Below are 57,671 nucleotides of genomic sequence, written 5' to 3' on the forward strand. Positions count from 1 at the left end.
TCGCCAGGCGTCACCTCGGCTTCGGTCTGAATATAGCGGGCTAAATAGGGCAAGTACCGGGTCGGGCTGCCATCCATGCCGGCAATGAAGTCTATCGGCTGGTTGAAGCTGGCCAGGCGGCTTCCCTGCTGAATCGCTATCTGTATTCCGATCCCCTCAGCCTGGCGGCCGGTATCTGCCAGGCCCATGATGGCCAGGCCATCATCGATGATGGTGGTATTGGGCATCAAACTTGCCTTGATGATATTGGGGGATCTTGCCCCCACCCCGGCACTGCCATCATTGCTGTAGAAAGTATTCTGCCCATCGTTAAGGGTGCCATGAAAGGTTGGGCACTGTTGCAACTCAATGTTGAATGGCACCCAAGGCATCCCACTGCCCACCCCTTTAAAAGCAGCGATATCATGACGCCCCAGCTCAACATAAACATCCGGTGTCATGCAAGATTGAGAGACAATATTGATGGCACCACTGAATGACACCGTTTCGACCGGGTAGCGGCTACCATCATCCATGACAAATTCGGTTTTAATCGTCGGCAACATATTGCCACTTATGGTACCCGCTGAAATGGGACCAATTTTAATAAAGTTAATATCAAAGGAGGGATCAAAACTTACTGCGTAGTAACTATTTTCAGCCACATTTCTCGTCACCCTGGTCCATGGAAACGCTGTCCCCGAATACCAGGCGGCTACCCCTATACCCGGCACCCCTGTCTCATAGACTCGTCCGCCGAAGGGAGTACCACTCCAGGAGGAGAGTGGCAGCGGCAGCACCAAAAAGTCATCGACCTCGCTATAGCTGTAAGGCGTCGGTGACGGCTCACAGTCATAGTATGCCCAATGGGTTGCCTTGAAATATTGACGAAAAATAATGGTGCCATCCGGCGTATCCGGCCCCACCGTCAAGTTTCCCCCTTGCAATACCGAGGTGGTATCCACCACCGGATTCTCTGGCCGTACTGTGCACTTGGGGGCCGCCATGGCCGGTTGGACAATGCCCAGATAGAGCGCAAAAAAACCAGCCCCCCCTATTTGAAGGGGCCCTTTGATAACATCTGCATATCCCATGCTGATATTTCCTTTTTTATATGATGAGTACCGACGTCTTAAATAACGCTCTTTTGGTATCTCTATCGGTTAAGGGGTCTCCCATCGGCCTGCCTGTTCACCTCGTTATTTATATTCAATCAGGAAAGAGACAGTGCCATTGGCATCCCCCGGGGTGACAGTCGTCTCCGTCTGTATATAACGGGCAAAATAGTTCACCGTCCGAGAGGGGGAACCATCCGAACCCTGGTAAAAAATGGTGGGCTTGCTGAAGGTCGCGGGCCTACTCTCCTGGTAAGCCGCAATCTGGATCCCCACCCCGCTAGCCTGGCTGCCGGTGTCGGCCAAGCCCATGATCGCTTGGGCATCATCGATGATGGCGGTATTGGGGGTGAGGCTCACAGTGATGGAGTTGGGGCTCACAGCACCGACCCCGCTGCTGCCATCGTTGCTGTAGAAGTTGTTCTGACCATCGTTGATGGTGCCATAAAAGGTCGGACAATTTTCCATCCGAAGCTGGAAGGGAACCCAGGGAGTGGCGCTACCCTGACCGCTAAAGTTGCTGGCAATATCATGGCTGCCCAGATCGACACTGACATCCGGGGTGGTGCACGACTGGGAGACGATGTTGATGCTGCCGCTCATTGCCGCCCTGATGATGGGATAATGGGTGCCATCGTCCATGACCATATCAGCCCGCAGGGTGGGCAACTGCCCCCCCTGTATGGTGCCTGGGCTGATGGGACCCGTCTTGATGAAGCTGATATCAAACTCCGGGATAAACGCCTTTGTAAAGACGGCAAGGGCATTGATATCGGCTGGGTTCTTCGACAAGGGGAAGGCGGTGCCAGAATACCAGGCTACCACCCCTATACCCGGCACCCCTGTCTCATAGACCTGGCCCCCGAAGGGGGAGCCTCCCCAAGAAGAGAGAGGCAATGGCAGGCTCTGGTAATCGTCGTATTCATGCAGGCTATAAGGGGTCGGCGAGCTGGCGCACACGTATCTGACGTTGTAGGAGGGCTTGAAATATTGGCGAAAAATGATGGTGCCATCCGGCGTATCCGGCCCCACCGTCAGGTTGCCCCCTTGCAAAACAGCCGTGTAGTTGATGACCGGGGTTGCCGCATCTATGGTGCACAACGGCGCTGCCTGGGCAAAGAGCGGCACGCCTGTATAGAGCAGCAGCGCAACAGCGCCTCGTTGGATCATCATCTTGAAATTACAGCTTGTCATCTTCATGTTCATCTCTTGTTTGCGCCCATCAACGGGTAGCCAATATCATTTTCATCGCTTATAACGGGAGGCACTCGGCCTCGAGACGCACAATCGCGAAGGGTTGGTCTCCCGTCAGGGAGGGGGTCAATGCATACTCGAGTCGACACTCCTTGTTCTTTCCCTCGCCCCAGCTCAGCACCAAAGAGCCCGCAGACTGCGCCACCCTGGCATAGAGCTGTCCTCCCTGACCGACGGCTCCGACGTAATCTCCTGTTTCATCCCGCACCTTGGCACCAAAGGGCACCGGCTTGCCCTGGTAGCGGGCATTGATCAGCAAGGGAGTTCCTTGCCTGGTCTGGTATTGCGCTTTCACCACGGCTCCCGCCCTGGGAACGACTTTCAGCAGGGTGTTTTCCAGACCGACATTCGCTGCGATGCCATTGGGATCCAACTCGATATTATTGATCTGATAGGCGGTCAAGTTCGGCACCAATGCATATCCATTGCCATCGACCCGCACCCCTGGGTATGACGAGACGGAGGCCCCTTCGGCCCCTTTGGCCTCCACCAAGGCAAAGGTGTTAGCGTTATAAGGCGTCGCAGTAATACCCCCCTCATGGGCAACCAGGGTACCCGTCAGGCCAATGGTTTCGCTGTTATAGTAATAACCCGAATTGATACTCCCACTGAGGTTGGTAACCGGGGTCCGATATTGGCCGTAAGTTGTGACACTGTTTCGGCCTCGGTAATCATGCAGCATTGAAAGGCCATAACTCATTTGGTTATCTTCCCCGGCGGATCCGGAAAGCGTGGCCTGTTGTGCCAAATGACCACTGCTGTCACGAGAGAGATCAAGACGCAACTGAGGTGTATTGGCACCCACCCCTAAGGGCATACTGAAATTCAGCAATACGGTATCTTCGGCATCATTATTCTGGTTGTAACTCCGATTCAGGCTAAGCCCATATGACAAGGTTCGATATTGGTTGCTATAACCAGCCTGATACTGTTTATCGGTTTCACTTCGGTTCCAATAGTTTTGTACCGAACTGCTGACATACACATGGCCCCAGCCAACAGGGAGACTCTGGCTGGCCGACACGGTGAAGCGATTTTTTGCTCGAAAAACCTGATCACTTTTACCACCACGATCTATGACGTCTCTCGTCTGCATGGCTGTTTGAAAGTCCATGAAACCGTCTGAGGAGAAGCGGTTTGCGGCAATGGCCAGATTGCTGCCCGTTGCCTGAAAATCTTTGCTGTAACTGACTCGATAACTCTGTCCGCTCAGTTCATTGCCCATCACACCGCCCTCCTCTCCCAATTCCGTCCTGGCATAGGAGATGTCAAAAGAGAACGCGCCTACAGGGGTTCCCATGGCAGAGCCAAGCAAACCGGTGTAATAATGATCGCTCGCCTGTCCTCCGCTATAGAGGGAGAGATAATTAGTCAAACCAAACTGGTAAGTCATTTCCAATAACGATGGTGAGCTGATGAGGCTGGTCGAATAATACTTTCCGGCCGTAAATGAATATTTAGCCGTACCAGGACGCAGCAATTCAGATACTGCGTTATAGGGTACCTTGAAATGATGTTCTGAGCCGTCAGCCTCATTGACACTCACATCCAGGTCGCCGCCATAGCCCGTCGGATAGAGGTCATCAATGACAAACTCACCTGGAGACACCGTAGTGTCATAAATGGTCTGGTTATTTTGCCGTATGATGACTCTCGCATTCGTGCGCGCAACCCCTCTCACCTCAGGAGCATAACCTCTTAATGAGGAGGGCAGCATGCTGTCATTACTGGCAACACTGATACCGCGATAAGGCAGGCTGTCAAATATTTGGCCTGTGGTGTTTGATTGCCCTATGGTGATGGTGCCGCCAATGTCTGCCGAATCATGACGAACATAATTACTGATCATGCTGTAATCACTCAGACCATAATCGGCCCAATTATATGAACCTTTATGTCTGAAGTACCAAGATCCTATGTTTAGTCCCGCATCAATACCAGCATAGATGGAATTGTTTCTCACACCATGAGATGCACTACTATAGCCATTAATACCATAGCCCAATAACAGCGCAGGTATACCATTTTCCCATAGGTTCTCGTTGACAGCACCACGAGCCACCTTCAGTAAATAGCGTTGCGGAATACTGATATCCAGGCGCTGCTCATTGCTGTCAAAGTTCACAGCGGAAGCAGGAATAAAATTGGCAATATTGATACATGTCGATCTACCATCCAGTTCATCGAGGAACTCTTTGGGCAATGATTGATAGTCAAAATTTATATTTTTAATGATCGTCAAATCGACGCAGGGGAAACTCTCGCCATTATCCCCGCGTATCACTTCAATCTCTTTCCTCATTGAGACAACATCATTGATGTACAGATCTGCCGTATAATGACCGGGTAGCGCCATAGCTCCCTTGCCAAATTGATGCAGGTCAATACTCTTGCCGCCAATTACATGCAAGAAAGAGGGATCGAACTCTACTTCTTCTGAGTCAGTATTATAATCACGCTCTGTATCATCCTGACCCGCCAATGCCATTGACGAATAAGCATAAAATAACACCATAGACAATTTCGAGATGCGTGCTTTATAAGATGTCAAGTTTCTCATGAAAGTGACAGTACATATATTCATGTTATCGCCCATAGAAATATGCTAGGTCAAGGGAGTTACAAAATAACGCCTGACTAGAGGAAATAATTAATTCAAGTTCGACTCAAAAGGGATGATGGCACCATAGTCATTCACATAGGTTCCCTTGACCTGATTGGCACTGCCTTTAAGCTTGAATAACTTACTACTCTTGGGGGGAATCATATCTCCATCGATAGAGTTACCCGCCAGCGACAGACTCGCAAAAGAGATAAAATAGGGGCTGCTATTTTTCGCTTCGACGCCATTTTGTCTCTTCTGCCAGCTAACAAACTTTACCGCCTCGTGGGGTAAACCAGACAAACTGGCAGGACGGTAAAATATCTTCAGGCGCGAACGAAATGCCATTTGAAGAGAGTTGTTATCTTTTGCCAACTTTTTCTTTGCTGGGATCTCCAGCACATTCAGCCAAAAGACACTCTCCTTATCCATCGGCAACTGACTGCCAACGTAGCGTAATCGCAAAGTCTGCCCCTTGCCTGGGTCGAGGCGATTTATCGGCGGAGTTAAGATAAATGGGCTCTTGATATCATCAGGCCTGGCATCAATATCGCCCTCATCAACCCAGCTTTGGATCAGCACGGGTATTGCTCCCATATTCTCCAGCTTGACGGATACTTCCTGACGATCAGACTTGTATATTACTCGCGTCCCTTTTATAACGACACTCGCTGAAGTGTTCATGCTAAATGTTGTTAAAAAAAGCATGCAAATCAACCCTATCGAACCGGGATAAATCGTTCTCATATATTCCTCTCAAAAGATACAGAGAGAGGAGGCCCCTCTCTCTGTAATGAATTATTTGTATTGAATTGAATAGGTAACATTGCTGGTGACAGTACCTGGGGTTGCGCCACCGGCCGGGGTGATATATTCAACCAAGTATGGAAGCACGGCACTGCCGCTGGACGTATCGACCATAGTGGTATTGGTCACCTGGCTGCTATTGCCCACCTGGATCACATCCTGAGATGCACTCGAACCATCACGCAGCTGCAGGCTCACATTGGTGGCTGTACCGCCCATGTTATTGAGCAGGCCGCTCGCCAGGTCAACTGAAGTGCCTGCTTCAAAGAAGGCAGATGCCGTTTGCAATGTGCCAGCACAGTTACTCAAAGCCATATTGAATGCAGTAGTCCCAGTGGTGTCATTTGCCGCAGCCAGAGTGTTTGCACTTACGGTTGGCAGTATTACCGTCGCATCGGCACCTTGACCATCAATACTCACATCGCAAGTGGTCGCAGTTAGCTCACCATTGAATGTGATGGTGCCAGTGGATGCCGCATTGGCGATGCCTACTTGACCGAACAGTGCAACAGCAGTGGCCGAAACCAGGATTGTTTTCTTCATCATTTTATTGCTCCATAAATACAAGAAAAATTAAACAGTAAAAAAGCCTCAAGTAACAAAAAGGCCCAATATCCACCCGACGGTAAAGCAACTAACCGCCCATAACAGAATGTATAAATCCATGGACTAAATCGTTCATTCAATCTTTGTTGTCAGGCAGTCATCACATGATACAGATCCGTATGAGATCATCCCGTACAATCGATGCACCAATGCGTGCATAATGCGCAAGGCAAACTGCAATTCAGTGCTGCTCTAATTAATAATCATGACGCTATCCGCGTAAAATGGCTAACCAGCTCTCTTTAACGGCTTTACCATTTTTCCTCGCCACTGATTTGGCGACATACCCGTCCAGCCTTTAAAGCACCGACTGAATACCGATACATCAGAGAACCCCAAGTGGAACGCAATCTGAGTAATAGATTCATTTCCTTCAAGGGCTCGTACGGCCATCTCATATCGAACTGATTTGAGGAGCTCAGAATAGGACTTCCCTTCTGCTTTCAGCCTGTTTTGCAACGTTCTCACACTGATGTTGAGACTGTTCGCAACGGTATAGATAGATCCACTACCAAAGCGGAGGGTGTTTCTGATGACTTCCTCTGTTTGCTCCCAGATAGTAATCACTTTATCATTTCTTAACTCCTCAACCTTGTGGTTGATATAATCCAACACCTCATGTTTTTCTATCTCAAATCCTCGCTCCAGCCATGCCTGTGGAAAGCAAACACCATTGAACATACCGCCAAAGTCGATGGGAATGTTTTTCTCCTTGAGATTGTGTGGTACTGGTTGCTCCAACACTATTCTGCATAGATGACTATCACCTAATGATGACAGTTGGATATAATTGTATAAATATGTCGATATGGCCTGGCAGATACCGGGGTATTGAACACTGTCCGCGTAATCACAACCAATCGAGATGGCGCAGTAACCATCACGCGCACTCTCCTGTGAGATATAAGCGCCAGAGACATAAATGTTGATGTTCTCTTTCAAAAAACTCAGGGCATTGGACAGACTGCTTTGCAGTCTGAATCCAAGGGCCAGAGGTCCGGTGAAATTAACACCTGTAGCTTTCGCCAGCCAAAAGCCAAACAAAGGTGCATTAGCCACTTCTGCAGACAGATCCAGTAGTCTGACATAGGCTATAAACGGGATCACTCCCTCTGCTGTATCTTTAAGTAAGTTAGGTTCTATCCCAACCGTATCCAACATTGAGTAGTGATCAATTTTGTAATGACTACACAATGCCTTAAAGTCTCTTAACACTGTCACCTTGATGAACTGCATCGCTATTTTTCTCCATGCACATGCAAAAACCGCGTTGCATTAAAACTATTAAATGCGCAAAGACGCGCTTATAAAGTAAACCACGCTCACTCCGCACTGATTTATTCATGTGCAGAGAGAACGGTGGATTAAGGTAGTTTTTATAGGCTTTACAGAGGTTAACTACTCAAGCGCTTGTCCACTCAATTTCTATGGTGGGAAGTCTAGCAGCAAGGTTACGAGGCATACTTGACCAATAGCGAAATTCACATGACCAATGACGGAAAGGGCTCCTAACGACACACAACCCAAGATAACACTATGATTTTAAATGATTTTATTTATAAATTGCTTAGTTTTACTTGATTTTGTGACAGACAGGAAGAGGCTTGAGTAATGGCTTCAGTTGCATCAGACTAGGCGCATATAGATGCTACCTATGGATATGCTGATGAAACGGAAATTCATCGTAAGGGCGGAATGTTTATTTCACTTTGAGCACTTCGTCAGATCCCATAACGGGAATCCTGTTGCATTGATGAAGCGGGTCGGTTTGACCCCGGCCCAGATCAGAAACCCTGATAACTACATCCCTGTAGTATCGGTAGCAGACCTATTTTCTCTCACCGCTAAAGAGTTAAAAATGCCATTATTTGGCATGCATTATGCTCTGATTGATTATAGATCAAGGCTGGGTGCCTTATCCGTGGCCTTAACGACTCGTAAGAGCCTGCAAGAGATAATTGCGCTATTAAAAGATAAATTCTATGTGCACAACAATAGTCTTGTATTTGATTTCTCTGATAATAAAGCGCTGGGGATAATCAGCATCATCAACCTTGCTGACCCTGATGGACGCATGATGCAACAGCTATCTCTCTGTCAAACGCAGTCATTATACAAATTGCTCAATACAAGATTGGGTATACCAAAAAAAGATTTGCACATGAATGTTATGATGTCTTCTCCAGAAGAGTATAGTGATGAACATCATAAACACATTCAGTTTTCATCCGGTTTTAATGGGGTTAGCTTCCCAATAAAATATTCCGACAGATCTCCAGTAATTTATGAGGAAGATGTCAACTCACTCGTAGATAATGTATTAAGTAAAATGGTGTCATCCTATCCTGATAACTTTGAAACAAAATGCAAGCATACTATGATAGAACTTCTTAAAGCGGGAGAATGTAGTGTTGGGCGATTGGCATCCACACTGGGAATATCTATCAGAAATCTACAGGCGGCGTTAAAAAAACTTAATACCAGCTACACAATTATGTTGAAAGAGTGCCGATTTCAACAGGCCTGCTTCCACCTTTCACAGGGGCAAGAAAACATTACCAATATTGCATTTGAATTAGGATTCTCTGACCCCTCGGCATTTAGTCGGGAGTTTAAAAAGTGGACGGGAATGTCCCCTCAACAATGGAAAAATCAACAATGTCCTGAAGGTTAGATTCATCAGCAGCTTTCCATAACTAGCTACAACTGAACAAGTAGCAAACACTTGTGCCAATATGCCTCTTAATGGAATCACAGGGTTTACATTCAAAAATGTATACATAACTTAAAACTACATGATTACATTTTAGGGTCAATTTTTTTGTTTCTTAAAATTGTTTTCCCAATAAATAACCGCTCGTCAACTTCCATCTGGGAGATATTCAAAATATTTGCAATGTCTGCACGACAAAATCCCCCTTTTATCTGCAGCAGCAAGGGTATTTTGTACTTCATCGGAAGGTTTTTCACACTCTCTTTTACACTTTTCCTATTACTTTCTTGTTTACTACAGTGGCTATCTTCCTGAGCAGATAGTGCCACCATATGCTTGATGGCACACAAACGAAACTCTCGATAATCTTTATCGCTAGTATGATAATACTCTTTGAACAATTGGGTTACAGTACCTTCGACGCGCACTCTGTTGCCAAACCAGAACTCAGCATAGGTATACAGTTCGATAAATATCTGACATATCGATAATTTCAAGACCTGCGATGACATATTCGTCTCCCTGAGCGCTCGTTTAATCAGACAATAGTACTCATCTATCGACCCTCAATCTTAACAAGTTGCGAAATAAAGCTGGCAAGTCGCGCAATTAAAACAAGTTTAATCTCTCAATAAAAAGGGGAGCCAAGGCTCCCCTTTATCAATTAGCTAACTTAACTATTTTTGCGGCCAAAGGGCCACCAGGGTTTGTCGTTGTCTTCTATCTGCACCCGGGTCTGGCGTTGCTCTCCCGCCACGGCGCCGCGCACCTGACGCAGGGTGGCGGTGAACTGTTCAGTCCCCTCGACGAACCAGTCATCGAGGATCAGCACCTTGACCGATTTGCTGCCGCCCTCGCCCGCCGCCCAGCTCACGGAAGGGCTGAGCCAGGGCAGGAAGTCCAGACCCCAGTAAGCACTCTGGCCCTGGAAGGCAAGCTGGGCCCGGGCAGGTTGACTCAGGTCGCCGCTGCGTACCAGCGGGATCTCGGCGAACCACTGCCCCTCGCTGACTCGCATCTCCCCTTGTGCCATGGCGATGGTGGCCGCCATCGCCTTGTCCTTGATGGTGACCAGGGTCTGGCTCTGCTCACCCAAAGTGGCGCCGCTGGCATCCTGCAACATCAGGGTGAACTGCTCATCCCCTTCATGCAGGCCATCGCTAAAGACCGGGATGCTGATGGTCTTGCTCTCTTCGTCGCCCGCTAACCAGTTGAGGGTCCCGGAAACCGGGGCCACATCGGCGGCCCCTGCGCTGCCAAACACCAGACGGTAGTCGACGCTGGCCGCGCCATGGCTGCCATCCTTGCGGCTGACGGTCAGAGTCAGGGTCTGACCCTCTTCCACCTGGGCCACGGCACTGTCCAGGGCAATGACCCCGGCAGGCGGCTCGGGATAGTCGATGGCAATCAGCACGGGATCGTGATCCGAGGCGCTGAAGGGACCTTCCGACTTGGCCAACTGGCCGCTGTACTTGACCCCGTACTCGAAGAAGTTGCTCTCCGCCGAGTTGATGTGCCAATCCTCTATGCCCACCACCTTGCTGGCCAGGGAGGCATTTGCCAGGGCGTGATCCAGATTGCCCAGCTCCCCTTCGTAGCTGTAGGAGTAAGTGTCGGTGCCGTGGAACTGGGTATTGAGGTTGACAAGCCCGGCCCCCTTGCCAAGGGCACTGCCTTGCTCTTCATAAGGCTGCCCTGCCAGCGTGGTGAAGGAGGCGCTCAGGATCTGGCGCGCTTGCGCCGCCGGATCATAATCGGTCAGCACCCGGATGGGATCTTCCAGCCCGTAGGCATTCAGGTCGCCGAGCAGCAGCAGATCGCCGCTCTCAGTGGCCAGCTGCTCGCCGAGCACCTTGGCGGCGGAGACCCGCAGGGCATTGCAGTGGCCCTGACCATCGAGGGGATCGGCGCTGGCGTAATCCGGATAATCCTCAAAGCAGGCCGACCCCTTGGACTTGAGGTGGTTGACCACCAGGGTCAGCGGCGCATCCCCTTTGGGGGAGGTGAAGCGTTGCAGCAGGGATTCCCGCATGCCCTGGCGAATGCTCACCGGTTTGCCCGCCGCGTCCTGGGTCTCGGCGACTTGTACCGGCAGCGGTATCAGTTCGGCGCCACCGGCAAGTTGCACCTTGGCCGGTTTGTAGATAAGGCCGACTGTGATGGCATCGGTGCCGATAGGTTGGCCATCCGGAGAGGCTACCCAGGCATAGTGATCCGCCTCGTCGGGCAAGGCCCCGTTGAGCGCCGCCACCAGATTGGCGATGGCCGAGTGTTCGCCATAACCGTTGTTCTCTATCTCCATCAACCCCACCACATCGGCGTTGAGGCGGGTGATGGCGCTGACTATCTTGGTGCGCTGCAACTCGAACTCAGGGACCGTCAGGGCGCCGCGGTTGCTGCCGGTCGGGTTGGCATCGCCCCCCACCACGCTGGTGAAGAAGTTGAGCACGTTGAAGCTGGCAATGCGCAGATCGCCGGTCATGGCAAGTTCTGGGGTGTCACTCCTGTCCCAACCGCCATGGTCCACGTCGGCACTGCCAATCTGGTTATCGGCCACCAGACGGTACTGGCTGTAGGAGTAACCGATGGCCCCTTCGAGGTTGTTGAGCTTGTCGCCGATACGCAGATAACCCTGCTCCGGATGGAAGCCCGGGTACCAGGGCAGAACGCCATCCGGCGCCTTGGCATCGGTCTCGACCACCAGCTGGTTGGCAAGGTTGCGCGCGGCCCAGTCGCTCGCCTCCTGGCTCATGGCCGGGAACTTCTGGGTCGACTTGATGAGCGGTGCCCCATAGGCCAGCACCAGGTTGTTGCGTTTGCCGTCGTAATCGAAGCTGAAGTTACGGGTCACCACCAGGCTGGAGGCTGGCACCAGCCGCACCCGCATCCCTTCATGGCGCTCGAGCAGTGCCTGCAGGGATTCGCCCCCATCGGGCAGCAGATCCACCGCTGCCAGCGGCTGCACATTGGTATCGGTCACCACCAGATCGGTTGCACCTATCTGGGTCTGGTTATAGTACTCGGCCACCTTGCCTTGCACACAGACCTCGACCCCGGGCTTGATGGCGGGGTTGCTCTGGGTGCTATGGACGAAGAGGCCATCCGAGGTGCGCTCATCGCCATCCCCTTGCATTTCCTGGATGAAGAAGCCTTTGTAGAGGCCATTGACCACCTGGGTCACCCGGCCACGGGTGGCATAGGTGATATCGGATTCGAAGCGACCGGCGGGCACCAGCGGACTGGTGGCGCCACTGCCCTGAATGGCCGGAATGGGGGTCAGCCCATCGACCGGGCAGACAAAGGCATTGGGGGGTGTGCTGTCATCGCAGGCCGACTCACCGTTGCAACCCAGGCCGCTGGCGTCATCCTTGGCAAAAGCGCTGAACTCCAGGGCGGGATCGAAGGGGGATCCGGCATTCACACGGCCCTGATTGACGGTAGCCTTGCGGCGCAGGGTCATGTCCAGGGTGCTGACCGAGCCCGATTGCCAGGCGCTGCCGGGATCGACCCCAATCTGTCCCAGGCTGTCGGCCAGGTCGTCGCCACGATAGAGCACCAGGCCGTCGTCACCGTTGAAGGTGAGATTGCCACTGGTCTGGTTGGCCTTGGCGAGGATATCGGCACTGGCGCTCGGGTGGGCCAGTACCAGACTCGCCCCCGGGGCAAGCTGCCCTTGCAGGGTCAGGCTGTTGGTCGGGCCCTGGGCCAGAGTGCGACCATTGGCATAGAGGGCGAGGCGGTAGTCGGCGAGGTTCAGCGCCGTGCTACCCAGGTTGCTCAGCTCGATTGCCTTGTTGTTACCGGTTCCTTCCAGGTACTCGGTGATGAGCAATTGGGCATGGGTTTGCCCTGACAGGGCCAAGCCAACGGCCGCCGCTATCAGTGAATGTCGTCCAGACATAAGCCAGTATTCCTTTTTATTGGTAAATTTGTTAATGACCCGCCAGGCGGGCAGCACCTTATTTCAGCTGTATTGGCTGAGCCAAATACCGCGCTAATGTGCCAGTTTGGCTCCCTTCATGCCGCGAGCTGGTTAACAATTACAGGATTTTGTTGCGCATCAGTGACAGCGCAGGCGGTGACCGAGTGAAATAACGTTGAATAAATCGACAACGTCAGGAATAAGCGTGATGGATACCATGGGAGCACAGGCTGGCATCCATGTATCACTGGGCAAAGACAGCCAGCCCATGGATAAGAGGAAAGATTTAAATTCAAATAAAAACAGATAGATACATATTTTCTTGGCGTTTTTAACGATACCTGTCGGCTATTTTCATGACAATCACAAGCGAGCCGATGCGTATTCCACACCTCCTTGTGATGCGGGAAAATAACCGTCAAAACATGACGCACCATGACCCGGGAAAGGGGACTCCATGTTCTCTGGATATATTGTCGACAGTACGCAGGAAAATCCCAGCAGGTCATCCTCCTTCATGGGGTATAAATAACCATTCATATCGCGCCTTATCCAGCTTGGATGGCGATTGCAATCCCCTCCCCCCATATAGGGCCCCGGCGGCTACATGGCCCCGACGCTTTTCCCTGACAAACAGAGGGGATTTATGCTATATTACGGCCCCTGTTATGGCGCTCGCCCAAGACGCGCCTCGAATCACTTATCAGGCCCAGCGGGCCTCTCATCATCCGGGACTCCTTGATATGACCATCAATGCCATCTTGCAGGCGCGCGCTGGCGCCAAATGTGAACTGTGCAGTGCCGAACAGGCCCTGACTGCCTATCAGGTTCCCCACTCTCCTGCACAAGATGATGATCACAGTGCCGCCCTGTGCGCGACCTGTCATGACCAGCTGACGCAGCCTGACACCACAGTCGTCAACCATTGGCGCTGCCTGGGTGACAGCATGTGGAGCCAGGTCCCGGCGGTGCAGGTACTGGCATGGCGCCAGCTCAAGTATCTGGCTGGCCAGGGCGAAGTCTGGGCCCAGGACCTGCTCGACATGATGTACATGGAAGAAGAGACCAAGAGCTGGGCCGAAGCCGGCAGCAGCGCGGAAGATGACGATAGCGTCGCGACCGTCGACTCCAACGGCGCCGTGCTGGTCGAGGGGGACGCCGTCACCCTGATCAAGGATCTGGAGGTCAAAGGGGGGGGCTTTACCGCCAAACGCGGCACCCTGGTCAAGGGCATACGCCTGACCAACAATCCCCTGCATATCGAAGGCAAGGTCAATGGCGTGCAGATAGTACTGGTCGCGGCCTATTTGAAGAAAGCCTGATAAACCATACTGTTACACCGAAAATAAACAGCGCCCTCCGGGCGCTTTTTTATTGTCTTTCTCAGCGAGGATGAGTGGCCAGCGCCATAGCGGTTCGCGACACAGCATCCACATCTTCGGAAAGCCAGCGTCACTTGGCACATAGTTCAAGCTTGACGTGGCGGATATTTGCACTACAGTGTATATACATTGGCGATACGCGAGAAACCAGATGGAACAGGTGCCACGCAAGCGGGCCAGCAAGCCCAAGAAGGACGCCCAATTAATCATCCGCCTCTCGGGCGAGGAGCGTGATCAATTTATCGACCTTTGTGAGCAGCAAGACAGCTCGGCCTCCCGAGAGATCCGCCGCTTCATTCGGCAATATATCCGCTCACAGCAAGACGATAATTAACCCTCATCATCAGTCAAGCCGTCGATGGAGAGACAACCCAGGGCACCCTGTGCCGACATTAAGGAAGAATGAAATATGGCTAAGGCATCCAAGAAAGATATCAAGAAGAAAATTGAAGCTCGTCAGGCCAAGATCGCCAAGCACGAAGGCAAGATCAAGAAGCTGAAGAAAGCCCTGAAATAAGGGTCGCCATGATGAGAAAAAACCGCCTGAGTGAAGTGAACCCCATTTATTGGACACGTTAGTTGGCGGATAACATGGCCTGAGTTCGGTACTGTACTGGGCTCAGGCCGTTTAGTTTCACTTTGATCCGTTCATGGTTGTAGTAGTGGATGTATTCATCCACCACACGTTTCAACTGCTCTGTATCTTCGTACTCTTCGTTGAACCAGCATTCGCTTTTCAGCAGTCCAAAGAAGTTCTCTACCACCGCATTGTCCAGGCAGTTCCCTTTGCGTGACATGCTTTGCTTCACGTCCCTTGACGATAATCGCGTCTGATAGCTGGCCATCTGATATTGCCAGCCTTGATCCGAGTGCAGCACCGGCGCGTCTGTGGGCCCTAATGTCGCCAAGGCGTCATCCAGCATCTTGTCCACCAACCGCATCCCCTGGTGCGTTGCCATCTGCCAGGCGATGATCTCGCTGTTATAGAGGTCCAGCACCGGCGACAAGTACAACTTCTGCCCTTTGAGATTGAACTCCGTCACATCGGTGACCCATTTTTGGTTCGGGGCATCGGCGTGAAAATCACGCTGCAAGAGGTTCGGGGCGATATGGCCGTATGTCCCCTTGTACGACCGATATTTCTTGCGGCGCAGGTTAGAGGCAAGGTCCTGTTCTCGCATGAGTTTTCGCACTGTCTTGTGGTTAATTAGGCACCCTTCGTTGCGCAGCGCCAGGGTGATCCGCCGATAACCATAACGCCCCTTGTGGTGATGAAACAGCGCCTTGATCCGTTGCGCTTCATGCTCATAGGTCCCTGCGCTGGTACCTGACTTCACCTGCCAGTAGAAGGTGCTGCGTGGCAACCAAGCGATATGCAGCAGCGTTGCCAGCTGATGGTCCTGCCTTAGCTCGGAAACTATTTTTGCTTTCTCTGCTGCTTTTCCCGAGCCAAGGCATGCAGCTTTTTTAGATAGGCGTTCTCCGCCCGCAGGTATTCGAGCTCTTCCTGGGCACTGTGGAAAGTGGGATAGGGGGCGGTGAGCGGTTTGTTCGGTGGTTTTTTTCCTGAAGCCATGATGCGCTCTGTGCGTTTGTCACTAAGGGCCATGATACCGCCTTCACGATAAAGCCGCGCCCACCGACTGACGGTGCAGGCCGCGGCGATCTTGAATGCTGCGGCCGCCTTGCGAGAAGATGCATTATTTTCCTGCATCCAGTGCAGTACCTCCTCTTTGAACTCAGCAGAATAAGCTTTGGTCGTGATGGTCAAGCCATCTTCACCACTGACTTTCCAGTGCTCAGTCCAGCGGCGAACGGCGCCATGATCGACACCAAACAGGGCGGCCGTCTTTTTGGCACCGTCATGACCGTTGAGATAGTGAAGAACGACCTGACGCTTGAAGTCGGTCGAGTATTTTTGCTTTGCCATAGAAACGAAGAACCCCTACTCGTTGGGTGTCCAACTTTCGGGGTTCACTTCATGAGGGCGGTTTTTTCTATTCGGCGTTTCATCGCCCGGACCTCAGCTCGCATCACCCCGCCCCAAGGCCAGGTGCCAGACAATATTTGTGTGGCAGACGAGAGTTGGAAGTGCCCAGGTGCGGCCCGGATCGAGCCGCCACCTATCTTGCTGGACTATCCCCTTGGCACAGAGGCATGATGCATTTTTTACTAAGGGATAAATATGAACCTGGACACATGGATGTTGTTCCTGCTTGCCTATCTGCTGGCAACGCTGACCCCGGGCCCCAATGTCTTGCTGGTCGTCAAAAATGGCCTGCAACTCGGTTGGCGCGCGGCGCTGCTCACCATCAGCGCGAATCTGCTCTGTCAGGCCATCCTCATCTTGCTGGTCGCCATGGGCGTTGGCGCCCTGTTACAGACCCTGCCTCCTCTGTTCCTCGCCCTCAAGCTGGCGGGTGGCGGCTACCTCATCTATCTCGGTTACAAGGCGCTGCGGGCCGCCGGCTCGACTCAACAGGGTGTGGTGCTGACCGGCTCAGCGAGCAGACCCAGACAGCACTTTTCCCTGTGGCGTGAGGCCTTTCTGGTCTCTGCCAGCAACCCCAAGACCATTATTTTCCTCTGTGCTCTGCTGCCCCAGTTCCTCGACCATCAGAGCCCGCTGCCGCTGCAGTTTTCTGTCATGTATCTGACCATCTGCCTCATCGTCAGCCTGGTGCATCTGAGCTATGTCGCCCTGGCCAGACGGGCCGGTCGCTATTTCAACCCGGCCCGCAGTCAACGACTCTTTACCCGCCTTACCGGTGGGATCTTTATCACACTCGGTGGCGCCATCTTGCTGAGCGGGCGGCCTTGAGGTTGTGTCCATCCTCTCTGGTCCTTACCTAGTCCCAGCCTGAACCCGGCAACCACCACAGAACATGTCTCTGGGTATTTCCCAAGACGTCGATCACTGGAGCCATTTCCGTGGCGACGCCTTTGAAAAGTCGCGGTAATGGATGCCCCGGAAGAAGTCAGTTTTTACCGTGTAATGACATCGGGGTTTCACGAAGAGACCATGACTTCCAACGTCTGGCCGACACCAGGACTTCCTGTTCCAGCCATGCTTTATGGGTTATCAGATGAGTCAAGGCTTCTATCAACATCCCACTCGACTGAACGCTAGCGAGTCGCCAAGGGATCTTCCCTCTGCTGCTTTTCTGCCCTTCCAACTGGCGGATCAAGGGGCGAGCGTAGTGGCATGTATATCCCATGAGATCCTCTGGCAACCAGAGTGCTAGAGGCCTTTCCATGGCGACGGCCAGCCCGCTGGCAATATCCACACCACGCTGATCCAGATCGCCAAAGTGAGCCCAGGCAATAGCAGCAGGCAGTAAAGGGATCACTTGTTTGGCCAACACCGTATTGCGACCCGGCACATAGAGCAGCAACTCCCCCTTTTGCAGGGGGTAATCCACAAAGGCACCTTTGTTCTCCACCGTGATAATCTGCTTACCTTGCCACTCGACGCCTTGCAACCTGGCCAAGGCGCGCTCTGGTAAGGCAATCTCACCCAACATGTTCAGGCTTTCATCTGCACAATAACGGCTGCCATCTTTCCATAACAGAGATAGCGATGAAGCACTGCGAAGCCGGATCACTTCATCATTGAATACCCTCACCCCCAGCGCCTCAGCCCGCGCCAAGTGGGCAGGAGACAAGATGGCTTTACAAGCTTGCAACCAGAGCCCACTCAGGGTCGCACTGTTAATACTCGCGGGTAACTGCCCCCCTAACGCCACCAATACCGCCTCACCCGACCAGGGCGACTCGCCTGCTGTTTGCGCGAGCTTTTCTATCAAGAATTCACGCCCCCGCTCGGTCAACTGACGCCGCGCACCCCGCCCTATCGGCTGCACCCCACAAACACTTCTCAACATCTCCTCCAGCTCGCGACCCGCACGGCTGGTGAGCAAGATCCCCTGCCCCGCCGCCAACGCCAGCAGACGTTCACTCAATGCCCGGATCTCGACGCGCTCGAAAAATGTCATCGGCTTTCCCCTCGTTGCTTGGATATAGGGCGGTGGGCTCACATCAGCCGGGCCTTGCCGGATACCCGGATCGAACTGCCCGGCTCGGCCGGGATCTCGGCATGCAGGCGCGATCTCATGCCCATGTCTTCCCCCTGGATCAGATCAATCATGCCACCGTGGGGCCACCGGAGATCACGCAGGTACCCGGCAAAAGCCGCGGTGGCCGCCCCGGTTGCCGCGTCTTCATAGACACCACCATAGGCAAAGGGGTTGCGGGTATGAAACAGCTGATGACTCTCTGCGTGGCTCAACAATATGGTCACCCAACCTTCACGGCGCATCAGGATCTGGCCCTGGGCAAATTCATAGTCCATGGCCCTGAGCGCCTCACGGCTGTTCAAGGCCAGCACCAGATGATCGGCACCGCCATGGATAAGTGCAGGGGGAATGCGCGGATCGAGATCTGCCGCGTGATAACCAAACAGCGCCAGGGCCTCGCGCACCACATCGGCAGGTGCCGGCTGGCTGCGAGTCAAAGGGGATTGCAAGGCCGCGAGCCATTGTCCCGCCTCATCCTGCCAGCCCGACACCCGGATTGCGGCCTGGCTGAGGCTCAGTCCAACATCCCCGGCCCCGAAGCGCCGAGCCAGGGCAACCCCCAGGGCTATGGTGGCATGACCACAGAAGGGTACCTCTGCCTCGGGGGAGAAGTAGCGCACCCGCCACTCCCGCGGTGCGGGGTGTGCTCCCCCGGACGACGGGAGTGCAGAGAGGGGCGCCGCGAATGCGGTTTCCGAGAACCCCACCTCGGCGGCGATACGCTGCATCTCGCTCGCCGCAGGCAAGCTTGCGCCAATCCAGACTCCTGCTGGATTGCCACCTTGCTCGCCATCGGCAAAGGCCGCGATGCGGGTCAACTCAGTGGTGATAACCCCGTCCGCCTGGGTCGGGTGATCTGGCTGCGTCATGACAACTCCTTGTGTCCATTGATACGGGGGAGCGAGCAAGCTGGGACAGCTGCAAAACGGCTCCCAATGGGTAAAAACCAGGCTGGGCCCCTGCTTGCGCGGTAAATAACCCTGCCATTGGCGCCGAACGGGCGCCGCGAAGGGCTATCCCAGGGTCTAGAGTTGGGGAGCCGTGTCTGTATATGTGCGAGTTGGAGAGCCATATGTTTTCTTACACCCTGGATTTCAAGGAGCAGGCCGATCAATTGGCGGCCCCCGAACACGAGATGGCGTTCAGCTGCCCGGTCTGTGCTGGCGACATCATAATACTGTCGGATCAGAGCCGTCATCAGGTGATGTTCGTCAGCCACAGCGTCCACCATAGCAGCCTCTATCTCGACACCGGAATGCGGCGAACCCAGAGTTGATCCCGCAGTTCAGGGGCTCCCCGTGGATCGCATCTGTTTGTCGACTACCTGTTCGAGCCCTGTTTCAGGTGCTAACGTGAGAGAGGCCTGCCACCTCGCACCCAGGATATTACCGCGAACCCAGGCTGTTGCTCATGGCAGTCAAGGCTGCGATGAACCGGCAAGACTCACATTTGAGGGATCCACTATGTCCAGGAATGCTGCTCTGCTCGTCACCCTGTCCCTGCTTGGCATGGCCCCGGCTCACGCCATCAACGCAAAATATGCCCAGCAGCTGGAGCGCTCCGGCTGCACCCAGGTGAGCGAGGCCCAGGGCTGCGACATTCACAAGACCAAGGCCCAGAACGCGGCAGCCGGGTTCGGTGATGCTCCGGCGGCGGCCACCAGCGCCAGCCCCTACGCCGGCAACTGGGTCGCCACCTTCCCCGAGACGGGCGCCACCGTGGCCACCATCCGCATCGATGACAAGGATCAGGTGTGGGTCAACGACAAGCAGGTCAGTGCCAAGAAATCTGACGGGGCCCTGGTGTTCAAGGAGGGCATGGTCATCTATACCATACAGGGGGATCGTCGCATCCAGGGTGAAGATGGCTGGGTCGATAACGATGCGGGCACCAAGGGGCCGATCGCCGCCAAATAGGCGACATGACGGGAATGTGAAGGGGAGCCTGGGCTCCCCTTCTTGTTTGATCTCTTGCCAGCTTCTTCACCAACCCGGTGAGCGACTACCCTGCGCTTCCTCTTGCCATTCACTTACCCCTTTTTCGGATAGTCGAGCACGGCCGTCAGCGGCGTTTGCGACACAGCGGCCGACCAGGAGGGGGCGTCAAAGGTGAAGCGGGCGACGGCGCAGGTCGGCATCCGGGTGATCTTGCCGGAAAAGCGGTGGGCAAGGTCGGTGAACTCGGGATCGTGACCAAAGAGCATGACGCATCTTAACTCGTCACCCAGCTCCCCCATCACCTCAAGCAGGGTCCTCACATCTGCGCCATAGAGCCGCTCGTCCGTGACTATCTCCTCTGGCCGGTAACCGAGCGTCTCGGCGATGATATGGGCCGTCGACAAGGCCCGGCAGGCGGGGCTCGACAGTATAAGGTCGGGTCGCACCTTATCGTGCGCCAGCCGTCTGCCCATCAGGGGGGCGTCGCGCAGGCCACGCTCGGCGAGCGGCCGTGCCCTGTCAGGCAGCCCCTGCTCTTCCCAGCTCGACTTGCCGTGACGCACCAGGATCAGGGTTCTCTTCATGACGCCTCCCATGACGGCCGACTATCGGCCCCGTGTCACTTGTGGCTAGTGACTGCCAGGGTCTGCATGCCCTGCCCCATGGCCGATGGCGGGCTCACCTCGTCCATGAAGATGAGGCGAAGGGGCTCTGCCAGCAGTTCGTCCGCCTGGCGGGCGAAGCCTTGGAAATAGTCCGTCTCGCAGTGGGCATCCAGGGCGGCCTGACTGACGAAGGCCTCGCGCATATAGAAGGTGCCGGGCGCCTCCTTCAACTCGAACAGCACATAATCGAGGTTGCCGGGCTCCCGGCGGGTGGGGCCGATCAACGCGAGCAGCGCTTGGCGCAGGCGCTCGCCCATCCCTGGCTTCGCCGTCAGCACGGCGATGGATACCAATTTGTCTGTTGTCATCTTCATTACACTCCGTTATCAAGGGGCTATTCGAAACACCCCTCACTGCGGCTTGTCACCGCGCGAGGAGCACATGTTTCACCATGAGAGCCAGTGTAATCACGGGGGATTGATTCGAATAGACAGACAATCTGGACAGACTATCCATCCTGCTGAACAACGCCCTTGAACAACAGAGCAGATCGGCAACTGCCCATGAGGGCGCCTATGCCTCCCTGAGATTGGCCAGCGGCACCCAGCCGGAGGCGCCATCTTGACCCCTCACACACCAGAGCCAGCCGTTGATAAACCGATCGCCATTGAGCCAGTCACCCGCTTGCACGCTCAACTCCCTGGCCGTGTAATCTTCCCGAGCGAAAGCTGTGCCATCGTCCATCGACCCTATGATCTGGGCCGGTACCCAGCCTCCTTGTTGCCCGTCGCAATGGCAGAAGAACCAGTCGTGCCACTCCTCTTCCCCTTCATAGCGGTCGCCCACGACGAGCGGGGTCCCCTTGCGAAAGGTGATGGGGTCTGGATACTCGCAGCGGTGGGCACTTATCACCAGAAAGGCCTTGCTCTCACTGTTCATATTGCTCCTTGGACATAGTGGTGTGGTTAACCCATGATTCACCGTCACGGGCCCTCCTTGAAGGGCTGCTTCACCTGGCCCCTTGATCACAGGGCGAGCGACGTCGCCATGTCAGGGGGGCAGATGATCACGGCGAGCGATCACGGCCTGCAAACCAGGGTTCAACGTCAAGGCAATAGGTGGTGAAGGAATGCTCGCCCAGGCGCCCTGGCAAGGGGCAGCAAGAGATCAGCCGAGTGCCTTGAGCGGCAGTCACGCAATAACACAGATACGACTGGAGGCTGGAGGCTGTCAATGCTGAGAGGCAATGTCCGGGGCCTTGCCGTTTCCCGCTGTGCAATGGGCCGGGCTTATGGCCCCCTACAACACCTCGACCTTGACCTTGAGAAGGCCGGATCGGGTGTTGCCTATGCTGCTAAATGCCGCTCTTGAGAGATCGATGATCCGGCCTCTGGGGAAATTGCCCCTGTCATTGACCTTGACCACCACACTCTTGCCATTGGCAAGGTTGGTCACCCGCACCATGGCGCCGAAGGGCAGCGCCATATGGGCCGCCGTGTTGGCATTGCTCTTGTAGAGTTCACCACTGGCGGTTTTCTTGTTGTGATAACGATCGGCATAGTAGGAGGCCAGCCCCGTCTGGGTATAACCCCGCCAGTTGCCGCTCTTGCCCGCCTCTGGCTGACTGCTGCAGGCCGCGAGCAGCAGGCAGCACGACAACAGCAACCCTCTTTGCACATTCCACTTCATTCTTGACTCCTCGATCCGATGTCCGGCAGACCTGCCACAGCGACCAACCCTTCATAGCCGGTCAGGCTCCCATCACAGGCCGCCACTGTCGCATACTTCCCATATAAAACGGGAGGCCAGGCCTCCCGTTTTGCGTATTGCTCCGTCAGCCCCTGTCAGGGGAAGGACTCAGGCGATCAGCTTGTCATCGGCAAAACCGAAGCCCCGCAGCCCCACCACGTGCACGTGCTCGTGCTTGCCCTGCACCTTGCGGATGAGCTTGTAGGTGGTGCCCTTCTCGGGACTGATGTTCTCCGGCGCCGCGATGAGCAGTTGCATGTCCTGGCGCTCGCACAGCTCGAACAGGGTGGCGATGGACTTGCCATCCAGCCGCGCCGCTTCGTCGAGGAACAACAGGCGGCAGGGGGCGATATCCTTGCCGCGCAGACGGCGGGACTCCTCCTCCCAGCTGATCAGCACCATCAGCAGGATGGCCTGGCCGGTACCGATCGCCTCGCCGGTAGAGAGGGCGCCGCTCTCGGCCCGCAGCCAGCCATCGGCACCACGCTGCACCTCGATTTCGAGCTCCAGGTAGTTGCGATAGTCCAGCAGTACGTCCCCCATCACCTGATAGTTGCGCTCCCCCTGCTCTATCTGCGGATTGAGGCGCTGGAACAGCTTGGCCATGGCCTCGGAGAAGCTGAGCTCCTTGTCGGCGAACAAGTCGTTGTGCATGGCGCTCTGATCCGCGAGCGCGGTCAGCAGGCGAGTGTGGGCCTCGCGGATGTTGACGTTGAGGCGCACCCCCCGCACCAGGCCGAAGGCGATGTTCTGCAAGCCCTGGTTGAGCACCCGGATGCGGTTCTGCTCCCGGCGGATGATGTTGGTGATCTTGGCCGCCACCTCGTGGGAGGAGAGGGACAGGTGGGTTTCCCGCTGCTTGAGCTCGTCGGCGAGCCGCGCCAGCTCGATCTCCATCTCCTCGATGGCCTCCACAGGATCGTCCGAGCGGATGATGTCGTTGCGGATGCGATCTTTGAGGTAACGATAGACCTGCACATAGAAGGCGACCTTCTGCTCTGTGCTGCGGTTGCCCTCGGAGAGGCGCAGCGCATCGCGCAGGGCCTCGTCGTGGGCCACCGCCACCCGCAGGGCGCCGAGGGCCTTGTCCGACATGGAGCGCAGCTCGTCGCTGTCAAGATATGCCAGCTCGCGCTTGTTGAGGCGCTTCTCGACATCTGTCTCCCGCGCCAGCCGCACCACCCGCGACCAGCTCGCCTTGTGACCCACCAGGGATTTACGGGCGCCGAAGTAGTCCTTGCCTTCGAGCTTGAGACGACCGCCGAGGGATTCAATCTCGCGCTTGGTCACCTGCAACTGGGCCTCGGCGCTGGTGCGACGGGAGCGGGTGCGAATGAGCAGCTCTTCGATCTCTTTCTTGTGGGCGCGGGATTTCTCCTCCATGTCGTCCGACAGGGTGAGCCCCATGGCCCCCAGCTCCTGCTCGAACTCCGCCAGGGTCTGGCCCTTGGCCTCCACACTCGAGTTCAGCGCGGTGCGCAGCTGCAACGCCTCGGTGTGGCGCAGGGCAATCTGCTTGTGCTGCTCACCGGCGGTGCGGGCCGCCAGCTCGGCGGCTTTGAGCTTCTCTTTGAGCCGTTCGCTCATCTCAGACGCCTTGCCGAGCAAGTCTTGGGCGTCCTGATAGGCAAAGTGCGGCAGACGAGCCACCAACTGATCAAGCGCGTAGCAACGGCGCTTCTGTTCGGCCAGCAGTTCGCTCGCCTCGTCGAACGCGGCCTGCAGGGCGGCGAGATCCTGGGGATCCTGGCGCAGCACCTGCACCAGGGTTTCCAGTCTTTCCAGCCCCTTGCCGTGCTGGGCGATAAAGGCTTCGGCTGTTTTAAGGGCCTCCACATCGGCGCGGGCCGCCTCGAGACGGGCCGCCAGATCTGTCTCGGCAAAGAGGTGGGCGAAGGGCAGCATCCCCTGCACCAGCTGGATATATCGGGTCAGCTGGGCGGTGGCCGCCTTGGCCTCGGCAAGCTGCTTGTCGCACTCGGCGATGGCCCCTTGCAGGGTGCGCAGCTCGGCCTGTTTGGTCTGCACCTGATGTTCAGGATCCGGCAGGAAGGCGATATCCAGATGCTGGCCGATAAAGTCGCGAAAATGCCCGTAGAGGCGGTGGTACTTCTGCTGCTCGAAGGCGGCCTTGGCGTAGCCCTCGATAAGATTTTCCCGCTCAAGGTCGAGCTGCTCGATGCGTTTTTCCCGGGCGGCGCGGCCAAACAGCGGCAGCTCGGGGTAGCGGGAGAAGCGCACCTGACGCTTGCTGGTGCGCACCAGCACGGCGTCACCGAGCTCGTCGGCTTCCACCAGATCCTCGTCAAAGGAGTCGGGGTTGCCCTGAATGAGGTAGATATCTTCCGGGCAATCTTCCAGCTTCTTCAGTCGCTCTATGGCGCCCTCAAGGTCGAGCACCACCAGGGCGCTACGAGCCGGGCCGTAGAGTGCGGAGTAGTAAGGAGCATCGTCGATGGAGATATCGTCATAGACGTCGGAGAGCAGCACGCCCCCCACCTGCTCGGCGACGCGGGCCAGACGCGGATCCGCCTCGCCGGCCCCCAGCTGCAAGTTACGAATTTGCAGCTCCAGGGCCTGCTTCTGGCCCTGGATGCGGTTGCTCTGCTGCTCGAACTCCCGCTCCTTGTCGAGCACGCTCTGCATGCCGGCCGAGAGCGCCTCGGCGGTGGTCAGCGGCAATCCGCTCTGCTCGCGCAGCTGTTCGAGCTTCTCGAACGACTTGAGCCAGCGCGGCGCCAGCTTGGTGAGATCGCTGATATCGCGGCCGAGCTGGACGCCCTGATGCTCCAGGCTGGCGCGGCGCTGGTTCGCCTCCGCCTGCTGATCGGCGAGCTCCTCCTGACGGTTGCGCTGGGCTTCAAGAAACAGCTCCAGCTCGTCCTGGCTCGCGATCTGCTGGCCGCAAATCTGGGCCAGCTCGTCACGCAAGCGCAGCAGTGCCTGCTGGCTGTCGCGCTCTTTCTCGAGGCGAGCCAGGGCGGCGCGCAGCCCCTGCCCCTGCGCAATGCGGGCCTTGTCTTCGATATGACGCTTGAGCAGGGCCTGGGCCGTGGGCCAGGCGGCCTCGCGGGCGGTCTCGGGGGCGATGCTCAAAAGCAGCGTCAGCGCGGCCTGATGCTCGGCCACCGCCGCCTTGGCCAGCGCCAGCTGCTGCTCGGCCCCCAGCACTCGGCGGGTTAAGCTCTGCTCGGCGGCGCGGAACTGATGCAGGCTTTCATTCGCCTGCTCCATGGTCAACTCGGGCAGTTCGCACTGCGTGCGGGCATTGTCCAGCGCCTGCACCGCCTGACGGTACTGGATGGCGCGGGTCTGCTGGATATCCAGCGCCTGCTGATAGTCGGCGAGCTGGGTCTTGAGGCTGTCAACCTCCCCCTGGGCCAGCTCCTTGCGCTCTTCCACTTCCAGCAGCTGGCCGTGGATCTCCTCCACAATCGCTTGCTGTTGCTCAAGCTTGTCGACCAGCTCCGCCAGATCGGCGCGATACACATCGATTTTCTTTTGCAAACTGACCGCAGCCATCACCTTGGCCAGGTGCTCGGCGGCGGACTCCAGCTCGTCGGTCAGCAATTTTTCGCGGTGGGTGAGCTGCTCCGCCTCGTCCGCCAGATAGATGGCGCGCTGCTTCTCTTCGGCCAAGAGGCGACGCTTGCCGGCCAGCTCAGCGCGCGCCTTGAGGGCCAGCTCGGAGAGACGGCTCTTCTCGGCGGCGCCCCGCACATACTCGGCCGCCACATAGTGGGTGGTCTCGGTAATGAGGTTCTTGAACAGATCCCGCTGACCCTGAGTCTCTTTAATAGCTTCCAGGGTGCGGCGGTTCTCGTAGATGGCCGCCTCCATGTCCTGGAACGCCTTGCGCACCCCTGAGTTCTCCGGCAGCAGGTATTCCCGCAGGGAGCGGCTGATAGAGGAGGAAATGCCGCCGTAGAGGGAGGCCTCGATCAGGCGATAGAACTTGCCGCGATCTTTTTGATCCCTCAGCTTCTTCGGGGTGATGCCGAACTCGAACATGAAGTTGTGATAATCGGTCACCGTATTGAACTTGGCGACCTTCATGGCCCCCAGCTCGGCGGCGGCCCCCTTGAGATCGGCGAAGGCGCGCACCCGGCCCTTGCCGTCATGGAGTTTTTCCAGCAGCAGATCCGTGGGTTGCAGCTGCTCCGGCACATCCACCAGCGCGAAGGGGGTGATGTTGACCTTGTTGTCGCGATTCGCCACCTGCTCCAGGTGGACGCCGACCCAGATCCGCTGCTCGCGGCTGTTCATCACTTCCAGCAGCGAATAACAGTGACCGCGCTGCAGCTTGCCGTAGAGCCCCTTGTCACGGGAGGCGCTGCTGGAGCCCGCTTCCGTGGTGTTGCGGAAATGGAGCAGGGATTGATCCGGAATGAGGGCCGCGATAAAGGCCGCCATGGTGGTGGACTTGCCCGCCCCGTTGCCGCCGGAGAGGGTGGTCACCAGCTGGTCGAGATCGAAGGTGCGGGCGAAGAAGCCGTTCCAGTTGACCATGGTCAGGGATTTGAATTTGCCTCTCACGCCACACGCTCCATCACACCAATAAGCACCATCACACCGGCAGGCTCCGTCAGAGCCCGGAATTTAGGATTGCAGATCATCTTCCACCTCCAGCTCAAGCTGCTCTTCGTCGAGATCCCCCTCGACATCCTCGAACAACGAATCGCTGCTTGGCATCTCGTCGTCGTGGAAGATGGCCTCTCCCTCCTGGATCATGCGCAGCTGCACGGCCCGGGGATCCTCGTCGGAGCGCACATCGGCGGCGAAGCGAAACACGGTCTCGTTGACCCGGAATTTGTCGCTGTTACCCAGGGAGCTCACCATCCCCAAACGCTTGAGACGGCGCATGGCGGTACGAATTTTTTCCAGCAGCTTCTTCTTGTCCAGATCGGTGCCACCGGAGCGGCTGTTGACCATGCGCAGCAGCTGCTTCTCGTCCGCCAGACTCAGCACCTCCTCCTGCAGTTCGCTCATGGTGAACACCCCCTCCGAGGCGAGGCGGTCCGGGCTCAGGAACAGATAACAGAGCACCTTGCCCACCAGCATATCGAGCTCGGAGAGCACTGTGGTGCCGATGTCGGCACTGGGCCGTGGCCGCAGGTAGAAGAAGCCTTCCGGCGCCTTGATGAGCTCGACCTGATAGCGGCCGTAGAAATTCTCCAGCTCGCCGTGAAACTCCACCAGCATGGCGTGCTGTTCGAACTCATCGGCACTGAGGTGGCGACCCGAGCGCAAGGCGGTGTCGATGCGCGGAAACAAGGGGTTGGCGATGGCCTCTGCGAGCCGCAGCGGCAAAGGAAACTCAGAATTGATCAATGACATAGGCCTGAACCTTGGATCCAGCTTGGTTGATGGGTTTCCATGCGGGTTGACGGTGCAGCATGTGCTCACCGCTGGCATGGCCCAGGCGCACGGCCTGGTCGATCAGAAGACGCGCCACGTCGAAGTGGGCGTGGGCCGGGAAATCGAGCAGATATTCCCGCAGCACATCGGCCAAGTCCAGCTGATGGCCCTGTTCGGGATAACGGGCAAGATAGCGCTCGATGCGCTCGGCCAGCGCCTGGTTGATGTCCACCATCTCCATGTACTCCATCTCGAGCGGCACTTCACCGGTCACATCGTCGTCATGGATGGTGATGGTTTCGTCGCGCAGCTCCAGCAGACGGGGCTCCTCGGCGACTCTGAGCAAGAAGTTGTGCTGCTCGAAGTTGCGGATGGATTCGCGCAGTCGCTGACTGAAGGCACGGTTCTTGTCCATGTCGATGGCGTTGCGGATGAACTTGTGAACATGTCTGTCGTAGCGGGACCAGAGCTCGATGCACTGCTGACCCCAGCTGGTAATGACATCGAGCCGCCCCTGCAGGGCGTGGGTCAGCTCCTCGACGTGGAACAAGTCGTCCCTCCCCTGAGCGGCCTCTTGAATATTGAGCAGCCCCGCCTGCAGGCGGTGGCCGGCGGCGTCCAGGGTGTCTTGCAGCTCGCGCAGGGTCTGGCCCGTCTCGCGCAGCAGCTTTTCACAGTTGTGAATGGCATCGATCCAGTTCTGGGTCAGCAGCGCGGCTATCTCGCTCTTGACCTGATTCTGCTGCTCATCCATGGCGCGCTGGGTCAGGTCGATGCGCCCCAGGGTCTCTTCCAAAGAGAAACTCAGCCTGGGCAGCACCTCGGCATCCCACTGTTCACGGGTATCGAGTTCGAGGGCCGCCTTGCGGGCAGTGTCGAGCTCGGATGCCAGGTGTTCGAGCAGGATGGAGAGCTTGATGCTATCGACCTGACGCTGGTCGAGGAAGAAGTCGACGATGCTCATGCCAAGGCGCGACAGGCGATAGAGGCTCTCGCCGGCCACCATGTCGGTGTTGAAACGCGACAGCAGTTGCTGGCGAATGAGATCGTTGATGGCGTTGTTGGCGCGACCGGTCAGGGTCTCATCCATCTGACCGAAGGCGTTGCTCACATAGCCAAAGGCATCGTGCAGCGCCGCTTCCGACAAGTCCGACTCATCTTCGGACAAGGTCTTTATCGCAATCAGAAAGGCCAACCTGTCGGTGGGCAGGCTCAAGGCCAATCCCTCCTGCCTGACCCATGCCACCGTTTCCGGCAGGGTACGGGATGTACTCATCATGACGTTATCATCTCGTTGTTATATCCGAGGGAGCGACCTGCACCTGGTGCATGGCGCACTCCCTCGCTGTGGTATGGGCCACGGGGCACTGTCGATGACCCCGGGCGGCTAGATCCCGCTAGCATAAAAACTGACATCAACTGGCTGGCTTTTGCGCCATCACATGGATGTAACGGCCGAGGGCGACGAAGGGCTCCTGGCGGCAATAGTGCTGCTCCATGGCCAGCAGATCGTCAAACTTCTCGACCTGATCCTGCTTGTGGCGCATGTAGTCATGAATGACTCGCACCCCGGTCTTGCCGATGATCTTGAGCCCCCCTCGCCCAATCCAGTCATAGACCTGCTCAGGCAGCTGTGGATTGGTGGGGGTCAAGGCGGTCTGACGCTTCTTGTTCAGCCCCTGGCGCACATAGTCGAAATTACCCACCACCAGACTCTGAAACAGCAAGCCATGACGGTTGTAAAAAAGCAGCGACAGTATGCCCCCTGCATGGACGAAAGGAAACAGACCTAACAGGGTCTGACGTGGCTCGGCCAGCCACTCTAACACGGCGTGACAGAGCACCAGATCGAAGCTGCCGCTCACATGGGCCTTGAGATCCTGAATGGGGCACTGGATGAGACGAATTCTGTCTTCCAGCCCCTTCTCGGCGATCTGAACCCGGGCCAGGGCCAGCATCTCCTCGGAGAGATCGCACAATTCCACCTGATGGCCCATGGCCGCCAGCTTCTGGGCGAAATAACCGAAGCCGCCACCGGCATCCAGAATGCGCAAGGGCCGATTGCCAAGGCGCGCCAGGCAGGCTTCGATGTCGCTCCACACCACAGTGGTGCGAATGCGCCCCTTGCTGGAGTCATAAATGTTGCGGGCAAACTTGTCGGCGCGGCCGTCAAAACTCTGATCTTGCTTCAAGACAAACTCAGCCTTGTCGATACAGGCATGGGCCACTCTGGGATGGGCCATACGAAAAAAAGAGGGGTATTCTGTCACATCCCGGATTGCCTGAAAACTCAAGGAAGAGTGTCGTGGCAGCCTGGATCGGGTCACCACACCTTGTGGCAACTCCGGTTTGCTCGACCTGTCGCAGACAAGAGTCCGACCCCCTGCACCTCTTGGATGGGGATGCCAGAGCGACTCGCGCGAGCAAACCACTCTGAGAAGCGCGGTGGGGAGCCATTTAACGGGAGGGATGATGGATGGCGTCAAGCAGAAGACCCCGGTTGCCCGGGGTCTTATTTAGGTTGCTGGTTCAGGTTACTTGCTGCTCTGGACTGTGGTGTAGCTGTTGATCAGATTGCGATAGTCGGGGATGTGGTTGGCGAACAGGGTACCCAGGCCCTCCACATCATTGCGCCAGTCGCGGTGCAGCTCACAGGCGGCCCCAAACCAGGTCATCAGCTGCGCCCCGGCGGATGACATCCGATCCCAGGCCGAGTGACGGGTGATCTCATTGAAGGTTCCCGAGGCATCGGTGATGACAAACACCTCGTACCCCTCCTCGAGGGCGGACAGGGTCGGGAAGGCCACGCACACCTCGGTGACGATGCCGGCGATGATCAGCTGCTTCTTGCCGGTGGCCTTGACCGCCTTGACGAACTCCTCGTTATCCCAGGCGTTGATCTGTCCTGGGCGGGCAATGTAAGGGGCGTCCGGGAAGGTCTCCTTGAGCTCTGTCATCAGCGGGCCGTTGGGCCCGTTTTCGAAACTGGTGGTCAGTATGGTCGGCAGCTCGAAGTACTTGGCCAGCGCGGCCAGCGCCAGCACGTTGTTGCGAAACTTGTCCGGCTCTATGTCACGCACCAGCGAAGAGAGCCCTGCCTGGTGATCCACCAGCAGTACGGCAGCATTGTTCTTGTCGAGTTTGACGTAGGGTTTAGCCATGATGACTCTCCTTGGTTGTTGCGGGTATCAGCGCTGGGAATCCAGCACTTCGTTGTTTTTCGCCACGGCTTGTGCCTTGCCGTAGCTCTCGATCAGCAACTGGTAGGCGGGGAAGATCTTGGTGTAGATAGCCGCCCACTCCATCGCATCTGCCCGGTTCCAGCTGCCTTGCAGCTCGGAAGCCACTGCCGCGGTGTCCATGGGAACCACGCCCGCCTGAACCACGCGAGCCAGGGTGATCTCCTGGGCCATCTTGGAGTAGGTGCCCGAGGCATCGACAACCGCAAACACCTGATAGCCCGCGTTGACGGCGCTGATGGCAGGGAAGGCCATGCAGACGCTGGTGATGGTGCCTGCGATGATCAGTTGTTTCTTGCCGGTGGCGTTGACCGCCGCGACGAAATCGGGGTTGTCCCAGGCGTTGATCTCGCCCTTGCGCGCCACATACTGTGCGTGCGGCGCATTCTCGTGGATCTCCGGTATCAGCGGGCCATTTGGCCCTTGCGGGACAGATGCCGTGGTGATCACCGGAATATTGGCCAGCGTCGCCATGCTGGCGAGGGCGGCCGCGCGCAGGCGCAGTTCCGGCATCGGCATGTCGCCCACTGTCTGGAACAAGCCGCTCTGATGGTCGATCAGCAGCATAGCTACGTCATCTGGGTTGAGGACGGGTCTGGCGCCGTCGAAATTGGCTGGGTTGCTCATGATTTTCTCCATTTGTTGGGGCTAAGGTTCAGCGTCCTATCTGGCCAAAACGGCCACTGTTGTAGTCATTGATGGCCTGCACTATCTCTTCCTGGGTGTTCATCACGAAGGGGCCGTGACCGACGATGGGTTCATCGAGGGGGGCGCCATTGAGCAGCAGCAGCGTCGTATCTTCCTCGACATCGATCACCAGCTGGCTGCCGCGGCGCTCCATGACTGCCAGTTCGGCGGTGCGGACAGGGTGGCGGTTGCCGAGGCGAATGGCGCCTTTGAGCACAAACAGCGCCGTGGTGTGTCCTTCCGGCAGTTCGAGCGTCACCCGGTGATGGGCCTTCAGACGCATGTCCCAGACGTTCATCGGGGTGAAGGTGCGGGCAGGGCCGCAGGTATCGCCGAGCTGCCCGGCGATGATGCGAGCCTCCCCTGCGCCCTCTGGCAGTGTCACCCGAGGGATCTCGTCGGCGGTGATGCCCTGGTAGCCAGGGGCCGTCATCTTCTCTTTGGCGGGCAAGTTCACCCACAGCTGCACCATCTCGAAGGCGCCGCCCGTCCTGGCGAATGCCGGGCTGTGGTACTCCTCGTGGATAAGGCCGGATGCGGCCGTCATCCACTGCACGTCACCCGGACCTATGGTGCCGCCGCCCCCCGAGGAGTCTCTGTGGGAGACGCCGCCCTCATAGACGATAGTCACGGTTTCGAACCCGCGGTGAGGGTGCTGGCCGACGCCGAGTTTATGGGAGGTGGCCGGGAAATTGGCCGGGCCCGCATGGTCCATCAGCAGGAAGGGGGACATCTCTTCGGCGATGTCGTTGTAGGAGAAGATGCTCCTGACCGGGAAGCCATCGCCGACCCAATGCCTCTCGTTGCTGCGCTTGATAAATGCCAGTTCTTTCATCTCAGTCTCTCCGTTGAATCAATGGAGACAGTGTAGAAAGTAGTCATTTACCGGACTAGATGGTTAAATAAGAAAACACTTTCTAATGAGTTGGAAGATGGACTTCAATCAGGTCGTCGTATTCGTCAAGGTCGTGCAAGCGGGCAGTTTCAGCGCGGCGGCGCGTCTGCTGGGCTTGCCGACCTCCACCGTCAGCCATCGGGTGGCCATGCTGGAGAAGCGTCTGGGCGTCACCCTCTTGCAGCGGACCACCCGCAGGTTGCACCTGACCGATGCCGGACAGGTCTATTTCGACCACGCCTCGGCCGGCCTGGTGCATGTGCTTGACGCCGAGGCGGCGGTGACCGAGGCGCGGGAAGAGCCCTGCGGGCTGCTGCGCATCACGGCTCCGGTGGATGTCGGCAACCAGATCCTGTCGTCCATCCTGGGGCAGATGCGCAGCCAGTGGCCCAAGGTCGATGTGGAGCTGGTGTTGATGAACCGCTATGTGGATCTGGTCGCCGAGGGGGTCGATGTCGCCATTCGCACCGGCCCTCTCAAGGACTCGACCCTGATCGCCAAGCAGGTGGGCATCGCGCGCTGGGCCCTGTTTGCCAGCCCGGATTACCTCGCCAGCGCCGGGGCGCCAGAAGCACCTCAGGCGCTGCGGCAGCATGCCTGCCTGCAGTTTACGCCACTGGGCAAGGAGGCCTGGGTACTCCACGACGGGGCCGCCAACAGTGTGACTGTCTCTCTGGGCCGGCAGACACTGATCAACGATGTCGGCCTGATCATGACCATGGTGCAGGCGGGCGGCGGGGTGGCACTGTTGCCCTCCTACCTGTGTCGCCAGGCCTGCGAAGAGGGGAAACTGGTGCCTGTCCTGCCCGAATGGCATGGCAAGGCGGATCCCATCCACATCGTCTACCCACGGCAACGTTTTATGCCTCCCAGATTGCGAGCTTTCATTGATCTGGCGTCGCTGGCGCTACGCAAATGGCTCGAATAACCGCTCTCTCCAGCATGCTGTGGCCTGTGCGAGGTTGGCATCATTTGGCAATTTGCCCCGCCCCCCTTACTCTCAGCGTCACTTGCCTCTGTGTCAGGAAAAATTGGAGAACTCCATGTTTGAACTCAAAAAATGGCTGGGCCAGTTATTGATGCCGCTCCCCTTCTCTCTCTCCCTCTTGCTGCTGGCTCTCTTGCTGCTCTGGTTCACCCGTTTTCAAAAAAGCGGCAAGCTGCTGGCGACCTGCTCGCTGCTGCTCATCGCCCTGATGGGGATGCGGCCGGTGAGCTATGAGCTGGCCAGAGGCTTGGAGCAGACCTATCCGCCCTTCGACGTGAGCCAACATCCGGGCATCGAGGCCATCGTGGTGCTCGGCAACGGCCATGTCAGCGATCCGGCGGTGCCCGAGCGTTCCTGGCAGAACAACATAGCCCTCGCCCGCACCCTGGAAGGGGTGCGGCTGGCCCAGGCCTACCCAGAAGCGGAGCTCATCTTCTCCGGTTATGTGTCCGGGGATCCCCTGTCCAATGCCGAGGTCAACGCCCGCATGGCGGCGAGCCTCGGGATAGCGAGATCCCGAATGACGTTGTTTGAAAACAACAAAGACACCCATGACGAGGCGGTCAGCATCAGTGCCCACCTTAAGGGCAAGCGGGTGGCGCTGGTGAGCTCGGCCACCCATTTGCCCCGGGCCCTGGCACTCTATCGCCAGCAGGGCCTGAATGCGCTGCCCGCCCCCACCGACTACACCGCCAAGCAGAGCCAGCAGCCTCAGCCGCTCTATAGCTACCTGCCCAAGGGGCGCTACCTGATGTACTCGGAAGCGGCCATCCACGAGTGGATAGGTCAGCTCTGGGCCCGGCTGCGTGGTCAGGTCAACGAGTGAACAGTCGGGAGGAGCTTTCCTGATTTGGATCAGGAAAGGGAAAAAAAATTACGTCATTTGCCGCCGGGTCAGCTATCTTGGGCTCGGTTCAATTCATATAATGACGCGCAATCAAACGCCTAGGAGTATTAAAAGATGAGACAGCACCTGGTAATGGGTAACTGGAAACTGAACGGCACCAAAGCTTCTGTCGAAGCGCTGATCAAGGGTCTGATCCCGGCTGCCGCCGCACACCCTTCCGTTCAAGTCGCCGTCTGCCCACCGGTTATCTTTTTGGGTCAAGTTGAGCAGCTGACTGCCGGCAGCAAGATTGCTTACGGTGCCCAGAACGCCGATCTGCACGAGTCTGGCGCCTTCACCGGCGAGAACGCCCCCTCCATGCTCAAAGCCTTCGGTTGCACCTACTCCCTGGTCGGCCACAGCGAGCGCCGCACCCTGCACGCCGAGACCGACGACCTGGTGGCTGCCAAGTACGAAGTCATTCAGAATGCGGGCCTCATCCCCGTACTCTGCATCGGTGAGACCCTGGCGCAGTTCGAAGCCGGCGTGACCAAGAACGTGGTCGAGACCCAGCTCAAAGCGGTCATCGACCGTTGCGGCATCGCCTCCTTCGCCAACGCCGTCGTGGCTTACGAGCCGGTATGGGCCATCGGCACCGGCAAGACTGCTACCCCGGAAATCGCCCAGGCCGTCCACGCCCACATCCGCCAGTACCTGGCCGGATTTGATGGCGCTGTGGCTGCCAAGGTACAGATCCTGTACGGTGGTTCCGTCACTGGCGCGACCGCCAGCGATCTGTTCGGTCAGCCGGACATCGACGGTGGCCTGGTGGGTGGCGCGTCCCTGAAAGTGGACGACTTCTCCCAGATCATTGCTGGCGCTGCCAAGTAATGAGCCCAGAGGGGGCCCCAGGCCCCCTCCTTTGCCGGTTTTCGTATGGCGAACCCTTGGCGGTACCAACAAGCCGATACGAAAGCCGATATAGTCAAACAGGCTTATCCATTCGATAACTTGAGATCCAGAGGCACTCATGACCAAGCAAATCAAACGTATTGGTGTTTTGACCAGTGGTGGCGATGCACCGGGTATGAACGCAGCCATTCGCGCCGTGGTGCGCGCCGGTCTGCACCATGGCCTGGAAGTCTATGGCATCTATGATGGCTACCTCGGTCTGCACCAGAATCGTATCGTCAAACTCGAGCGTCACAGCGTCTCCGACGTGGTGAACCGCGGCGGCACCTTCCTGGGCTCCGCCCGTTTCCCGGCCTTCAAAGATCCCAAGGTACGCGCCGAGGCGATTGAGAATCTCAAGTCCCACGGCATCGACGCCCTGGTGGTGATCGGCGGTGACGGCTCCTACATGGGCGCCAAGAAGCTGACCGAAGAGGGTTTCCCCTGCATAGGTCTGCCGGGCACCATCGACAACGACATCGCCGGCACCGATTTTACCATCGGCTTTGATACCGCCCTGAACGTGGTGGTGGATGCCATTGACCGTCTGCGCGACACCTGCAGCTCCCACCACCGTATCTCTGTGGTCGAGATCATGGGTCGCCACTGTGGCGATCTGGCCATGTCGGCCGCCGTGGCCGGTGGCGCCGAGTACGTGATAGTGCCGGAAGTGGCGTTTGACAAAGAGAAGCTGCTGACCCAGATCCGGGAAGGCGAAGCCAAAGGCAAGAAGCACGCCATCATCACCATCTGTGAGCACGTCACCGACGTCAACGCCCTGGCCAAGGACATTGAAGCCATGACGGGCCGCGAGACCCGCGCCACCATCCTGGGTCACATCCAGCGCGGCGGCTCGCCGACCGCCCGTGATCGCATCATGTCCAGCCGCATGGGCGCCTTCGCCGTTGAGCAGTTGCTGGCCGGTCAAGGTGGCCGCTGCGTCGGTATCCAGGGCAACGAGATGGTGCACCACGACATCATCGACTGCATCGAGAATCTGAAGCGCCCCTTCAATCAGGAGCTGTACGACCTCTCCACCACCCTGTTCTGATGACAGCCGTTATCTGAAAAAAACCCTCCAGCCGGAGGGTTTTTTTGTGTGCTGCGCAGACAATGGCGGTTCATGCAAACCGGCAATCCGGCCCACTCGCCTGCCGCCAGACCCCAAGGTTCACTGGGCCCGTCTCAGGGTGAGATTGAAACGCAGCTCACCTTCGGCGCCCGCTTTGACGGGGGCCACCCCATGAAAACGCAGTCGCGCCTCGCCGCCCAATACCAGCAGATCGCCGCTGCGCAATGTCTGCCGCTGCACCGTATCCCCTCGCGTCAGCCCCCCCAGCAGAAACTCGGCGGCCAATCCCAGAGAGACAGAGACGATCGGATGGGCAAAACTGGCCTCATCCCTGTCCTGATGCAGGGACATGCGCGCCCCGGGGAGGTAACGGTTGATGAGGCAGGCATCGGGTTCAAAATCCGCGAAACCTGCCGCCTGTGCCGCGTCGCTGGCCAGGGTGAGCAGCTCCCTCGGCAAGGGGGGCCAGGGCTGCTGACTGAGGGGGTCGAGGGGACTATAGCGATAGCCACGCCGATCCGAGACCCAGCCACAGGGGCCGGCATTGGTCATGGCCACCGACATGCTCTGCCCTCCCGGCGTCCTGAGGTGGCGAAAGGGCGCCTGGCTGCTTACCGCCCCAATCCAGGCCAATAACCAGGCTGACCCAGGCCCCAGGCTATCGAGGCCCCCTGGCAGATGCAGGGCGCCGGGGGCCAGCCAGCGAGACTGCGTCTCCTGCTCGAACAGATCGCCCATGGCGTTATCCAGCGTCCTCTGTCTGGCCATGCTTCCTCGTTGGTTTGTGCCGCTGATTGGGAACCAGGCGCTCAGTGCTGCGCTGGCCTCTTACTCCACCGCCTTGATATCGCCGCAGTCGTCGCTCAACCACTGGCTCTGACTGGTGCCGGTGAGTTTTTCCATCTTGCCCTCATGTTCGATGTCGAGGCTAAAGCGGCTGTGATAGGCGGTGGGGCTGATAAAGTTCACCTCACCTTCCCCCTGGGCCTTGGGGTCGCTGCAACTGAAGGTGAACTGCATCAGGGTCTCGCTGCGCTTGCGTAACTGACGCTGGCAGCCCTCGCCCTTCTCGAAAGGCAGCCTATCCTGGGCCACCATCTGCGCACTGAGGCAGTGACGCACTCGCACCCCGGCGGCGTCCAGGCCCTGAATGCCAACACCCTGCTTTGCCAACATCTCCTCCATCATCTTGCGCTGTCCCTCGGGCAGGGCCGCCAACTGTTGTTGCATGGCGGCCATGGCCTGGCCCAACTCGCCGGATCCGGCCTCCATCTTGGTCTGCATTTCCCATAAACCGGGTTTCAGGGTATGGGCCAGGGCCCCACTACTCAGTACCATGGCGGCCACCAGGGTCACCTCTCGAAGCGTCAAAGCCATAAGGCCTCCAGCGTAGGAAGGGCGGCACATTGAGCGCCGCACCGTTTTCAAGGACTTTAAGGATGGCACAGGGCCCGGCGGCAGAGCGGTTAGAAGAGATCCAGTTGCTGGCCGCAGATCCGCTCGAAAGATTCACCGATGAAGGGCAGGATGGCATCGGCAATGGGTTTGAGCTGCTTGTCGATGTAGTGCTCATAGTCGATGGCACTGCGCCTGTATTCGAGGGGTTCCGGGCCTGCGAGCGTCATCAGATAAGCAATGCTGCCGCGATGCTGGTAACGCTGAGGCAAGCCGCGGCGCAGGTTCTCCTCATCGGCGAGGCGCGCCGCCCGCACATGGGGTGGCACATTTTTCTGGTACTCCTCCAGCTTCTGGCGCAGCCGCTTGCGATAGATGAGCAGCTCGTCGTGGCGCCCGCTGCGGGTCTCATCCACCATGGTGCGCACATAGTCGCAAGGATCCTCATCGTGGAACACCAGCTCGTAGAGCCGGGTCTGGAACTGCTTGGCCAGCATGGTCCAGTCGGTGCGAACCGTCTCCAGCCCCTTGAACACCAGATGCTCCGACTCCCCCTGCCCCACCAGCCCGGCGTAACGCTTCTTGCTGCCCTTCTCCAGGCCGCGGATGGTGGGCATCAGGAAACGGCGGTAGTGGGTCTCGTATTCGATCTCGAGGTGACAGGGCAAATCAAACTCCGCCCTGATCAACTGGGTCCAGTTGTGGTTGATCTCCTGGGCCAGTGAGCGGCCTATCTCGTCCGCCTGGGCCGGGCTCATCTCTTCGGGCAGATGAACGAAGGTGGAGTCGGTATCCCCGTAGATGACGCTGTAGCCCCGCGCCTCTATCCACTCCCGGGTCTGCTGCATGATGCTGTGACCGCGCAGTGTGATGGAGGAGGCCAGCCTGGGATCGTAGAAGCGGCAGCCCCCCGAGCCCAGCACCCCATAAAAGGAGTTCATGATGATCTTGATGGCCTGGGAGAGCGCCTTGTTATTAGCCGCCTTGGCCCTGTCCCGCGCCGCCCACAGGGTGGCGATAAGATCTGGCAGGAAGTGCTTGTCCCGGGAGAAGAAGGCACCGCGATAACCGGGAATGGCGTCATCGGGGGCCTTGAGCCCTTCGATCAGTCCCATGGGATCGATGCAGAAGGTGCGAATGATGCTGGGATAGAGGCTCTTGAAGTCCAGGACCAGCACCTGGCGATAGAGGCCGGGCTTGGAGTCCATCACATAGCCGCCGGGGCTCGCCAGCCCCCCATCGGCGGGCAGGTTGGGGGCCACATAGCCGCCGCGGTGCAAGCGCGGCAGATAGAGATTGGTGAAGGCCGCCACCGAGCCGCCGACCCGGTCAAGCTCCAGCCCGGTGAGATTGGCTCGCTCGATGGCAAAGGGGATCAGGGCGCAGTGTTCGACTATCTCCCACACCAGCTTGCAATCTTCGAGGTTGTAGCGGGCCAGCGCCTCTTTGTCGGAGTGAAACAGCTCGGTGATCTTCTCACCCCGGTTCGCCACGTCTTCAATGTCTTTGCCACGGCCAAGCAGCTCGCTCGCCACCGCATCCAGGCTGTAACTGGCAAACTGCCAGGTCGCACTCTTGAGGGTGTCGATGCCGTCGAGCACCATGCGCCCCGGCAAGATGACACTGCCGGTCTGGGGATCGCCCCGGGAGGCGCGCCAGAATGCCAGTTCACGGCCACGGCCGAGCCGCAATCGCCGCTTGTGCAGCTCGGCCCGACGCAGCAGCAGGCGAAAGTCGAAATTGACCACGTTCCAGCCGAGCACCAGATCCGGGTCATGGCGCGCAAACCAGCTCTCGAGGGCGCCAAGCAATGCGGGCTCATCCGCCACCCACTCAACCTGGGTCTCCCAGGACGCGGCGTCATCGGGGGCCGTCCCTATCATGATGACCCGGGCATCTTGCTCGCTATAGAGCCCTATGGAGAAGAGGGCGCCGTCCATGGCGCACTCCACATCGAGGGAGACCCAGGAGAGGGTCGGTGTCACGGCCTGGGGCGCGCAGCGTGCCTCGCTGACCGACCAGTGATCACCGCGTTTGACCGTCTTGCCGCCAAAGCGCATGCCTGCCGTGATGAAGCGCTCCATCAAGTAACGCTCGGGCAGGCGAATATCCGATTCGAAGTGCGCCAGGCCACGGATGAGCAGCAGCTCGATGGCCCTGTGATAGGCGCTCAGGGTGGAAAAATAACAGCCAACCACCGCCTCTCCGTCGAAGGTGTGCATGGGCAGACGACGAAAGCGGCCACGCACCCCGGCTCCCTTGAACAGGGTCACGGCCTCCTCCATCTTCGCCTGGGGCAGGAAGAAGAGTGGCTCCTGATCTGCCACCACCAGCCGCACCGGCCCCTGCTCACTCCACAGCCAGAACACGATCTCGGTGCCATCGCGCCCGTTGCCGCGCCCGCGCACGTCCCGGCTGTGGCGAGTCAGGATAAAACCGTCGGTGGGAGCGAGCGCTGGGGTCATGGTCGAGGCAAGGGACAAAGGGAAGATAAGCTATTGTACGTTCATACAGTAGTGGCTCGCAATGCTGCTGCATGCAGGGCCAGCCGGGGCTGCCCCCCGCCCGGGATTTGGCTTATAGTGGCTCATTGAGTGGGCTGCGGCGCAGCATGCATGGCTTCCATCCCACTGTGTACCCGGATCTGTGCCCGGCTGGCGATTCGCCCTCGCCTGTCCATGACAAGGAGCTTTCATGCGCGTTTCCCCTTCCCTCATGCTCATCCTGGCCACCCTCGGCCTGGGTGGTTGCAGCAATACCAGCCCCGGCGCCAGTGTCGGCATGGGGTATGGCAGCTACTATGGCGCGGCCCCCTACCCCTGGTGGTATGACGACTACTTCTACTATTGGGACCGTTACTACCCCTGGTGTTGCAATAACGATGGCGAGTTCGACGACTTGATCCAGCACTGGTGGCAGGATCTGGATGAGGGCAAGCGTGACGACATCAAGAACAAGTTCCAGGATTGGCAGGGCGAACGTGGCAAACCGGATGTGGAGGCGCTGCGCACCGATTTCTCCAATCGCTGGAATGCCCTGAGCCCGGAGCAGAAGCACACCCTGCGCGAGCGTCAGCAGGTGCTGCGCAAGATACACCCGGCCGATGCGGGCAGCCTCTCGTTGCCAGACGCCACCGAGGCCGCCCGCAGACTCAATCTGGACGGTGGGGGGCTGGACAAGCCACTCCGGCCGGCGACGCTGCCTGCGACCAGACCCGCTACCCTGCCGGCGACGCGCCCCATGCAGCCGATGACCAGGCCCATGGCTCGCCCCGCCACCATGATGAACATGCCGGTGATCCGGCGCCGCTGATCAGATGACCCACCGTTCAAGGAGAGACCCATGACAGACAAGCTGCAACTGATCGATTCGCGCACCACGGACGTGGGTGGCATACCGGTCGCTCGCGCCATCCCGGTCAAGGAGCGGCGCACCATAGGTCCCTGGTGCTTTCTCGATCACATAGGCCCGGCCCGCTTTGCCCCGGGTGAGCCGGGACTGAACGTCGGCCCCCATCCCCACATCGGGTTGCAGACCTTCACCTGGATGCTGGAGGGGGAGATATTGCACCGTGACAGCCTGGGCAGCGAGCAGGTGATCCGCCCGGGCCAGGTCAATCTGATGACCGCAGGCCAGGGGATAGCTCACACCGAGGAGTCGGTGGCGGGCCACCCCAGCGTGCATGCCGCCCAGCTCTGGATAGCCTTGCCAGAGACTCATCAGGCGACCCGGCCCCGCTTCGATCACTACCCGGACTTGCCACGCTGGCAGCAGCATGGGGCTTGGTTCACCCTGCTAATTGGCACCTATCAGGACAGGCAGGCCCCCACCCTCAGCTTCGCCCCCATACTGGGTCTGGATCTGCAGGCCGACGCCCCATGCACCCTGACCCTGCCCCTGGCTCCCGAGTTCGAGCATGGCCTGCTCGCCCTGGCCGGTGAGGTAACGGTGGCAGGCCAGACGCTGGCCGCCGAGCAGCTGGCCTATCTGGCGCCAGGTACCAGTGAGGTGATCATCTCCCTGAGTGCTGGCGCCCGCTTGCTGCTCATCGGTGGCGAACCCCTGGCCAAACCGCTGCAGATCTGGTGGAACTTCGTCAGCTTCGACAAGGAGGCTATTCGCATCGCGGCCCAGGATTGGCAGTCAGGGGATCCACGCTTTGGCGAGGTGGCAGGCTATGTCGGGGCCCGACTGACCGCCCCCTCTCTGGCCGGGCTCTGAGCCAGTGCCCATGACGCTCCTCCTCTCCCTTCAGCCCAGCGCCCCTGGTGCGGTGAGCGGGGCCCAGCCCCCCTTGCTGATGGAGCTGGTCGCCGAGATCGATCTCTCGCCCCATCAGCATGAGGGGATAACGGCCCTGCGCAATACCTGCTTTCCCGCCTATGCCCTGCCGCGATCCTATTTCAAGCAGCGACCTCATTTGAGGGGGCTGGTGTGGCAAGGAGATCAGCTGGTCGGCCATGTCGGACTGGATCAGCGCATGATTGCGGTGGGCGATCAGCCCGTGGCGATACTGGGGCTGATCGATCTCTGTGTGGCCCCCCAGCTGCGCGGTCAGGGGCTGGCCAGTGCCATGCTGGCCGAGCTGCAGGTATTCGCGCACAGCAAGGCGCTCGACTACCTGTTTCTCATCGCCGAGGATCCCAGCCTCTATCTGGCCAACGGTTTCGTGCAGATAACCCAGTACTGCAGCTGGCTCAGGATCAACGACTTCAAGAATTACGGTGTCGCGGTGGAGCTGCTGGACGATATATTGATCAAGGCGGTCGGTGACGCGCCCTGGCCGGACAGACCCATCGACCTGTTGGGTTATATGTTCTGACGCCCCCGGCAACCCCATCACCGCACATCAACAAACAGGGCGCCCCGAGGCGCCCTGTTTGACATAGCCAGCCACTGGCTAGTACTCATCTTCCTGCTCGGCCTTGGCTCTGGCCTGGCGAGCCATGGCCTCCTCCTCAGCACTCTCTATCTCGTGCAGAACGGCATCGATGTCGATGATGGCGGTGCTCTCGGCAAACTGACCCGTGAGACGACTCTCCGGCGTCAACTCCCCCTCTTCATAGAGGGCCCACATCTCCTGGGCATAACGGGTCTTGAGCAGCTCCGGGGCGTACATGCCGTAGTAGTTGCGCATATTCTCCACATCGCGCACCAGCATGGCCTTGGCCTGGTTGTTGGCGGCGGCATCGATCACCTGGGGCAAGTCGATGATGACGGGCCCCTGATCATCGACCAGGACGTTGAACTCGGAGAGATCCCCATGGATCAGACCCGTGCATAGCATGCGCACCACGTAGCCTATCACCTTGTCATGGTCCGCCAGCGCCTGCTCGGGGCTCAGGGCCACGTCGTTGAGACGGGGGGCAACATTGCCCTCATCATCGGTGATGAGCTCCATCAGCAGCACACCATCCAGGCAGACATAGGGCGTCGGCACGCGCACACCGGCGGCGGCCAGCTTGAACAGGGCGTCGACCTCGGTGTTCTGCCACACCTCTTCATGCTGGCGGCGCCCGTAGCGCGAGCCTTTCTCCATCGCACGCTGGCTACGGCTGTTGCGCACCTTGCGCCCTTCCTGATAGACCACGGCCTGTTTGAAGCTGCGTTTGGCCGCTTCTTTATAGACTTTCGCGCAGCGAACGTGTTCGCCGCAACGCACCACATAGACGTCGGCTTCTTTGCCGCTCATCAGCCGACTGATGACCTCGTCGACGAGGCCGTCGTCCACCAGAGGCTGGATTCGATTTGGTATTTTCATGGCCGAACTTTTACCCTATTTGCGCACCCGGCGCCAGTGGTGCCGTGCATTCCTGTCAGTTTTGGGGGGCTTGACTGCATGGCTGCTCACGTCATCGCCGACGCGCGTTCAGATTGCAGCCAAGGCTGGCCCCGTATAACCCCTTTCGCCAGCGCACCCGGTTCAAGGCTCGGGCGGCAATCCCTGGCGAATGCGGCGGATCCCGTTCTCATACAGGCCCTGATGACGGCCGCCATCGGGCTGGGTCTCAAAAATCTTGAGAAACCACATGTACTGTTCGGGGCGCCGGTCTATCTGCTGTTCCACCATATTGTTCATACGCAACACATCGGCCTCCAGATCCGGGGTGGGATAAGGGTCGAAGGGAGGCTCTATCTCGAGGTGATAGCAGCCTTGATCCTCGTCATAACTGCCCAGGATGGGCACAGCTTTGGCACCGGTCAGCTTCACCAACTTGGGCAGGGCTGGCAGGGTTGCCTTGGGGTGGCCGAAGAAGGGTACAAAAATGCTGGCCTCACGGCCATGGTCCTGATCCGGTAAATAGAAAAAACTGTCGCCGCTGCGGATCGCCTTGATGGCGGGCTTGATGCCGACACTGCGTTCGTATACCCGGCCGCCCTTGGCTCGCTCGCGATTGATATACCAGTCAAACAGCGGATCCTTCGGGCTCTTCATCATGGTGCACAGCGGCAAACCACGCAGCGTGAGCAGGCGGCCTATCACATCCACCGCCCAGGTGTGCGGCACCACCAGGATCAAGGGGCGCCCCTGTGCCTGCTGCTCGGCAATGTGTTCCCAACCGCTCACCTGGACCCGGGATGCCAGGTAGCGGTTGCTGCGCCAGGTCAGCTCGCCAAAGCCCATGAAGGTCTTGAGACCGACTCGCACTGATTTGAGCAACAGCGCCTGATGCTGCGCCTCATCAAGGCGCGGAAAGCAGATGTCGAGGTTGGTATTGGCGATATAGGCTTGCTTTGGAGAGGCCCGCAAGATGAGCGGGGCCAGGCCGTTGGCCAGGCCATCGCGCAGCCGGACGGGCAAGAAGGCCAACAGGCTCAGCAAGGCAAGGGCGAGCCAGCTGAGCCAGTGCCTTGGGTGAAGCAGAGTGAGGCGAAATGAGGTGTCGAACACCGGATCTTGAGGGGCCATGTTTCGGCTCTTGTCATCTAAACAAGGAGGTTATTTTAGTTATCTCAACGTATTTTTCTAGCCCGTAACCGGGCCGAACCTGAACCTGAGCTGCCCCGAGTGGCAAGGAGACACTACTTGCCATGAAAAACAGCCCCTACTGGGGCTGTTTTTCATGGCGTGAAAGCATCAAGGATGGGGCGAGAGACCACGGCGAATGCGTTTGATCCCCGCCTCGTAGAGGCCGTGCTTGTCCACCGGGTGCTCCAGGGTCTCGAAGATCTTGAGGAACCACATGTATTGGCCGGGATGACGCCTGAGCTGCTGCTCCACCGCCTGGTTCATATGCAGGGTGTCGGCTTGCAGATCACCGCTCGGGTAGTCAACGAAGGGGGCCTCTATCTCGAGGCGATAGCAGTGCTGCGCCTCGTCATAGCAGGCAAGCAGCGGCACGGCCTTGGCGCCGGTCAGCTTCACCAGTCTGGGCAAGGCAGGCAGTGTGGCCTTGGCACGACCGAAGAAGGGGACGAAGATACTGGCCTCGCGACCATGATCCTGATCCGGCAGATAGAAGAAGCTGCGCCCCGCTTTGACCGCCTTGATGACCGGCTTGATGCCCGCCTGACGCTCATAGACCCGACAACCGCTCTTGGCGCGTTCACGATTGATGTGCCAATCAAACACCGGGTTGCGGGCGCTCTTCATCATGGTGCACATCTCGATGCCACGCTGGGCAAAGTAGTAACCGGCCGCATCCACCGGCCAGCTGTGAGGCACCACCAGGATGACGGGACGCCCCTCGGCCTGCTCCGCCTCGATATGATGCCAACCACTGACCTGGATGCGTTTCATCAGGTAGGCGGGGCTGCGCACCGTGAACTCGCCAAAGCCGAGCAGGCTCTTGAGCCCGATACGTACCGATGTTCGCAAGATGACCTGGCGCTCGGCCTCGCTCAACTCGGGAAAACAGATATCGAGGTTGGTATTGGCGATATAGACCTGCTTTTTGGAAACACGCAGCACCAGGGGAGTCAGCCAATCTGCCAGTTTGTCACGCAGGCGCACTGGGACGAAGGCCAGAACGAAGAGCAGGCCAAGTGCCAACCAGCTGAACCAGTAGCGGGGACTGAGCAGGCGAGCTTGAAATGAAGTATCGAAAACAGGATCTGACACAGACATGAAACGGATCAAAGAGTGGGGGGACACTTATTGTAAAGCGACTGACAGGTTATACCAGTTAATTCATCACGATCCCCGATGGTGACGACACTTCCCTGCTATTTGCTGGCCTCAAGAGGCCCTTTGAACCTGCCTCATCGGTCCCCCGATGGCCTTCAGGCGTCCCTGCCCCACCCTCTGACGGGCCAGCCTGCCATCCCGCGTCTCCCCTGCACAGCGTTGGCCTCCCGGGTTGGCGAGATCGGTGTTTAACCGTAAGATGGCAGCCTCTAACGACCATCTCTGGATACCCCATGTCAATCAGCCTGTTCCGCCCCCTGTTATTACTGCCATTGACCCTGCTGCTTGGCGCCTGCTCACTGACGCAATACAGCGTCAGTGAGGGCGAGATCAATGACTATCTGAAGAACCAGGTGGCCTTCGAGAAGCAGCTCGGCATACCGGGCATCATGTCGAGCAAGATCCGCCTGGACGAGATGCACAGCCGCATCGGCCGCAGCAAAGCCGACAGAGTGGAGCTCGATGCAGCAGGAGATCTGCAGGTCTCCAGCCCGCTGGGTAGCCAGCAGATGAAGATCCGCCTCACCCTGAGCGCACGCCCCGACTACGTGGCCGAGCAGGGTGCCATCTATCTGCGTGACCTTGAGCTGCTCTCGGTCAAGACCGAGCCAGCCGATATTGGCGCGGCCCTGAGCCCGGTGCTGCCGACCTTCAATCAATCCCTCGGCCTCTTCCTGAACCAGACCCCCATCTATCGCCTGGATGGCAATCGCCAGAACGAGGCGCGCATCAAGGACAAGGTGGAAGCACTCAAGGTCGAGCCGGGACGCCTGGTCATCCCCTTCAAATTGTTGTGATTAATTCGGCCGCTCCTTAGAGCGGCTTTTTTCTTCTCATGGCTGAGACCATGTCGCATAATGCACACCATTCTCATTTAGATTGATGAGAAGCGTCACCGCAACATCACAGATAAGAAGAAGGGACACATGAAAAAAACCGCACTGGTACAGGGGATCACCCTGGCGCTGCTGGGCAGTGCTGCCCATGCCGCCGTCAAGGTTGAAGATGCTAGCTTCAATACCGCCGCCAGCATGCTGGCCTACACCGAATTCGAACTCTCCGGCGAGCCCCTGGCCGAAGCCCTGGGACTGGATCTTGATGTGCTGGATCCCAATCGTGCCGATGAGCCGACCCCCTTCGACTTCGCCGCAGGTATCGAATCCTACGAGTATTCCGAAGAGGCGATGTATGCCCTCAACTACCAGTCCGGCATGGGTCCCCATCTGGTCAATGGCCCGCAGAATCAGGCCCGGGGTGGCACTCTGGCCGACCTTGGCAAACGGGTACTGGCCATGGCAGATGCCGTGGGCTTCCCGGCAGATGAAGTGCCACAAGGCATGTATCCCCTCTCCCTGCCCTACTCGTCTGCCAAGCCGCAGTTTGCTGGCGCCGTCAATGCCAGCCCGGTCAATGGCGACGAGCTGACCATCAAGACCGCCAAGGGCGTCGAGAAGAGCGTCAAGACGCAAATACCGGCCTACTTCCGTGATTACACCAGCCTGCGCTGGAGCGGCTCGGACAATCTGCTCAATCCGGCCGCCGTCGGCGGCATTCTGCTCAAGGAAGTGATGTGGTCCCAGGACTTCCTCGGCGGCATGCACGTCGCCGCCACCGATGAAGAGGTCGAGGCCAGCTCCGCCACTCTGGATCAGGATGGCAAACACAAGCTCGGCGTCTCTGCCGCCGATGGCTTCAATGGCATGATGCTGACTGAGCAATCCATCGACAAGCTCGCCATCTTGCAAGGCCAGCTTGGCTATGACGGCAAGCAGTTGGGCGCCGCCATCACCCCGCAATACGATCCTGCCAAGGGAGTTATCTACTTCCCTCATCAGGTGAAAGTCACCGAGACCGCCAAGCATGACGTCGGCGCCATCGGCAAGCTTGACGTGGTCGATGCGTCGGCCCAGTTGCGCGACAGCTGGATGCTGCTGTGGCCACTGTCTGAATTCTTCGCCTACAGCGATCAGCGCAGCGCCAACAGCAATCAGAATCCGGCCTTCCACGCCGTGTTCGATGGTCAACCCTTCGCCGCGGCCCCGGTTGCCAATCAGAGCGGGGATCTGAGCAAGGCCAGCGCCGGTCAGGATGCCTTCTCCCTGGCCCTGAACCTCTCCAACATGGTGTTCAAGAACCTCGATACCCTGCATTTCAATAGCAAGGCAGGCACCCTGGTCGACAGCTGGCAGGGTGGTAAACAGGGTCAGCATGTCACCACCTTCGATGCCGCCTACGCCCTGGTCGCCCTGCAAATCTTCCAGCGCGCCCAGGACGCCCTGCCGGTCGGTTATGCCGCCGGTGACAATGGTGAGTTGAACCTCAAGACCCCCCAAGGCAAAGCAGCCCTGGTACTTGTCCGCAAGCAGGCCGACTTCATCCTGAACCAGCTGATGGGCAAGAACGGCCTGGTCTATGACGGTCTGACCCTCGGTGGCAAGCCTGATGCAGGGCAATCCGTGGATGCCCAGTTTGCCGCAGTGCGTGGCCTCAGTGCCGCCTTCCTCGCGACCCAGGACACCAAGTACCGCACTGCCGCCCGTGAACTGTTTATCGCCACCGACAAGGCTTACTTCAATGCCAAGGCGGGTACCTGGCTGGTGGGCAAGCAGGGGGAATATACTCCCTGGACCCAGGCTGCCATCTCGGGTGGCTTGCGCTCGGCCATGCTGAACCTGCGCAATACCGGCTCCGAGAAAGCCCCCGCCCTGGAGCTGGCCCAGCTGACCCAGCGTTATGTGAGCTGGTTCCGTGGCACCGTCAACGGCGGCATGCAGATGGCCGAATGGGTGGGTGACTCTGGCGAGAACATCATCCAGGGCGCTGGCAGCGACACCGATGAAGATGGTGTGCCCCAGGTGACTGCCGCCGGTGGTCAGCACGGCACTGCCATGGTGATGGCGGCCAAGGCGCGCATCAGCGAATAGCAGATCCCCTTAGCCGAGTAACGAGAAGGGAGCGCATTGCGCTCCCTTCTTTATTGGGGGTTGTTAACCTCGACCTACTTCTTGGCAAGGGCCTGCAACATCGGCTTGGTCACCAGCACGATACCGTTTTCAGAACGATAAAAACGACGGGCATCTTCATCGGCATTCTCCCCTATCACCATGCCATCGGGCAGCTGACAGCCCTTATCGACCACCACACGGCGCAGACGACAGCCACTGCCTATTTCGACCCCAGGGAAGATGATCGACTGATCCAGGGTACAGAAGGAGTGGACCCGCACGTTGGTAAAGAGCACCGAGTTCAGCACGAAGGAGCCGCTGACGATGGAGCCCCCGGCAAAGATCGAGTTGATGGTCATGCCATGCTGACCATTTCTGTCCTGCACGAACTTGGCCGGTGGCGTCATGATCTGGCTGGTCCAGATAGGCCAGTTCTGATCATAGATATCGAGATCAGGCACCACTGAGGCCAAGTCCATGTTCGCCTCCCAGAAAGAGTCCAGGGTACCCACGTCACGCCAATAGGGTTTTTGCCCCTCACGCGCCCCGACGCACGACATGCTGAAGGGGTGGGCATAAGCCATCCCCTCGCCGACGATGCGCGGGATCACATCCATGCCGAAGTCGTGCTTGGAGTCCAGGTTGTTGATGTCCTCCTCCAGCAGTTGATAGAGGTACTCGGCATCGAAGATATAGATCCCCATGGAGGCAAGGGAGGTGTCATCGCAACCGGGCATGGCGGGGGGATTGGCCGGTTTTTCCACAAAGTCGAGGATCTTGCGCTGCTCGTCTATGTCCATGACCCCGAAGGCGGATGCCTCGCTGCGCGGTACTTCGATGCAGGCCACGGTCACCTTGGCCTCCAGCCGCACGTGATCGAGCAGCATGGCGGCGTAATCCATCTTGTAGATGTGATCCCCCGCCAGCACCACTATGTATTTGGGGCCGTAATCCCGGATGATGTCGACGTTTTGATAGATGGCATCGGCGGTGCCTCTGTACCAGTGCACCTCATCCACCCGTTGTTGGGCAGGCAGCAGATCGATGAATTCATTCATCTGATAGCGCAGGAAAGACCAACCCGATTGCAGGTGACGCAACAAGCTGTGGGACTTGTACTGGGTGACCACCCCCACTCGCTTTATTCCCGAGTTGATGCAGTTGGACAATACAAAATCGATGATCCTGAACCGGCCACCGAAATGGACTGCCGGCTTGGCGCGATTATCGGTCAATTGCTTGAGACGACTTCCTCGCCCCCCTGCCAAGACCAAGGCCATACTCTGGTTTAACAGCTGCCGTGCCTTGGCAGTATTCATGGGCTCTAACGACATATTCACCTCGACGTCTCTGTCTCTGTTTCCATCCCATACTCCCTCTTTTCGGGGATCGTGAAAGTGGTTTCACTCACATTTACGGGATCCCAATTCCCCTTATGAGAAGGCATATGCTCGAACTTAATACAGCATCCATACTGACTGCATACTTTACTCTAAGCGAACCAAGCGCGGGATCATAGGATGCATTTAAAACCGTCCAAGAGCATTACACCCTATCCCCTGATGACGGGGCTGATCCTGCTGGCACAGTGGAGCCTGCTCCCTGCCGATCACCCCTTCTTGTCGACCCTGGCGCTGCTCGCTTGTACCTTGCTTGCCCTTGCCTATGGCCGCTATCGCCGCCATAAGGCCGATGAGGCGAGACGGGTGGCCCTCATCCAGGCGCTCGAGCAAGGCTCGGCGGAGCCACTTCCCCTCTCACCGGAGCGTCAGGCCCTGCAACAGCTCTTCAATCGCCAGCACCTTGAGCAAGAGCAACTGCGTCTACAACTCAGCGATCTCAAGCACCGCACCGAGAAAGACCCCCTCACCCAGCTCGCCAATCGCCAGCGCTTTCGTCACGATATCACCCATCTGTTGCAGGAAGACCAAGGCACCCGCACCGCCATCCTGGTGCTGATCCGGGCTACGGCACTGGAGAGCCTCAATCGCCAGCGCGGATTTGTGTCCGGCGATACCTACCTCAAAGACGTGGCGACCCTCATTCAACAGGCAGCCCAGCGCTGGCCGGAGCACAGAATTTATCGCATCTCAGGTGCCGACTTCGCCGTGCAGATCCATGCCATCAACAACACCCCCCTGCCCCTGCTCGGCCGGGATCTCAAGCTGGCATTCGATCTCTACCAAAACAGCCAGAAGATAGAGAGCGTGGCGTGCTGCGGTATCACCACCATCTGCAGTGGCCAGCGTATCGAGGCCATATTGGCCAGAGCCGATCTGGCTCTGGCTCGTGCCCAGACCCAGGAGATCAATGGCTGGTCCATTCAGTTGGAGGACGAGTATGAGGAGGGGCTGGGACAGCAGCAGTGGCGCCAGGTGCTCGAGCAGATCTTGCAACAGGAGCGCATTTCGCTCTCCTACCAGCCCATCGAGTTGCTCAATGGCAATCATCCGGCCTATTACAGCCTCTACCCCCAGTTTTATGGGGAAGATGGGGCTGTGCTGGCCTCGGATAGCCTCTTTGCCATGGCCCAGCGTCTGGATCTGCTGATGCGCATGAGCCAGCTGATGATCCTGCACCTGATCCGCGAGCACAGAACCCTGGGGGCGCAGCAGAGTCGCTGGGGCATCAAACTGTCCCCCCATCTGCTCCATAACAGCGCGTTTCTCATCTGGCTGGAGCGTCAACTCAGCATGGAACCCGATATCAGTGCCCATCTGGTCTTCGAGCTTGATGAGGAGCACCTGTCTCGGCAACTGACCGGGGCTCGGCGGCTGTTTGAGCTGCTACGCCGCTGTGGCAGCCGCTCGGCCATCTGCAACTTCGGCCAGGGAATACGCTCCTTCTCTCTTTTCCAGGAGATCAAACCTGACTATCTGAAGCTGGATCCGGCGCTGCTGCTCGATCTGGAGCAGGACAGTACCAATCAGAAATTTGTGCGCATGATAGTGGAAGTGGCTCACCGCATGGGGAGCCAGGTCATCGCCGAAGGGGTCGAACAGTCGAGTCAGAAAAAACTGCTGGCAAGCATGTACGTGGATGGGCTGCAGGGTTACCTCATTGCCCACCCGATGCCCGCGCCGGTCGGCACGGCTCACTGAGTGTGTTTCAAGCGCAACAAGGTGAGAATGACATCGTTGAGCTGACGATAGCGCTCCAGCTCTTTCTGATCGTAGCGCGTCGCCAGCAGGGTGGGATTGTGGCGATGCTTGAGGTAGCGGTTGATCTGCAATCGGTTGAACCCGGCGACCCGGTAGATCTGACCGAGCAAGGCATTGAGTTCCTCGTTGCTCAACCCGGCGCTGGCAAGATAATCTGCCTCGGCGGGGCTGCGCTGCTGACACACGACCTTGGCAAGACGGCCACTCTCCTGCAAATAGCCGAGCCACTGCTCAACATAGAGCGGCTTGCAGCCAGCCAGCAGATTGAAGAAGCCCACGGCATCGCAGCGGCACTCACTCAGTAGCAGAATGGCCAGATTGTTGTCGGTACACATGAAGCTGACCGGGCCACTCTGGCTCCAATCCAGCGCCTGCACCCGGATCTCGCCGCACTCCCCCTCCACTCCCGTCACCTCGAATACAAACATGGTGCTTCCCTTGGCAAAACGTTCATGATGAACCATAGGAGGCAGCGCTGCAAAGGCAAAACGCCCATAAAAAAACCTGCGACGGATCGCAGGTTCAATGCAGGTAAGGTGAGGGGGTCGCTAACCTTCAGGCGTCCAGTTCAACCAGTACCTTGGCCAGCTCGATAGGCTCAAGCTCCTGGCCTTCCAGCTCCGCATTCCAGTTCGGTCCGACCAGGACATCATCTTCGTCCAGATCGCCAATCCAGATATCGAGAAACTCTTCCAGATCGATCAGCTCAGGCTCATAGTCGGCCCACTCATCGACACAATGCAGACGGGCATCCCCTTCTGCAGACCAGAGTGGCATCACATCGGCATCTTCAAATTCGGCTGAGCGGCACACCACCCAATCCTCACCGTAGCGCAAGCCCCACAGCTGACCCGACTCACGGACCTCTTCGATAAACAGTTGGAAATTGGCGTCAAGGTTGTCAGTTAGCTTGCTCATGGTGCTCTCTCTTTCGGGCTGCCGGGGCCAGTACTGGCCAGGTTGGGCAAATGGTGTCCCAAAAGCGCAGCGGACTCAAGTCAAATCCCTAAAAAGGGGGGATCCGGGCCCGATCCCCGCCACTGAGGCCAGGTAACGTGCAGATCCCCCCCTGATGACGCACGACCGGCCAAGGTCCCGCACCATTGAAGATCAGGTGCGGTACTGACTGACCAGCGCACTCAACTCATCGCTCGACTGTGCCAGCGCGCGTGTCGCCTGCTCCGTCTGGCGGTTCTGGGCCTGGGCTTCCCCCGCCTGTTGGGAGATGGAGACCAGGCGGTGATTTATCTCATCGGCCGCCTTGCTCTGCTCGTTGGCGGCATTGGCTATCTGGGCATTCATCTCGGTGATGGTGTCGACCACCCTGGTGATGGCATGGATGGCGCCCCCCGCATCGGTGGCCTGGTCGGCGGTCGCCCGCGACAACTGCTGCAACTGATCAATCCCCCCCGTCACCGTACTCACCCCTGCCTGCAACCGCGATATCATCTGGCGGATCTCGTCGGTCGAACTGTGGGTGCGATTAGCCAACGTTCGCACCTCATCGGCCACCACCGCAAAGCCTCGGCCCTGCTCACCGGCCCGGGCGGCCTCAATGGCTGCGTTGAGCGCCAACAGATTGGTCTGTTCGGCGATGCCACGGATCACATCCAGCACTGAACCTATCTTCAGGGTCTCCTGCTCCAGGTGAGTGACGGCACGCACCGTCTCCTGCATCTCATCGGCCAATCGGGCTATGGTGCCTATGGTCTGCTCCACCACCTGGCAGCCATCACCGGCCAGGCGTTTGGCCTCATCGGCGGCGACCGCCGCCTGGGCCGCATGATCTCCCACCTCGCGACTGCTCACCGTCATCTGCTCCATGGCGCTCGCCACCCGCAGGGTATCCTGCTCCTGGCTGGTCACTATCTGGCTGGTGCGTTCCACCACCTGACCAAGCTGGCTCGCCCCTTGCCGGTTCTGGCTGGCGATCTGCTGGGTGCGTCCGACCAGCAGGGCCATCTGATTGGCAAAGTCATTGAAATTGGTCGAGAGCTGGGCCAACTCGTCACGGCCCTCGGCCGGGAGACGAAATCGCAGATCCCCCTCTCCCCGTGCTATGTTGCCAAGGGCCGTGACCGACTGGGTCAGCGGCGCCACTATGCTGCGCACTATCAGGCTCACCAGGGCGATGAGCAGCAGGGCCAGCACCAGGCCGATGGCGAGCTGGGTCTTCAGCACCCCCTGATATTGGGCCTCGACGTCATCCACATAGACGCCGGTGCCGATGATCCAGTCCCAGGGGGCGAAACGCTTGACGTAAGAGATCTTGCGCACCGGCGCATCGACCCCCGGTTTGGGCCAGTAGTAAGCCTGCTCGCCCCCCTCCGGCTGCTGCTTGACCACATCAACAAAGGCGACGAAGAGCTTGAGTCCCTGCTGATCCTCCACTCCGGAGAGATCCTTGCCGTCCAGCTCGGGCTTCATGGGGTGCATCACCATGGTCGGGTGACTGTCATTGACCCAGAAGTAGTCGTTGTCGCCGTATCGCAGCCCCTTGAGGGCAGCCAGGGCCTGAGCTTTCGCCTGGGCCTCATCGAGCTTGCCGCTGCGCACCTGCGCCTCGAAGCTCGCCACCAGGGTGTAAGCGGTTTCAACCTGAGCCCGGGTCTGGCGACTCTTCTCCGCCATCAGGCCATCAAAATAGAGGTGCAGGCTGCTGGCGAGCAGCAACGCCAGGATCAACAATACGCTCAGGGTCACCAGCAACAAGCGCCAGCCTATGGTCCATCGTCTCAACATTCCTTCATCCTTGCCCTGAAAACACATGATGACCAAGGTATGACGGCTCCGTTGACGCTGTCTATTCATGAGCCAAATGGGGCACCAAAAACATGATCCAGACCAGAGAATGCAAAAAGGCGCCCGCAGGCGCCTAAAGTTTTCCACAACGCAGGATCAACGCTCCCAGTACACCTCTTCCAGACTGTCTTCTTTCTCGGGCAAGCCCCGGGACAGGCGCGGGCTGCTCTGGGCCAGCACCTCGTAGCTCACCCGGTTGGCGTACTTGCACACCTGGGCCAGGGAGGAATAGGTCAGAAACTCGGAGGCATGCTTGGCGGAGTTGGGCACATTCATGCGGTGGTAGGCGTTGGCCACCATGTCGTGCAACACGGCAGACAGGGCACCGTCACCGGCACCGTTGGTGTTCTTGATCTTCTCCGGACCGCCCATGTAGGGGGAGATATGGGAGTAGATCCGTGCCGGATTGCGGCAACTGTTCCGAGCCATGGGACGACTGAACTCATACATGTTGAACTCGGGGATCTGGCCCGGCAGCAGGGTATGGGTGGTCTCGCGCTTATGGTCCTCGTCGGTGTAGCTCGCCATGTAGAGGCCGATAGGGCCCGCGGTGCAGAGCACCATGTCGGCCCAATCCAGCGCCTTGTCGGCAGCCATCAGCGGATCGGAGAAACCGGTCAGCGCCTCCCCCTCATCTTCGTTCATGGCGAGCACGGTCACGTTCTCGGCAATAAAGTCACGCCACCACTGGGGGTTTTCATCGATGACGAAGCGGGTGCCCAGGGTCAGCACCACAGGCACATTGGACTCTCGGGCATAACGCACGGCGGCCATGGCGGCCTCTTTCATCGGCGTGCCATCTTCGCCACGCACCAGATAGGCGGTGATCACCAGGGCTGAAGCCCCCTTGATCACCTCCTCCGGGATGTGGGCCACGTCCAGGTGATCCATCTTGCCGGCATTGATGCCAAAGCTACGCTCGCCGCATTCGGTAATGAAGGTGAAGCAGCGCCCGACCGGGCCACTGACCGGCTGCAGGTAATCAAGATTGACCCGCGACGAGGTGTTGCACAGATAACGGTAGGCGTAGCTGCCGATGCGGATGTCCTGGCTCATGACGCCAAGCAGGATAGAGTGGGAATCGGCCAGCACCGAGTAGTTGTGCATGGTATTGCCTATGGTGCCGCCGGCGAATTCGCTCACCACCATGTTGTTGGTCTTGAGTTCCTCATAGACGCGCTCGGCCACATCGTCGCTGATCACCACTGAGTGACCCTTGCTCAGGCCGTAGCGGGTCAGAAAGGCCTCATCAACATGGGCTTCAATGTCCACCAGGGTCTGATCTATCCCCACCACATAAGCCTGACCCAGCTCGGTCATCTGCGGATTCTGGGTGATGAGGGGATCGCGCCTGTCGACCGGAAAATAGTGTTTTGACTTGCGCTGACCGGGAAATTTCATGGCTGTGGCCTTGACTCTGGGATGAACGAGGGGCGGGATTTTAACACAATCCGAAGCGGCGAATAGACGCACATTTAAAATATGAAGTCAGTATAGACAAGGCTTGCAGGGCGAAAACGTTTGCCATGCAGACCTGAAAAACCACCCGGCCATGGGGTGGTCATTAACAATCCGGCCCGTGCGCTGGGCTAACCGACAGTCTCTGTCGGCCGCCAGGAGAAAATGGCTGGCGTCAGGACTAGCGCGCCGAGATCCCCGCCTGCAAGGCCAGCAGACTCAGCAGCGCCAGCGACCCCCAGAACAGCAGCGTGCCGAAGAGTCGTGCCGGATTGGGCGCCTTGGGCTGCTGAATGCCGATGGCATGCAGTATCCGTCCGAGCAGCAGCATGCCCCCGCCCAGATGCAGCCAGAGCGGCGCCGAGCCCGCCAATTCACACAGCGCCAGCAGTAACAGCGTCAGTGGCACGTACTCGGCAAAGTTGCCGTGGGCACGAATGGCCGCCAGCATTTGCGGGGCCTCCCCTTCTCCTATCATCACTTTGAACTGGGTACGGCGCTTGACGACCCAGACGGAGAGCAGCAGAAACAGCAAGCCGAGCAGGCCGGCGTAGGTCAGGGTGATGGGTAACAGCATGGGCGTGTTCCTCTGGCGTGGATCGGGTATCAGGATGTGAAAACAGCCAGGCTCTGCCCCTGAATATCAGGGCAGCGCCTGGCCCACTCAGGCCAGCTCGCGGCAGATCAGCGACACCATCATGCGGATGTGGGCCTGATCGCTGTTGAGGGCCGGGATATAGTGAAACTGCTCCCCCCCCGCCTCAAGGAAGATGGCGCGGTTCTCGACCTGGATCTCTTCCAGGGTTTCGAGGCAGTCGGCGGAGAAGGCCGGGCAGATCACATCGAGTCGCTTGACCCCCTGCTCGGCGAGCTGGGCTATGGTGACGTCAGTGTAAGGCTTGAGCCACTCCTGCTTGCCAAAGCGCGACTGGAAGCTGGCGCTCCACTGCTCAGGCGCAAGACCCAGCGCCTCGGCCAGCAGGGTCGCGGTGCGGCGGCACTGGTGACCATAAGGGTCT

At 58.4% G+C, this 57,671-nt stretch carries 51 protein-coding genes (2 of these 51 cut by a window edge); 16 read left to right on the forward strand and 35 right to left on the reverse strand.

Features of this window, described 5'->3' with window-relative positions; translation table 11 throughout:
* The 6 genes from KYK33_RS10800 to KYK33_RS10825 form a co-directional block, all read right to left on the reverse strand.
* On the reverse strand, positions 1-1,073 hold the 5' portion of the coding sequence (locus KYK33_RS10800) for a fimbrial protein (RefSeq protein WP_224430492.1). 40 nt of this gene lie to the left of the window's left edge; only the first 1,073 of its 1,113 coding nucleotides appear in the window; the start codon lies at positions 1,071-1,073; its stop codon lies beyond the left edge, outside the window.
* Between the two features lie 105 nt (positions 1,074-1,178).
* A complete protein-coding gene (locus tag KYK33_RS10805; RefSeq protein WP_224430493.1) occupies positions 1,179-2,288 on the reverse strand; it encodes a fimbrial protein in 1,110 nt (369 codons plus the stop codon).
* 58 nt (positions 2,289-2,346) lie between these two features.
* Positions 2,347-4,899: a fimbria/pilus outer membrane usher protein gene (locus KYK33_RS10810; RefSeq protein WP_224430494.1), complete on the reverse strand. Its 2,553-nt coding sequence runs from the start codon at positions 4,897-4,899 to the stop codon at positions 2,347-2,349.
* A 99-nt stretch (positions 4,900-4,998) separates the two neighbouring features.
* Complete coding sequence (locus tag KYK33_RS10815) at positions 4,999-5,697, reverse strand: fimbrial biogenesis chaperone (RefSeq protein ID WP_224430495.1); 699 nt, start codon at positions 5,695-5,697, stop codon at positions 4,999-5,001.
* Positions 5,698-5,748: 51 nt separating this feature from the next.
* A complete protein-coding gene (locus KYK33_RS10820) occupies positions 5,749-6,303 on the reverse strand; it encodes a fimbrial protein (protein WP_224430496.1) in 555 nt (184 codons plus the stop codon).
* Between the two features lie 288 nt (positions 6,304-6,591).
* Positions 6,592-7,599: an AraC family transcriptional regulator gene (locus KYK33_RS10825; protein WP_224430497.1), complete on the reverse strand. Its 1,008-nt coding sequence runs from the start codon at positions 7,597-7,599 to the stop codon at positions 6,592-6,594.
* Between the two features lie 430 nt (positions 7,600-8,029).
* Here KYK33_RS10825 and KYK33_RS10830 point away from each other — a divergent pair, with 430 nt between their 5' ends.
* Positions 8,030-9,037, forward strand: a complete 1,008-nt coding sequence (locus tag KYK33_RS10830) for an AraC family transcriptional regulator (protein WP_224430498.1) — start codon at positions 8,030-8,032, stop codon at positions 9,035-9,037.
* Positions 9,038-9,162: 125 nt separating this feature from the next.
* On the opposite strand, the gene KYK33_RS10835 is transcribed toward KYK33_RS10830, so the two are convergent.
* Entirely contained in the window at positions 9,163-9,588 is a 426-nt protein-coding gene (locus tag KYK33_RS10835; protein ID WP_224430499.1) for a hypothetical protein, read from the reverse strand.
* A gap of 161 nt (positions 9,589-9,749) precedes the next feature.
* Positions 9,750-12,977, reverse strand: coding sequence for an ExeM/NucH family extracellular endonuclease (locus tag KYK33_RS10840; protein ID WP_224430500.1), 3,228 nt, complete (start codon positions 12,975-12,977; stop codon positions 9,750-9,752).
* Between the two features lie 764 nt (positions 12,978-13,741).
* On the opposite strand from KYK33_RS10840, the gene KYK33_RS10845 reads away from it, so the two are divergent.
* Both KYK33_RS10845 and KYK33_RS10850 read left to right on the forward strand, forming a co-directional pair.
* Complete coding sequence (locus KYK33_RS10845; RefSeq protein ID WP_224430501.1) at positions 13,742-14,320, forward strand: PhnA domain-containing protein; 579 nt, start codon at positions 13,742-13,744, stop codon at positions 14,318-14,320.
* 211 nt (positions 14,321-14,531) lie between these two features.
* Positions 14,532-14,714: a hypothetical protein gene (locus tag KYK33_RS10850; protein WP_042043195.1), complete on the forward strand. Its 183-nt coding sequence runs from the start codon at positions 14,532-14,534 to the stop codon at positions 14,712-14,714.
* A gap of 241 nt (positions 14,715-14,955) precedes the next feature.
* On the opposite strand, the gene KYK33_RS10855 is transcribed toward KYK33_RS10850, so the two are convergent.
* Positions 14,956-16,310, reverse strand: a protein-coding gene (locus KYK33_RS10855) for an IS3 family transposase (RefSeq protein ID WP_224430502.1) whose coding sequence is annotated in 2 segments (ribosomal slippage) — positions 14,956-15,851 and positions 15,851-16,310 — 1,356 coding nt in all. Because the reading frame shifts where the segments join, the coding sequence is not laid out codon by codon here.
* 255 nt (positions 16,311-16,565) lie between these two features.
* Between KYK33_RS10855 and KYK33_RS10860 the strand changes: the two genes are divergently transcribed.
* Positions 16,566-17,201: a LysE family translocator gene (locus KYK33_RS10860; RefSeq protein WP_224430503.1), complete on the forward strand. Its 636-nt coding sequence runs from the start codon at positions 16,566-16,568 to the stop codon at positions 17,199-17,201.
* A 157-nt stretch (positions 17,202-17,358) separates the two neighbouring features.
* Here KYK33_RS10860 and KYK33_RS10865 read toward each other — a convergent pair whose 3' ends face one another.
* Together KYK33_RS10865 and KYK33_RS10870 are read right to left on the reverse strand one after the other, a co-directional pair.
* Positions 17,359-18,375 (reverse strand): Wadjet anti-phage system protein JetD domain-containing protein, encoded by a 1,017-nt coding sequence (locus tag KYK33_RS10865; protein ID WP_224430504.1) that lies wholly within the window; start codon positions 18,373-18,375, stop codon positions 17,359-17,361.
* A 38-nt stretch (positions 18,376-18,413) separates the two neighbouring features.
* Entirely contained in the window at positions 18,414-19,325 is a 912-nt protein-coding gene (locus KYK33_RS10870) for a PhzF family phenazine biosynthesis protein (RefSeq protein WP_224430505.1), read from the reverse strand.
* Positions 19,326-19,528: 203 nt separating this feature from the next.
* On the opposite strand from KYK33_RS10870, the gene KYK33_RS10875 reads away from it, so the two are divergent.
* Positions 19,529-19,732, forward strand: coding sequence for a hypothetical protein (locus tag KYK33_RS10875; protein WP_042043189.1), 204 nt, complete (start codon positions 19,529-19,531; stop codon positions 19,730-19,732).
* A 187-nt stretch (positions 19,733-19,919) separates the two neighbouring features.
* On the forward strand, positions 19,920-20,372 hold the full coding sequence (locus tag KYK33_RS10880) for a hypothetical protein (RefSeq protein ID WP_224430506.1): 453 nt from the start codon (positions 19,920-19,922) through the stop codon (positions 20,370-20,372).
* A gap of 113 nt (positions 20,373-20,485) precedes the next feature.
* On the opposite strand, the gene KYK33_RS10885 is transcribed toward KYK33_RS10880, so the two are convergent.
* The 11 genes from KYK33_RS10885 to KYK33_RS10935 all read right to left on the reverse strand — a co-directional run bounded on the left by KYK33_RS10885 (position 20,486) and on the right by KYK33_RS10935 (position 32,866).
* Positions 20,486-20,977 (reverse strand): SixA phosphatase family protein, encoded by a 492-nt coding sequence (locus KYK33_RS10885; RefSeq protein ID WP_224430507.1) that lies wholly within the window; start codon positions 20,975-20,977, stop codon positions 20,486-20,488.
* 35 nt (positions 20,978-21,012) lie between these two features.
* Positions 21,013-21,372, reverse strand: a complete 360-nt coding sequence (locus KYK33_RS10890) for a putative quinol monooxygenase (RefSeq protein WP_224430508.1) — start codon at positions 21,370-21,372, stop codon at positions 21,013-21,015.
* A 199-nt stretch (positions 21,373-21,571) separates the two neighbouring features.
* Positions 21,572-21,937, reverse strand: coding sequence for an SH3 domain-containing protein (locus tag KYK33_RS10895; RefSeq protein ID WP_042043181.1), 366 nt, complete (start codon positions 21,935-21,937; stop codon positions 21,572-21,574).
* A 360-nt stretch (positions 21,938-22,297) separates the two neighbouring features.
* Positions 22,298-22,687, reverse strand: a complete 390-nt coding sequence (locus KYK33_RS10900) for a septal ring lytic transglycosylase RlpA family protein (RefSeq protein WP_042043180.1) — start codon at positions 22,685-22,687, stop codon at positions 22,298-22,300.
* Positions 22,688-22,855: 168 nt separating this feature from the next.
* On the reverse strand, positions 22,856-27,283 hold the full coding sequence (gene mukB / locus KYK33_RS10905; protein WP_224430509.1) for a chromosome partition protein MukB: 4,428 nt from the start codon (positions 27,281-27,283) through the stop codon (positions 22,856-22,858).
* Between the two features lie 63 nt (positions 27,284-27,346).
* Complete coding sequence (gene mukE, locus KYK33_RS10910; RefSeq protein ID WP_042043179.1) at positions 27,347-28,084, reverse strand: chromosome partition protein MukE; 738 nt, start codon at positions 28,082-28,084, stop codon at positions 27,347-27,349.
* Positions 28,065-29,384, reverse strand: coding sequence for a chromosome partition protein MukF (gene mukF, locus KYK33_RS10915; RefSeq protein WP_042043177.1), 1,320 nt, complete (start codon positions 29,382-29,384; stop codon positions 28,065-28,067). Before mukF ends, mukE begins: the two co-directional genes overlap by 20 nt.
* A 136-nt stretch (positions 29,385-29,520) precedes the next feature.
* Positions 29,521-30,297, reverse strand: a complete 777-nt coding sequence (gene cmoM, locus KYK33_RS10920) for a tRNA uridine 5-oxyacetic acid(34) methyltransferase CmoM (protein ID WP_042043267.1) — start codon at positions 30,295-30,297, stop codon at positions 29,521-29,523.
* 342 nt (positions 30,298-30,639) lie between these two features.
* Positions 30,640-31,266 (reverse strand): isochorismate family cysteine hydrolase YcaC, encoded by a 627-nt coding sequence (gene ycaC, locus KYK33_RS10925; RefSeq protein WP_224430510.1) that lies wholly within the window; start codon positions 31,264-31,266, stop codon positions 30,640-30,642.
* A gap of 27 nt (positions 31,267-31,293) precedes the next feature.
* A complete protein-coding gene (locus KYK33_RS10930; RefSeq protein WP_042043172.1) occupies positions 31,294-31,971 on the reverse strand; it encodes a hydrolase in 678 nt (225 codons plus the stop codon).
* 28 nt (positions 31,972-31,999) lie between these two features.
* Positions 32,000-32,866 (reverse strand): pirin family protein, encoded by an 867-nt coding sequence (locus tag KYK33_RS10935; RefSeq protein WP_224430511.1) that lies wholly within the window; start codon positions 32,864-32,866, stop codon positions 32,000-32,002.
* 97 nt (positions 32,867-32,963) lie between these two features.
* Between KYK33_RS10935 and KYK33_RS10940 the strand changes: the two genes are divergently transcribed.
* The 4 genes from KYK33_RS10940 (at position 32,964) to pfkA (ending at position 36,742) form a co-directional block, all read left to right on the forward strand.
* Entirely contained in the window at positions 32,964-33,854 is an 891-nt protein-coding gene (locus tag KYK33_RS10940) for a LysR family transcriptional regulator (RefSeq protein ID WP_224430512.1), read from the forward strand.
* Positions 33,855-33,969: 115 nt separating this feature from the next.
* Positions 33,970-34,740, forward strand: coding sequence for an envelope biogenesis factor ElyC (elyC, locus tag KYK33_RS10945; RefSeq protein ID WP_224430513.1), 771 nt, complete (start codon positions 33,970-33,972; stop codon positions 34,738-34,740).
* Between the two features lie 135 nt (positions 34,741-34,875).
* Positions 34,876-35,631 (forward strand): triose-phosphate isomerase, encoded by a 756-nt coding sequence (gene tpiA / locus KYK33_RS10950; RefSeq protein ID WP_224430514.1) that lies wholly within the window; start codon positions 34,876-34,878, stop codon positions 35,629-35,631.
* A gap of 139 nt (positions 35,632-35,770) precedes the next feature.
* The gene (gene pfkA / locus KYK33_RS10955; RefSeq protein ID WP_042043164.1) at positions 35,771-36,742 is read left to right on the forward strand and encodes a 6-phosphofructokinase; all 972 of its coding nucleotides are present in this window, start codon (positions 35,771-35,773) and stop codon (positions 36,740-36,742) included.
* 120 nt (positions 36,743-36,862) lie between these two features.
* On the opposite strand, the gene alkB is transcribed toward pfkA, so the two are convergent.
* The 3 genes from alkB to KYK33_RS10970 all read right to left on the reverse strand — a co-directional run bounded on the left by alkB (position 36,863) and on the right by KYK33_RS10970 (position 40,623).
* Entirely contained in the window at positions 36,863-37,531 is a 669-nt protein-coding gene (gene alkB / locus KYK33_RS10960) for a DNA oxidative demethylase AlkB (protein WP_224430515.1), read from the reverse strand.
* Positions 37,532-37,591: 60 nt separating this feature from the next.
* Entirely contained in the window at positions 37,592-38,140 is a 549-nt protein-coding gene (locus KYK33_RS10965) for a DUF3617 domain-containing protein (RefSeq protein WP_042043162.1), read from the reverse strand.
* Positions 38,141-38,229: 89 nt separating this feature from the next.
* Positions 38,230-40,623 carry a DNA polymerase II gene (locus tag KYK33_RS10970; RefSeq protein ID WP_224430516.1) on the reverse strand — a complete coding sequence of 798 codons (2,394 nt, stop codon included), beginning with the start codon at positions 40,621-40,623 and terminating at the stop codon, positions 38,230-38,232.
* A gap of 229 nt (positions 40,624-40,852) precedes the next feature.
* Here KYK33_RS10970 and KYK33_RS10975 point away from each other — a divergent pair, with 229 nt between their 5' ends.
* Genes KYK33_RS10975 through KYK33_RS10985 form a run of 3 tightly spaced genes read left to right on the forward strand, consistent with a single transcriptional unit; the run spans position 40,853 to position 42,980 of the window.
* The gene (locus KYK33_RS10975) at positions 40,853-41,470 is read left to right on the forward strand and encodes a hypothetical protein (protein ID WP_224430517.1); all 618 of its coding nucleotides are present in this window, start codon (positions 40,853-40,855) and stop codon (positions 41,468-41,470) included.
* Positions 41,471-41,500: 30 nt separating this feature from the next.
* Positions 41,501-42,379, forward strand: a complete 879-nt coding sequence (locus KYK33_RS10980) for a pirin family protein (RefSeq protein ID WP_224430518.1) — start codon at positions 41,501-41,503, stop codon at positions 42,377-42,379.
* 10 nt (positions 42,380-42,389) lie between these two features.
* Entirely contained in the window at positions 42,390-42,980 is a 591-nt protein-coding gene (locus KYK33_RS10985) for a GNAT family N-acetyltransferase (RefSeq protein WP_224430519.1), read from the forward strand.
* A 78-nt stretch (positions 42,981-43,058) separates the two neighbouring features.
* Here the strand turns inward: KYK33_RS10985 and KYK33_RS10990 are convergent, their stop codons facing one another.
* The 3 genes from KYK33_RS10990 to KYK33_RS11000 all read right to left on the reverse strand — a co-directional run bounded on the left by KYK33_RS10990 (position 43,059) and on the right by KYK33_RS11000 (position 46,226).
* Positions 43,059-43,919 (reverse strand): PA4780 family RIO1-like protein kinase, encoded by an 861-nt coding sequence (locus KYK33_RS10990; RefSeq protein WP_042043156.1) that lies wholly within the window; start codon positions 43,917-43,919, stop codon positions 43,059-43,061.
* A 162-nt stretch (positions 43,920-44,081) separates the two neighbouring features.
* Entirely contained in the window at positions 44,082-45,068 is a 987-nt protein-coding gene (locus tag KYK33_RS10995; RefSeq protein WP_224430520.1) for an LpxL/LpxP family acyltransferase, read from the reverse strand.
* A 168-nt stretch (positions 45,069-45,236) separates the two neighbouring features.
* The gene (locus KYK33_RS11000) at positions 45,237-46,226 is read right to left on the reverse strand and encodes a lipid A biosynthesis (KDO)2-(lauroyl)-lipid IVA acyltransferase (protein WP_224430521.1); all 990 of its coding nucleotides are present in this window, start codon (positions 46,224-46,226) and stop codon (positions 45,237-45,239) included.
* A gap of 305 nt (positions 46,227-46,531) precedes the next feature.
* Here KYK33_RS11000 and KYK33_RS11005 point away from each other — a divergent pair, with 305 nt between their 5' ends.
* Positions 46,532-47,083 (forward strand): lipoprotein, encoded by a 552-nt coding sequence (locus tag KYK33_RS11005; RefSeq protein ID WP_224432997.1) that lies wholly within the window; start codon positions 46,532-46,534, stop codon positions 47,081-47,083.
* A 129-nt stretch (positions 47,084-47,212) separates the two neighbouring features.
* Positions 47,213-49,210 carry a hypothetical protein gene (locus tag KYK33_RS11010; RefSeq protein ID WP_224430522.1) on the forward strand — a complete coding sequence of 666 codons (1,998 nt, stop codon included), beginning with the start codon at positions 47,213-47,215 and terminating at the stop codon, positions 49,208-49,210.
* Positions 49,211-49,284: 74 nt separating this feature from the next.
* Here KYK33_RS11010 and glgC read toward each other — a convergent pair whose 3' ends face one another.
* On the reverse strand, positions 49,285-50,565 hold the full coding sequence (gene glgC, locus KYK33_RS11015) for a glucose-1-phosphate adenylyltransferase (protein ID WP_042043149.1): 1,281 nt from the start codon (positions 50,563-50,565) through the stop codon (positions 49,285-49,287).
* Positions 50,566-50,751: 186 nt separating this feature from the next.
* Between glgC and KYK33_RS11020 the strand changes: the two genes are divergently transcribed.
* Complete coding sequence (locus tag KYK33_RS11020) at positions 50,752-52,332, forward strand: EAL domain-containing protein (protein ID WP_224430523.1); 1,581 nt, start codon at positions 50,752-50,754, stop codon at positions 52,330-52,332.
* Here the strand turns inward: KYK33_RS11020 and KYK33_RS11025 are convergent.
* The 6 genes from KYK33_RS11025 to hemH form a co-directional block, all read right to left on the reverse strand.
* Complete coding sequence (locus KYK33_RS11025) at positions 52,326-52,820, reverse strand: hypothetical protein (protein WP_224430524.1); 495 nt, start codon at positions 52,818-52,820, stop codon at positions 52,326-52,328. The genes KYK33_RS11020 and KYK33_RS11025 overlap by 7 nt on opposite strands.
* Positions 52,821-52,947: 127 nt before the next feature.
* Complete coding sequence (locus KYK33_RS11030) at positions 52,948-53,310, reverse strand: DUF2750 domain-containing protein (RefSeq protein ID WP_042043146.1); 363 nt, start codon at positions 53,308-53,310, stop codon at positions 52,948-52,950.
* 192 nt (positions 53,311-53,502) lie between these two features.
* The gene (locus tag KYK33_RS11035; protein ID WP_224430525.1) at positions 53,503-55,134 is read right to left on the reverse strand and encodes a methyl-accepting chemotaxis protein; all 1,632 of its coding nucleotides are present in this window, start codon (positions 55,132-55,134) and stop codon (positions 53,503-53,505) included.
* Positions 55,135-55,290: 156 nt separating this feature from the next.
* On the reverse strand, positions 55,291-56,595 hold the full coding sequence (locus tag KYK33_RS11040) for an inosine/guanosine kinase (RefSeq protein WP_042043144.1): 1,305 nt from the start codon (positions 56,593-56,595) through the stop codon (positions 55,291-55,293).
* 238 nt (positions 56,596-56,833) lie between these two features.
* Entirely contained in the window at positions 56,834-57,226 is a 393-nt protein-coding gene (locus KYK33_RS11045) for an MAPEG family protein (RefSeq protein ID WP_224432998.1), read from the reverse strand.
* Between the two features lie 90 nt (positions 57,227-57,316).
* Positions 57,317-57,671, reverse strand: partial view of a ferrochelatase gene (gene hemH, locus KYK33_RS11050; RefSeq protein ID WP_224430526.1) — the 3' portion only. The gene runs 620 nt beyond the window's last position; only the last 355 of its 975 coding nucleotides appear in the window; the start codon falls outside the window, past its right edge — the gene reads right to left on this strand; it ends in the stop codon at positions 57,317-57,319.

The organism is Aeromonas rivuli (assembly GCF_020149575.1).
Taxonomy (GTDB): domain Bacteria; phylum Pseudomonadota; class Gammaproteobacteria; order Enterobacterales; family Aeromonadaceae; genus Aeromonas; species Aeromonas rivuli.

Excerpts from the sequence above, each read along its gene's own strand:
- KYK33_RS10805 (WP_224430493.1), bottom strand. The coding sequence starts at position 2,288 with ATGACAAGCTGTAATTTCAAGATGATGATCCAACGAGGCGCTGTTGCG.
- KYK33_RS10815 (WP_224430495.1), bottom strand. The coding sequence starts at position 5,697 with ATGAGAACGATTTATCCCGGTTCGATAGGGTTGATTTGCATGCTTTTT.
- KYK33_RS10820 (WP_224430496.1), bottom strand. The coding sequence starts at position 6,303 with ATGATGAAGAAAACAATCCTGGTTTCGGCCACTGCTGTTGCACTGTTC.
- KYK33_RS10825 (WP_224430497.1), bottom strand. The coding sequence starts at position 7,599 with ATGCAGTTCATCAAGGTGACAGTGTTAAGAGACTTTAAGGCATTGTGT.
- KYK33_RS10830 (WP_224430498.1), top strand. The coding sequence starts at position 8,030 with ATGAAACGGAAATTCATCGTAAGGGCGGAATGTTTATTTCACTTTGAG.
- KYK33_RS10835 (WP_224430499.1), bottom strand. The coding sequence starts at position 9,588 with ATGTCATCGCAGGTCTTGAAATTATCGATATGTCAGATATTTATCGAA.
- KYK33_RS10840 (WP_224430500.1), bottom strand. The coding sequence starts at position 12,977 with ATGTCTGGACGACATTCACTGATAGCGGCGGCCGTTGGCTTGGCCCTG.
- KYK33_RS10845 (WP_224430501.1), top strand. The coding sequence starts at position 13,742 with ATGACCATCAATGCCATCTTGCAGGCGCGCGCTGGCGCCAAATGTGAA.
- KYK33_RS10850 (WP_042043195.1), top strand. The coding sequence starts at position 14,532 with ATGGAACAGGTGCCACGCAAGCGGGCCAGCAAGCCCAAGAAGGACGCC.
- KYK33_RS10860 (WP_224430503.1), top strand. The coding sequence starts at position 16,566 with ATGAACCTGGACACATGGATGTTGTTCCTGCTTGCCTATCTGCTGGCA.
- KYK33_RS10865 (WP_224430504.1), bottom strand. The coding sequence starts at position 18,375 with ATGACATTTTTCGAGCGCGTCGAGATCCGGGCATTGAGTGAACGTCTG.
- KYK33_RS10870 (WP_224430505.1), bottom strand. The coding sequence starts at position 19,325 with ATGACGCAGCCAGATCACCCGACCCAGGCGGACGGGGTTATCACCACT.
- KYK33_RS10875 (WP_042043189.1), top strand. The coding sequence starts at position 19,529 with ATGTTTTCTTACACCCTGGATTTCAAGGAGCAGGCCGATCAATTGGCG.
- KYK33_RS10880 (WP_224430506.1), top strand. The coding sequence starts at position 19,920 with ATGTCCAGGAATGCTGCTCTGCTCGTCACCCTGTCCCTGCTTGGCATG.
- KYK33_RS10885 (WP_224430507.1), bottom strand. The coding sequence starts at position 20,977 with ATGAAGAGAACCCTGATCCTGGTGCGTCACGGCAAGTCGAGCTGGGAA.
- KYK33_RS10890 (WP_224430508.1), bottom strand. The coding sequence starts at position 21,372 with ATGAAGATGACAACAGACAAATTGGTATCCATCGCCGTGCTGACGGCG.
- KYK33_RS10895 (WP_042043181.1), bottom strand. The coding sequence starts at position 21,937 with ATGAACAGTGAGAGCAAGGCCTTTCTGGTGATAAGTGCCCACCGCTGC.
- KYK33_RS10900 (WP_042043180.1), bottom strand. The coding sequence starts at position 22,687 with ATGAAGTGGAATGTGCAAAGAGGGTTGCTGTTGTCGTGCTGCCTGCTG.
- mukE (WP_042043179.1), bottom strand. The coding sequence starts at position 28,084 with ATGTCATTGATCAATTCTGAGTTTCCTTTGCCGCTGCGGCTCGCAGAG.
- mukF (WP_042043177.1), bottom strand. The coding sequence starts at position 29,384 with ATGATGAGTACATCCCGTACCCTGCCGGAAACGGTGGCATGGGTCAGG.
- ycaC (WP_224430510.1), bottom strand. The coding sequence starts at position 31,266 with ATGGCTAAACCCTACGTCAAACTCGACAAGAACAATGCTGCCGTACTG.
- KYK33_RS10930 (WP_042043172.1), bottom strand. The coding sequence starts at position 31,971 with ATGAGCAACCCAGCCAATTTCGACGGCGCCAGACCCGTCCTCAACCCA.
- KYK33_RS10935 (WP_224430511.1), bottom strand. The coding sequence starts at position 32,866 with ATGAAAGAACTGGCATTTATCAAGCGCAGCAACGAGAGGCATTGGGTC.
- KYK33_RS10940 (WP_224430512.1), top strand. The coding sequence starts at position 32,964 with ATGGACTTCAATCAGGTCGTCGTATTCGTCAAGGTCGTGCAAGCGGGC.
- elyC (WP_224430513.1), top strand. The coding sequence starts at position 33,970 with ATGTTTGAACTCAAAAAATGGCTGGGCCAGTTATTGATGCCGCTCCCC.
- tpiA (WP_224430514.1), top strand. The coding sequence starts at position 34,876 with ATGAGACAGCACCTGGTAATGGGTAACTGGAAACTGAACGGCACCAAA.
- pfkA (WP_042043164.1), top strand. The coding sequence starts at position 35,771 with ATGACCAAGCAAATCAAACGTATTGGTGTTTTGACCAGTGGTGGCGAT.
- alkB (WP_224430515.1), bottom strand. The coding sequence starts at position 37,531 with ATGGCCAGACAGAGGACGCTGGATAACGCCATGGGCGATCTGTTCGAG.
- KYK33_RS10965 (WP_042043162.1), bottom strand. The coding sequence starts at position 38,140 with ATGGCTTTGACGCTTCGAGAGGTGACCCTGGTGGCCGCCATGGTACTG.
- KYK33_RS10970 (WP_224430516.1), bottom strand. The coding sequence starts at position 40,623 with ATGACCCCAGCGCTCGCTCCCACCGACGGTTTTATCCTGACTCGCCAC.
- KYK33_RS10975 (WP_224430517.1), top strand. The coding sequence starts at position 40,853 with ATGCGCGTTTCCCCTTCCCTCATGCTCATCCTGGCCACCCTCGGCCTG.
- KYK33_RS10980 (WP_224430518.1), top strand. The coding sequence starts at position 41,501 with ATGACAGACAAGCTGCAACTGATCGATTCGCGCACCACGGACGTGGGT.
- KYK33_RS10985 (WP_224430519.1), top strand. The coding sequence starts at position 42,390 with ATGACGCTCCTCCTCTCCCTTCAGCCCAGCGCCCCTGGTGCGGTGAGC.
- KYK33_RS10990 (WP_042043156.1), bottom strand. The coding sequence starts at position 43,919 with ATGAAAATACCAAATCGAATCCAGCCTCTGGTGGACGACGGCCTCGTC.
- KYK33_RS10995 (WP_224430520.1), bottom strand. The coding sequence starts at position 45,068 with ATGGCCCCTCAAGATCCGGTGTTCGACACCTCATTTCGCCTCACTCTG.
- KYK33_RS11000 (WP_224430521.1), bottom strand. The coding sequence starts at position 46,226 with ATGTCTGTGTCAGATCCTGTTTTCGATACTTCATTTCAAGCTCGCCTG.
- KYK33_RS11010 (WP_224430522.1), top strand. The coding sequence starts at position 47,213 with ATGAAAAAAACCGCACTGGTACAGGGGATCACCCTGGCGCTGCTGGGC.
- glgC (WP_042043149.1), bottom strand. The coding sequence starts at position 50,565 with ATGTCGTTAGAGCCCATGAATACTGCCAAGGCACGGCAGCTGTTAAAC.
- KYK33_RS11020 (WP_224430523.1), top strand. The coding sequence starts at position 50,752 with ATGCATTTAAAACCGTCCAAGAGCATTACACCCTATCCCCTGATGACG.
- KYK33_RS11025 (WP_224430524.1), bottom strand. The coding sequence starts at position 52,820 with ATGTTTGTATTCGAGGTGACGGGAGTGGAGGGGGAGTGCGGCGAGATC.
- KYK33_RS11030 (WP_042043146.1), bottom strand. The coding sequence starts at position 53,310 with ATGAGCAAGCTAACTGACAACCTTGACGCCAATTTCCAACTGTTTATC.
- KYK33_RS11035 (WP_224430525.1), bottom strand. The coding sequence starts at position 55,134 with ATGTTGAGACGATGGACCATAGGCTGGCGCTTGTTGCTGGTGACCCTG.
- KYK33_RS11040 (WP_042043144.1), bottom strand. The coding sequence starts at position 56,595 with ATGAAATTTCCCGGTCAGCGCAAGTCAAAACACTATTTTCCGGTCGAC.